This is a genomic window from Blautia acetigignens, assembly GCF_025566865.1.
GTDB lineage: Bacteria > Bacillota > Clostridia > Lachnospirales > Lachnospiraceae > Blautia_A > Blautia_A acetigignens.
In genome coordinates this window covers 1-56,323 of record NZ_JAOQJM010000019.1, presented here as the reverse complement: position 1 = coordinate 56,323, position 56,323 = coordinate 1, and the positions used below count along the sequence as shown (strand labels likewise).

Here is a 56,323-nt window from a genome sequence, read left to right as displayed (position 1 = left end):
CCTTGAAAAACACGGCTTTCTCATTTACGAGCTGCTGACACCCGATGATATTCAAAGGAATGTGATCCACAAGGCCGGAGCAGATATGAAAGCCTTTGAGCATGTCAATTACTGCCTTGCGGTCAGAAAGAATTAGAGTGCGAAGCCAGGCCTTCTTTTGCCCGTACTTGACAAAATGAGATTATGCAGAGCATAATACACAAAAAGGCATTCATATTCACGCGAAAAGCGGGCGTACTGGATCATTGGCATGCCCAAAACAGGTTAAAGGAGCAGCGGTATGAAAGAGACTGAATTCATAAACAGCTTGAAAAAAGAAGAAAGTATTGCCCATATTCACGGATGGGATTTTTCCCATATTGCAGGGAGATATACAGAAGAAACGGATCTGCCCTGGGATTATCAGCGTATCATTTTCGATTACCTGAAGCCGGAGATGAAGCTGCTGGATATTGACACTGGCGGCGGTGAATTTCTGTTGTCCCTCCATCACCCTTACGAAAATACAAGTGCCGCAGAAGCGTATCCGCCAAACGTTCAGCTATGCAGGGAAACATTGCTTCCTCTTGGAATTGATTTTCGTGCAGGAGATGGAAAAGATGCGCTTCCTTTTGATGACGCTGCATTTGATATGGTGATTAACCGTCACGGCGATTTTAATGTAAAAGACATCCACCGCATTTTAAAAGATGGCGGAATTTTCATCACAGAACAGGTAGGCGCTGAAAATGACGGCGAACTGGTGGAGCTTCTCTTAGGTAAAACAGAGCTGCCGTTCCCGGAACAATATCTTGAAATCCGCCGTAAACAGTTTTGTGATGCAGGGTTTGATATTCTGGATGCACAGGAATGCTTTCGCCCGATCAAATTTTTCGACATAGGCGCCCTGGTCTGGTTCGCCCACATCATAGAATGGGAATTCCCGGATTTCTCCGTAGACCGCTGCAAAGACAAATTATTATACGCCCAGCAGCTTTTGAAACAAAACGGCTGCGTCGAAGGGCAGATTCATCGTTTTTTACTGGTATGTTACAAGAAATAACTGGTACAATTTTCCTGATATCAAGTGCATTCACAGGCGGTTTATGATATGATAAACACAAACAATATCTGTCATATTTTATCATAACAGCCAAACAGGAGGTTCTGCCATGTTAAAGAAAATCTTAATCCCAGCAACCGCAATCCTTACCATCTGCTTTACTCCGGTCACCCTTTTCGCAGAAGAGGGCGCACAGCTTACAGGCAGCGGCTTGAAAGGCCATTGGCTGCTTGCAGAAGCGGAATTCCCATACGAGGCAAGCTTCAATTCCAATGGAGACTGCCATGTGACCATGTCCCGGTACGAAGGAAATAACGATCTGTGCATCCATCCGGACGGAACCTTTGAGACAGAAGTAGATACCGGTGAGGTTACCAGCTTCTCGGTTTTTAGATCTGAAGATACCATTCTTTATTATGGGTATGAAAACGATACCTGCGTAGGCATTTTCTTTTTAGACGGAGAGGATTCGGACAAAGGCTACATACTGGACATGGATGCAGACCTGTTCCTGTCGGAAGAGAAACTCATTTCCGTTGATGACCAGGAAGTATTCGACTACGAAATCATCGACAACACGCTTTGCTATTTCAATGAACACAGTGTCCGTGCGTTGGATATCATTTCCCACACACCAGACCTGCTGGTATGCCAGGACACCCCCAGCAGCTCAGAAGCCGGAAATTCCGACAGCTGCCTGACCCTATTTATAAAAGCAGACTGCATAGAAGCAGAAAAGTAAGCAAACGCTTCGCGCAAAACATTATTTTCCGTTCTAAACCTGGTCAAAGCTTCCTATTGCAAAAATACAAGTATAAAAAAGTAATATTTTGACATTACAAAATGATAATTGTTCTTGTTGAGAATGATATTCACTTACGTAAAATTCGTTGACATCATCAGGAAAGAATGTTATATTGCAAATAAAGTTAGTCTTTCCTAACCAGCATCAATTTCCGCATTTTGGGGAATGCTTATTACAAAAAAGGAGGAATTTCAAAATGTCAATGATCAATAAAGAAGTAAGTGATTTTTCTGTTCAGGCTTATCAGAATGGGGAGTTTAAGACCGTAACAAAGGCCGATATTCTGGGAAAATGGAGCGTATTTTTCTTCTATCCGGCAGACTTTACCTTTGTATGCCCTACCGAGTTAGAGGATCTGCAGAATAAATATTCTGATTTCCAGGCTGCAGGCTGCGAAATCTACTCTGTATCTACAGATTCCCATTTTGTCCACAAGGCATGGCACGATTCCTCTGAGAGAATCAGTAAGATCACTTACCCAATGCTGGCAGATCCTACCCACGCACTCTGCAGAGATTTCGAAGTGCTGATCGAAGCTGACGGAATGGCAGAAAGAGGAAGCTTCATTGTGAACCCGGAAGGCAAGATCGTAGTTTACGAAGTAAATGCCGGCAATGTAGGCCGCAATGCGGATGAGCTTTTCCGCCGTCTCCAGGCAAGCCAGTTCGTAGCAGAGCATGGCGACCAGGTGTGCCCGGCCAAATGGCAGCCAGGGGCTGAAACTCTGAAGCCAAGTCTGGATCTGGTAGGTATGCTTTAATGGAAAACAAAAATTTCTATGATGTGGTCGTGATCGGCGGAGGCCCTGCCGGTCTGACCGCAGCTTTATATCTGGCCCGCGCCTGCTACCGTGTTCTGGTAATCGAGAAGGAAAAATTTGGCGGCCAGATCACCATTACCGATGAAGTGGTAAATTATCCAGGTGTAGAAAAAACCAGTGGAAAAGAGCTGACTGCGGTCATGCAAAAACAGGCGGAACATTTCGGAGCGGAATTTCTCCTTGGAGAGGTTGCCAGGCTAAAAAAAGCAGAAACACCATCCAGCGCAGAAATCTGGGAAACAACCACCGATAAAGGCTCGTACCAGAGCTTTGGGATCCTGCTTGCAACAGGTGCCCATCCAAGGATGATCGGTTTCCCAGGCGAAGCTGATTTTCGCGGTCACGGAGTTGCTTACTGCGCCACCTGTGACGGAGAGTTTTTCCGCGGAAAAGAAATCTTCGTCGTTGGCGGCGGGTTTGCAGCAGCAGAAGAGAGCGTATTTCTGACAAAGTATGCAAGCCATGTGACCATTTTAATCCGCGGAAATGATTTTTCCTGCGCAGAGGCAGTGGCGGAAGCCGCCAAAAATCACCCTAAGATCACAGTTTTAACCAATACAGAGGTTGTCTATGTGGAAGGTGACCACACCCTGCGAAAGATCTGCTACAAAAATAAAAATACCGAGGAAGAAACTATTTTCGATTCTGCAGATGACACCTTCGGCGTATTTGTATTTGCAGGCTACGCCCCAAATACAGATCTGGTAAAAGACCTGATCGCTCTGGATTCCCATGGATATGTGGAAACAGACCGAACCCAGAAGACCAGCTGCCCTGGAATTTACGCAGCCGGAGATGTGTGCCAGAAGAATCTCCGCCAGGTGGTAACTGCAGTGGGAGATGGTGCCACAGCAGCCACAGAGCTGGAAAAATATGCCGCAGCCATGCAGGAGAAAACCGGAATCCACCCGGAAAAGCCAATCAAAAAAGAGACCGAAGTCCACGAGGAACCGTCTGCAGGAAAAGAAACGGAAGGGAAATCCTCGGCCGGTATTTTTTCACAGGATATCGTAAACCAGCTGAATGTGGTATTTTCCAGAATGGAGGGGAACCTGCAGCTTGACCTGCATCTGGATTCCCGTCCCGTCAGCCAGGAATTAAAAGGCTATATGACAGAACTGGAGAAATATACAGACAAACTGACCGTACAGAAATCGAATTCTGCTTCGGATTCTGCTGCCTTGCTGCCTTTTGTAGAAGTGCTGACTGCCTCTGGTGAAAAGACCGGATTAGCTTTCCACGGCGTGCCAGGGGGACATGAGTTCACCTCTTTTATCCTGGGATTATATAACGCCGCAGGCCCGGGACAGCCTCTTGATCCTACCATCAGAGAACGTATCCTTGCCATCGACCATAAGGTACAGATGCAGATCCTGGTATCCCTTTCCTGTACCATGTGCCCGGATCTGGTAGCGGCAGCCCAGAGGATTGCCTCCTTAAATCCCCTTGTAACAGCAGAAGTATACGACATCGCCCATTTCCCGGACTTAAAAGAAAAATACAACGTTATGAGCGTCCCCTGCCTGGTGATCAACCAGGATCAAGTGACATTCGGGAAAAAGAATATTCAGCAGCTGCTGGAATTGCTCTAAACAGGATGCCCGCCATCTGGACGCAGTTGTGTGGAATTTATTGTTGACAGCCCCGCAAAAGCATAGTAGAATATTCCTAGTATAATAGTAGGATAATAAAAACTGTAATGATAAACTCCTATGGTTTATTGTTACAGTTTTTTCTTTGGAGGAATTCACCAATGTCAAAAGCGGAATATCGTTACTACGAGCTTTCTCAGGAAATTCCATTGCTTGTGTTAACCGGAGGATCATCCAAGAAGAACAGCAGAAAAAGAGCAATTATAAATATGCGTTTTTATCCCTTGCCTTTAATTTTCTTTTGTTTTTTGACCGGCTGAACAAGGTAGAGCATGAGCCTGAACTTTCTCATTCTGATACCATGAATTATGTCCGGAAAATCGTAAACTATATGGAGCTTCATTACATGGAGGAGATTAAAGCCAGGGATTATGCCAGAAGCTGCGGATTAAGCGAAACCCATATGCGAAGAATTTTTTCCGAATATACCAACATGTCTCCATCGGAATACCTGAACGTTGTCCAGATCAACAAGGCGTGTGAGCTGCTGGCACATGGAAATGACTCCATAGAGGATATTTCCCGTGCAGCAGGCTATCCGGTCCTGTCAACCTTCCTGCGGAATTTCCGAAAAATAACCGGACTTTCCCCCAGCGCCTGGCGCAAACAAGGAATTTAAGAAAAATGGATACAGCAGCAGGCAGACAATAGAATTTTAATACATTATATTTTATGGAGGTATTGTATGAAAGCACATAAATATTGGTCTACCGGAGCACTTATTACCATGATCGGAACTTTTTATACCGGTTACAAAGGGTTAAAATCAAGCCACAAATATTTCGCATTAAGCTCTCTGCTTTGTATGATAATGTCTATCTATACGGGACATAAAATGATTTCAGGCAGTAAAAAAGCGAAAAAGAAAGCGGAAACTACAGAAACGGAGGATTAAAAAATGTTGGAAACAGGAACAAAAGCCCCTGATTTTGAGCTGCCGGATCAGAACGGAAACATGCATAAATTAAGTGATTATGCCGGAAAGAAAGTGATTTTATATTTTTACCCGAAGGATAATACAGCTGGCTGTACGAAACAGGCATGTGGATTTTTAGAACGATACCCCGGGTTTACAGAAAAAGGAGCTGTTATCCTTGGTGTTAGTAAGGATTCAGTAGCCTCCCATAAGAGATTTGAAGAAAAATACGGACTGGCATTTACCTTATTGGCAGATCCGGAGCGCAAAGTGATTGAAGCATATGACGTCTGGAAAGAAAAGAAGAATTATGGAAAAGTCTCTATGGGAGTAGTAAGGACAACATATCTTATTGATGAGCATGGAATTATCATAAAGGCAAATGATAAAGTGAAAGCAGCAGATGATCCTGAAAATATGCTGAAGGAATTGGCGTGATGAAGATTATATTATCACCAGCCAAAAAGATGATTACAGATACGGACAGCATAGCACCAGTGGGAATGCCAGATTTTCTAGATAAGACAACTGAGATACTGAGTTGGATGAAGAGTCTGGAAAAAGATGAACTGAAAGCAATCTGGAAATGTAATGACAAGATTGCCAGGCAGAATTTTGACAGATTAGAAAATATGGATCTTTATCATATGCTTACTCCGGCTATTTTGTCCTATGAGGGAATTGCGTTTCAGTATATGGCACCAGCGGTGTTTGAAGACGGACAATTTGAGTATATCCAAAAACATCTGAGAATCTTATCCGCATTTTATGGAAGCTTAAAGCCACTGGACGGTGTGAAACCATATCGCCTGGAAATGCAGGCAAAGGTCACAATAGGAAATACCCGAAATTTGTATGACTATTGGGGAGATCTGCTATATCAGTCCGTCATTGATGACAGCCGGATCATTATTAATCTGGCATCAAAGGAATATTCGAAATGCATAGAAAAATATCTGTCACCTGAAGATACGTATATAACGATTACATTTTGTGAATTATCCGGAGAAAAGCTAGTAACAAAAGGTACTTATGCAAAAATGGCCCGCGGCGAAATGGTCAGATTTATGGCAGAAAGAGGGATTGAAAATCCAGCTGATATACAAGAATTTAACAGACTGGGCTATAGGTTTAGAGAAGACTTGTCATCAGAGAAGGAATATATTTTTGAACGGTTGTCTGCACTGTAGTGTGGTATTGCATACTAATAAAACTACATAAAACCATAGCAGAATAATAAAAAATTGTAATTACACAAGATAAAATATATCTATGCTCAAAAAATTTTCTTGACCGTGATATATACCGTGGTATATACTATTTATAGAAGAGGAGGTGCTTTACTATGATGACAGCAAAATTATTTGAAAATGGCAGAAGCCAGGCTGTAAGGCTTCCTAAAGAATGCCAGTTTGCTGGGGACGAAGTGGCTGTAAATAAGATTGGAGATATTGTTATCTTAATGCCACAGAATAATAAATGGTCTGGTTTTTTAAGCAGCTTTGATATGTTCTCGAATGACTTTATGGAAGCGGGAAGGGAACAGCCAAAAGAACAGAAGCGAGAATCTTTATGAAGTATATGCTGGATACAAATATCTGCATTTATACAATAAAAAATAAACCTCCAGAAGTAATTCGCAATTTTCTACAGCATAATCCGGATGATATGTGTATTTCCTCTATCACATATGGAGAGCTGATGCATGGTGTTGAAAAAAGCCAAGCAGTAGAAAAGAATCGAATTGCAATGTCACTTTTTCTATCCCCAATTACCATTCTGGATTTTGATAGCTATGCTGCAGAAGAATATGGAAAAATCCGGGCAGATCTGGAAAGAAAAGGAACTCCGATTGGACCATTGGATATGCTCATTGCAGGTCATGCAAAATCAGAAGAGCTTACGGTAGTGACTAATAATACAAGAGAGTTTTGTAGAGTTGAGGGATTAGCGGTAGAAGATTGGACTAAAGAATAAAATATGAAAAGCTGAAAGCTCTGCTTGGTGCAGGGCTTTTTGGTTACAGTCAACTTTGAATTTTCAAGATGAGCAAAGTTATTTTAAATGATATTTCCAAATTGTAGTAGATGGGAGAAAATTTTATGCAAGATGAAATCTTTATGAAAAAAGCAATCGAGCTGTCAAAACTGGCTGTAGAGCATCCCATGTCTGGAGGAACTGGAAGAAACACGACTTCCATACTTTGAGAAAAATGCGGACAAACGTGAAAACCGCTGGAGCCAGATTATTAGTGGAAGTGATCTGATTGATACCATCTAAAAAGCAGACAGCCCGATATTTTCGGGCTGTCTGTCATTGGATTAAGGAAAGATATGAGGCAGGAAATACAGTCATTTTTTGCAGCATATCTTTTTTTGTATCATTTTGTCTATATTTTAAAGAATCCTGTTCATGTACAGGGGTTCATCAGTTGGTTATACTAATAAAAAGCGGATGTGATAGTTTATGCAGAAGAAAATCCGGCCGAATACTGGAATTTTCTTCTGGCATTAGCGGCAAACTTTATAATAGTTTGCGTAGAAATTCATCACATATAAGATATAAGCTTTTAAATTTTTCATTTCGTTCACCTCTTTTCTTAACTTACAAGTGCATTATAGATCACCTGAAAGCGAATTACGTGCCAAATGAAAAGAAAAAACAGACAAAATTTGCAGAGGAGAGAAATTATGTTTCCGGTTTATGAAGAGAAAAAAGAAAATCTGCATTTACATTCCCGCATTGCCAGACATGAATCCCCTCATCTGCACAATTCAGTTGAATTCATCTATCTTACAGAAGGATGCTTGGAGCTTGGAATGGGCCAGGAACTCTTTCACATGGAGGAAGGTGATTTTGCAGTCCTTTTTCCGGAAGTGATCCATCACTGCCAGGTCTTTTCAGGAGAGAATAATAAGGCATGCTATCTGTGGGCGCAGCCCATACTTTGCGGACAATTTGCTTCTGTTATGCAGAAATACTGTCCGAAAAATCCTGTGATTAAAAAGCCGCAGGTCCACCGGGATATTGTAAATGCAATTCGGTGTCTGAAGCTCGATAAAAAGGAGCAAAATCCTAACCTTGTTGTTGAACAGGCTTATGTGCAGATCCTTTTGGCCAGAAGTATCCCGGCATTTAACTTACAGGAAAAGAGCAGTGTGGAGAGCAATGATATCATTTATCAGACTGTCTCCTATATTGCAAAACATTTTAAAGAAGAAATGTCCCTGGAAAAGATGGCAAGAGATATGGGAGTAAGTAAATTTACACTTTCGCGTGTCTTTTCCGGAACTTTTCATAGAAATTTTAACCAATATTTAAATGAACAGAGATTAAACTATGTCTGTGTTCATTTAGAGTGTACTGACAAAAGCATTACGGACATTTCCATGGATGCAGGATTTGAAAGTCAGCGGACTTTTAACCGGGTTTTCAGGGAACGCTGCAAAATGACACCAAGAGAATACCGGAATCTGTACAGAGAAAAGTTTGTTCTGCAAAATGAAATCATATAGAAAAGAGAGGATAAAAATATGCTGAGTGAGAGTATTGCAAAACTGGTACAGTATGGAGTCGAGACGGGACTGATACCAGAATGTGAGAAAAATTACACAACAAATCTTCTGCTGGATGTATTTTACGAGGATGATTACACTGCACCGGAACAGGAATTTCAGAACATTGAACTTGAGAAGGTTCTGGATGAACTGTTAAAAGAGGCAATTGATCGGGAATTGATTGAAGACAGTGTTGTCTATAAAGACCTGTTTGATACCAGACTGATGAATTGCCTCATGCCACGACCTGCAGAAGTACAGACAACGTTCTGGAAAAAATATGGGGAGAATCCAAAAGCAGCGACGGATTATTTTTATAAACTGAGTCAGGACAGCAATTATATTCGTCGTTACAGGGTAAAGAAAGACCAGAAATGGACAGTAGACAGTGAATATGGAAAACTTGATATTACCATCAACCTTTCAAAACCGGAAAAGGATCCAAAAGCAATCGCAGCAGCCAGAAATGTAAAATCCGGAAGCTACCCGAAATGTCTTCTTTGTCCGGAAAATGAAGGCTATGCCGGAAGAGTCAACCACCCGGCAAGACAGAATCACAGGATCATTCCGATTACGATCAATGACAGCCCATGGGGATTCCAGTACTCACCCTATGTATATTATAACGAGCACTGCATCGTGTTTAATTCCTGTCACACCCCCATGAAGATTGAACGGAACACATTTGTGAAGCTGTTTGATTTTGTAAAACTGTTTCCACATTATTTCCTGGGCTCCAATGCAGACCTTCCAATTGTAGGCGGTTCTATTTTAAGCCATGACCATTTCCAGGGAGGACATTATACCTTCGCAATGGCTAAGGCACCGATTGAAAAGCATGTGACCATTCCTGGATTTGAGGATGTGGAAGCGGGAATTGTAAAGTGGCCGTTATCAGTGCTCCGTATCCGTCATAAAAATCCAGAACGGTTGATTGACCTTGCAACACATGTGCTGCAGGCATGGAGAGGCTATACAGATGAAGCAGCCTTTGTATTTGCCAATACGGACGGAGAGCCACATAATACCATAACCCCAATTGCCCGTAAAGTGGGGGATGTATACGAGCTGGATCTGACACTTCGCAATAATATTACGACGAAAGAACATCCACTTGGTGTATATCATCCACATGCACAGTACCATCATATTAAAAAGGAAAATATCGGACTGATCGAGGTAATGGGGCTTGCAGTTCTTCCGGCCCGATTAAAAGAAGAGCTGGAGCTTTTAGAGGAATACATTTTATCTGGAAAAGATATTTCTTCAAATGAAAAAATAGCAAAGCATGAGGATTGGGTGAAAGAATTGCTGGAAAAATATCCGGATATTAATGCAGAGAACATTCATGCAATTCTTCAAAAAGAAGTAGGACTGGTGTTTGTACATGTGCTGGAAGATGCCGGAGTTTATAAATGCACACCAAAAGGAAGAGAAGATTTTATGCGTTTTGTGGACAGTTTATAGGACGTGTTTTGGCCGTGATTATAATGAATGCTGTAGTATGAAGTGAAAAAATACAGAACAAGAAAATATTTTATAATAGCAGTTGCAGCCGGTATCTCATGATATATAAAATGAGAATATCGGCTGCTTTTCATTTGATATCACGAAGATTTTATATTTTCAAATATATGTAATCAGTTGGCAACCGGTTTCCTAAAAAGATTAAAAATTCCTGTCTGCTCAATCAATCTTGTGATGGTAAAGAAGATAAAGGAATCAATTGGCCACATGATCAGGTTCTTTACAGTACGCATTGGAAGGATTGCAAGGAATCCTTTTCCGTAGAGCATGTCCAGCCATAAGGTATTTAACAGAACATTTACAATCAGAACGACAACCAGTTTTGCAATCAGCACGCGACGGAAAGTGAGCTTATGTTTGTAGTAAAAACATCCATAAATAAATGCCGCGAGCATTGCGTTAAAGGTGAACCCAAAGAAAAATGGACCATCAGGGCGGATAAAGAATTTCACAATATCCAGCACACCGGCAAACAGACATCCGGTAATGGGTCCAAACAGATAATCAGCAATCTGGTTTGGGATACCGGAAAATCCAATTTTTACATAGGGACCGATATTGATAGAAGCAACTGAATTTAAAATCAGTGCCAGGGCAGCAAGCATTGCACAGACTGCCAGTGTAGAAGTGGTTTTCAGCTCTTTGGCTGAGGTGAGAAACATGTTCTTTGTTTTCTCCATAAAAAAATTACCTCCTTTTCTTTTTTCGCTCACAATAGGAGATAATTTATGGATTCATATTTATCTTCTGTTGCAGCGAGAAGCAATCCACGAACCGCAAGATTTCTCTTTTCGTCCTCCGGCAACTCTCCATCCGGAAGGCACTTTACGCTCATGAATTTACTCTGCATTACTTTACATGGAGCAGTATATAGCAGATTATTGGAAAAAGCAAGAAAAAAATATATAAAAATATAAGTTTTTGCAATTAAGAAAACAGACAAGAAATCGTGGCATTTTCTCCATATTTTCTAAAACTTTGTCCATATGTTTTTACAAAAATCAGACTATAATAAAAGAAAAAAACGTTCAGGAGGAATCATTATGGCAGTTTTAGTTACAGGTGGTGCTGGTTATATTGGAAGCCACACGGTAGTGGAGCTTCAGAATGCAGGATATGATGTTGTGGTACTGGACAATTTAAGCAATGCAAGTGAAAAAGCACCGGAAAGGGCTATAGTGTTCTTGATATTGTAAAGAATTTTGAAGCTGCAACTGGTGTAAAAATTCCATATGTGATCAAACCTCGCCGAGCCGGAGATATTGCAACTTGTTATTGTGATGCATCTAAGGCAGAAAAAGAGCTTGGCTGGAAAGCAGAAAACGGTATCCGTGAGATGTGTGAAGATTCCTGGAGATGGCAGTCTAATAATCCGCAGGGATATGAAAAATAGGATGTATATTTAAAATAAGAGAGCTGTAAGATGCAGCCCTCTTATTTTTTTAAATAATTGACCTTATGTTATAAATGAACGCATTTTTTATCCTGAAATGTTCTATTTTTTAAAATTCTACAATTTTGTGCATGTTTTGTTAAATGTTGTTTATGTAATTTTGGGAAATGTGACTTAACAGAATATCTGACAAAAAGGACATTCTAACGTGAGACCATCCGTGAAGAGGTGGGAAATGACGGGAAACCCCGTGAAATCAAGGTTTGTGGCGAATTTCATAGAGAAAAAATGAAGCATCTTTGACAGCGAATTTGAGAATAAGCTGTTTCGGATGCTTTTTTTGTGCCCTTGGAAGGGAGGGAAGTGGATAGAGTGCTTGGAAGCATTGGTTTTACTTGGTTTTTGAGCACTTGTTCTATCCACAACACCTCAAAGTTAGGTTGTAAGGACATTATACATCAGGCATCCTCTTCTGAAAATAGGTCAAGCGTTATAACGTGGCGTTATTGCGTTACTGATTAAGTGTTGTCAATGTGCGTGTTTGTTTCGTAAAGTACCATAAAATAAGGGTTTTTTGAAAGTAACGCTTTGAAAAAAAGGCGTTACTCAATGCAATCAGTACACGGAACAGGAGAGCCGGGACTGGATGCAATCAAAGTGACAAATTGGAACCTTGCAAATAAAGTTGTCACTTTGGCTTATTTTCAAGGAAAAATGAACTTTTTCGGGAATTGCTTCCCTAAAAAGCAAAGTGACAATAAAAGGGTTACAAGTAACCCAAAAAAGCATAAAAAAATCAGCCAACCATGTCACCATTTTCTGTACCCATCAATCCGGATGATTTTGCAGTCACATCTCTTTCTTTTTTCACCTTCCGGAGCTTTAGTTGCAATAAGCCCATGAGTTCCTCTTTGTCATCTTCAGGAAGCTCCCGGAAACCATTCAACAGCTCCTCTTCCAATTTGCAGATATTGGACTTCTGCATATTGGAAGATATTCCGGTTGCCAACCAATTCATATCACACTCTAACACTTGTGAAAGCTTATAAAATGCAATAACGGAAGGCGTAGTTTTTCCGTTTTCGATTTTGCTCAATGCTCCTGAAGTGATGTCACATCTCTCATATATGTTTGTTTGAGAGAGTTTCAATTCTTTTCTTCTTGTTTTAATACGTTCACCAATTCCCATCATATCTAATTCCATGATGACCTCTCTTTCTGCAAATTGGAATATATATTCTTCCTGAAAGCAGAAAAAGTGTTGACATTCTGCAAATAGGAAGATATAATAAACCTTGCAAGGGTTACTTGTAACCCACTAATCCAAGATAAATCATATCAAAAAACTTAGTAAATCTCAATAGTCGGAGTTCTCCGGCACAAAGAAAGTCACCCGGTTCAGGGTATCAGAAAATGGAACTATGAAGGAATGAAGGAGGTGCAGGATGCAGAAGCAGGAATTTGAGGAAAGAATTGAAAGAACTGTCACGGATGAGCAGTACAAAGTGATTGAAGAAGTCTACATGTGGCATCCATCTATCCGGAACACATCCGGCAAAGATGAAGTTGCTGAACTGTATAAGAGCTTTGGTATGACAATCTTCCATGACATGCTTCCAAGAGCAAAGAAAGCCCATGAGCTTGATGAGCTCCTCCGGAACGCACAGAGAGAAGTGCAACGGATACAGGAAGAGATAGAAGAGCTGTCCTGTCCTACTTTAAGAGTTGAAGAATGAGACAGTGGCATCAGGGAAAGGAAGGTTTTATGAAGGTAACAAGGATACAAGACAAGTATAACCCGGACAAGATTTGAATGATAAAGCGGTACCTGTGCGGTACATTCTATGTCAATCAGGAGATTAAGGGGCAGAAGTTCTATGACCGTGATAGAAGGATGACAAAGCGGATGCTTGTCAGTATCGGAGTTTTAGCTTGAAGCCCTGATGTTCAAATATATAGAGAGGAGATGAGGCATTTGCTGAACCTGTCAAGTGATGAAATGGAAGCATTGGTTGAGCACAGAGAGAAGTCCAGTGAAGTAGTGAGACAGGACTTTGAGCTTGTGATATACCTTGCTGAAGATGCGGCAACGGATGGAGTGGATGCACAGGCAACAAAACTCATTGAGGACATGATGGCTCTGACAAGGGGAGAAATGAATACCCTATACAGGGACAGCATCATCCAAGTGCTTAGTACAAAGATTGATAACTACAGGAAGACAGACATCTTGCAACCGTCTGATGACATGGTTCTTGAACAGGACAAGGTCATCATGGCAGGAGACATCAATGTGACTGTCCGGAACGTAGTACAGAGTGCAAGGGGGAAGGAGTGATGCCGCCATGATAGAGAACTTTATTGAATACATGTGGTATCTGCTCACTACTCCTCTGAAGAAGCTGAAGAAAGCACTGAATAAGTGGTACATCCTTTGCCGGGTGTTCGGCAAGAGGTTTGATGAAGCAAAGGAAGACATACTCCGGGCAAGGGATGAGGGAATGGTTGCTACATGCAGCCATGAAATGCTCCCGGTACATGGAGCTGATAGAAGGCTCACCCGGTATGAAGGAGAACATCCAGAGAACTTCCGCTCAAGGATAGCCATGTATGAGGAGATATGCAAGCTTGGAGGTACCAATGAGGGAGTGCTGCTTGCGGTGAGGACTCTTGGATATACTTCCCCGGTTCTTGTGAGAGCAAATGACCTGACAGGCTTTTCCCATTTCACACTTGATGGAAGTTGGCTCCTTGATGGGAGCCGGACATTGGAGTCTGATACCATTGAAAACAGATGGGCGGAGTTCTACATAGTAATTGTGATGGATGCGGATGAGGAGCATCCTATCAGTTTTGACATTATGCGGAAGACCGTCAGGAAGTGGAAAGAGGTGGGTGCAAAGGACAACTACTTCTTCAAGTATAACTTGAGCATCAGGCAGCCACACACAGGAAACTTCCTTGAGGTACTGTATAAGAAGCATCTATTCTATTATGACTACAGGAAGCTTGATGGAATGTGGAAACTGGATGGGAGCTATATGCTTGATGCAGAGATGACTCCCGTTGGTACCCGGATAGGATACCGATATGAGAGCCTTTATGAGCTCCATGAAGCCGGGCTTGCAGTTATGGCATACAATTATGCCTGCCGGATGGTAGAGAGTGCCATCCTGAAGGCGGCATACAGCTTCAGGATGTACTATTTTGAATACCTGAAGACAGATGGCTCATGGACAACAGATGGAAGTTATGTGGTGGATGCACAGATGTCTCCAAGAGAAATGAGATGGAGCACAACATTCCGCCATCAGCATGAAGAGAAGCTGCTAATGAAGCAGCGGTACAGGATGCAGCCTTGTGAGGAGGCATACAGTATCAGGAAGACATTGGAGCAGTACCGGATGGTCATTGACTATTTTGATTATCTGAAGCTCAACGGGCTTTGGAAGCTGACAGGCTCCCGGCTCATGGATGCACAGAGGACAGAATACACCACCAAGCAGGCATACAGCTTTGGTGTAGAACATACAAGGGAGTTCAGGGTGATATGGCATGAAGAGCACAACCTCATCTTCCTTGATGGAACATGGAGCCTTGATGGTTCCAAGATAATAGATGCTTGGCAAAAAACGGAGGTATTGTAGAATGGCAACAAAAAGCGTGATAACCAAAATCAGAAGAAAAAAGATGGCTGAAGCAAGCCATACAACCGGAACGGTTGCAAAGATAACACACATTGCACTTGGTTCCGGCGGTGTCAATGGAGATGGTACCGTGATAGTACCACTTGCGGAGAATGTAGCATTGAAGAAAGAGGTGGTCAGAAAGCCTTATACTTCATCAACCAAGACTTCAGATACATCCTATGAGTATACCATCAAGCTTGAGGAAGATGAGCTTGTTGGTACATTCATCAGTGAGATGGCACTCATTGATGAGGATGGAGATGTGGTGGCGTTCTCTAATTTCCTTGCAAAAGGTAAGGATGAGACAGAGGTGACATTCACCATTGAAGACAACTATTAAGGAGGAAGAAGAAAATGGCAAATATAACAGCAGCAGAGCATCCGAAACTTGTCCTTGAGATGACAGCAATGGAGAGGACAACTCCGGCACACTATGATGAGTGGAATGTGAGACATCAGCAGCTCCTTGACAATGACAAATACCTCAATGAGCAGTTCATCAATGTCTTTTCTGACAGTGCAGCAGCTCATAATTCCATCTACAGAGGGAAGAACCTGACAAATGTGTATACGGTGGATGAAATATGTCAGCGTATCAGTGCAGGAACCTTTAAGGACTTGTATGTGGGTGATTATTTTGACATAAGCATCACTACAGACTTGGGTGGTGCCGAGACAGTCAGATGTATCTTGGCAGGCTTTGATGTATTTTGGAATAATGGAGATACAGCCTTCACAAAACATCATGCTGTGATTGTACCGAAGGACTGCTTCAAGACAAAATCAGTTATGAATGATACAAATGTGACAACAGGTGGGTATGTAGGCTCTAAGATGTATAAAACGGTTCTTCCTGTATATGCAGCAGCCTTGCAAACAGCATTAAATAATCATATACTTAGTCACAGAGAATTGCTGACAACAGCAGTATCTACAACAGGCAATTCAAACGCAGGAGCAGGCATCACAGGATATGCAAGCAACTGGGAGTGGAAGGATTGCTTAGTTAAACTTATGAGTGAGATACAGGTATATGGTTCCACAGTGCTTAGTTCATCATTCTATGATACAGGATGTGATAATATTCAGTTCCCGTTGTTCCGGTTAGCTCCTAACCTGAAGGTAGCAGGACTTGGACATAACGGAAGTAGATGGTGGTATTGGTTGAGTGCTGTGGTGTCGGCGGCGGCGTTTGCTCGTTGTAGCAGTGGTGGTTATGGTTATGGTCTCGGCGCCGCCGGGGATGGTGGAGTCCGCCCGTATTTCTGTATCGGTTAATCTTTAATCTGCCCCCTGTATGGGGGCAGATGACCGGAAGGAGGAAATAGGTTGAGCGTTCTGAAGAACAAAAGAAGTGTATCCAGTTTGGAGTTCTATCATAATGCCATAATGCTCCGGAGAGAAATCACAATGCTGCTCCTCCGGGACTTTGGCATCAAGGACAAGGTGAGGAGTGTCAAGTCATTGTATGGGGTGCCGGGAATGGAGCCGGAGGATGAGCAGAAGTTTCGGGAAATAGTGGAGAAGTATGAAATGAAAGCCACGATAATAGAGGAATATCCGGCATGGCTCATAGACAAGATGAGGAATAACATAATGAATATCCTCCACAACATGATAATGAACATCACACAGGCAAATACGATATATCCAGTATGTGAGAGTGAGTTCTATGACCGGAGAAACTTCCAAAATCATGCCATAGGAAACTGTGAGCAGCTCCTTCAGGAGATGCAATACATTATATCCATCATCCCGGTGGATGCACAGAAGTATATCCGATATGTGGAAATGATTGAGAAGGAGATAGCCCTCCTGAAGGGATGGAGAAAGAGTGACAACAAAATCCTGAAGAAAATCAGGGAGAATGAAGCAGCCAAAGCACAGAAAGAAGGTGCTTCCCAAAAGGCTGAAAAACAAGTATAATTATCCGGGGCAAGCTTTGTATCAAGAGACTTTTCCACCGTTGAGTGCTGTGGTGTCGGCGGCGGCGTTTGCTAATTGTAACAATAATGGTAATAGTAATAATAACAACGCCGCCGGGGATGGTGGAGTCCGCCCGATTTCGTGTATGTATACTAAGTGTAGGCTATGTGCCGATATACGATACAGGAAAGGAAAGCTTGTCCTTCCGAAAGGTAAAGAAGCCCATCTTCTGATAGAGGGAGGATGGGGGAACATCTTGATGCACCCTGATACGTCAGTTGGTGCTAGAAACGAGGTGAAGCTCTATGAATGATATGGAGTCTGTATATGATGCCAACTCCCTACTTGATGCCTTTAACAAGTCAAAGAAGGGAACAGCGTGGAAAGAGTCAGTACAGCGGTATGAAATGAACCTTTTGAGGAATATCAACCAAACTCAAAAGGAGATGAAGGATGGAACCTATGAGCAGAAGGACTTCTATGAGTTCAAGCTGCATGAGAGGGGAAAAACAAGGCATATTAAGTCAATGCACATCTCTGACCGTGTGGTACAGAGGTCAGTCTGTGACAATGTGCTTGTCCCGGAGCTCTCCAAGTACCTGACCTATGACAATGGTGCTTCCATGGAGGGCAAGGGTATCCATTTTGCAAGGAAACGGTTGAGCACACATCTTCACAAGTTCTACAGGAAACACAAGAGCAATGAAGGGTATGTATTACTGATTGATTTTAGCAAATTCTTTGACAATATAGTCCATGATGGTCTGATAAAGGAAATGCGGAAAAAGATTGGTGATAAGGAGACAATGAGCTTTATTGAGAAGCTCATAGATACCTTCAGGGTGGATGTTTCCTACATGACTGATGAAGAATATGCTAACTGTATGAAAACACTGTATAACGCCTTGGAACATGCTCAAATTGATAAGGCAAAGCTGACAGGCGAAAAGTACATGAGAAAGTCCGTGGGTATTGGAAGCCAAATATCTCAAATATCCGGAGTATACTATCCCACAAGGATAGACAACTACTGCAAGATTGTAAAAGGCATGAAATACTATGGGCGGTACATGGATGACATCTACATCATCCATGAAGACAAGGAGTACCTGAAGGGGCTCCTGAATGACATACAAGGGATATGTGATGAGCTTGGACTCTTTATCAATCCAAAGAAAACACAGATAGTAAAGCTGTCACATGGCTTCACATTCCTTAAAATCAAATATAACCTAACAGAGACAGGAAAGGTACAGGAACGTATCAGCAAGGACTCCGTCACAAGGATGCGGAGAAAGCTGAAGAAGTTCCGGAAGCTCATGGATGCCGGGGAGATGTCCTTTGATGATGTGAGATGTGCCTATGCCTCATGGAAGGGCGGTGTGAGCCACTATGACTCATACAATGTAGTTAAGAGTATGGATAAGCTCTTTGATGAGCTTTTTATCCATCCATTTATTGGAGGAGGACACAGAGATGAGCAAAACAACAATGAGCAAAAATGAGATAGAACAGAAAATAAGAGACCTGAAGACCAAGCTCTCATGTCAGGAGTCTGATATTGGGGACTGGAAGATTGCCAAGTGTATTGAGTATTCTACCCTTGGGATGGAGTCACCTTATGACCTTCAGGAACTCCACAAACAGAGACAGGTCATCCGTGATGAGATTGGAGCCTTGGAAGAGGAACTTGCCAAGTGTGAAGATGAGGATGAAGCCGCTTCTGAAAAGTAGGCGTTATTCACAAAATTATTGTCAAAAAAAGCGGAGGGTTTTTCCCTCCGTTTCGTGCTTATAAATACCGGAAATATTTCCCGAAAAGTTTTGTCAAAAGTTTTGAGAAGTTTTGACAAAAATTTTGAGCGGCTACAATAATGGCAATTATTCCAATTATGTAGATATTGAGAATGGCGACGAATATTGGATTTCCGGGTTGAAGAAGAAAGAGAGTAATCGTCATTGGGATGGGCATGGAAAAATCATGATCGACTGCAGAGCTGTTAAAGAATATCTTTCTCTGATTGGAGAAAAAGCGCTACCATTAAATTTATTTGAAGTGACTGATATTGAAGATAAATTCCCGATTGAAAGGGTAAAACGGATGTTGAACCCAAAGATTACAAATATTGATAATTTTCAATGTCCATAAAGCAACTTTTGATGTTGAAAGTATCTTTGAATATCGTAGACATACAATGTCTGGTTGAAAATTCGTGGATTCTTATTTTATGTCGTGGTAATTTTGTTACATATTGGTAAACTGTAAGTGGAAGAGAGGTAGAGACATGGACACAAAAAAGATCGGAGCTTTTTTAAAGCAATGTCGTAAGGAAAAAAATCTGACACAAGAGCAGCTTGCTGAGAAATTCAGAGTGTCTGCAAGAACAGTTTCCAGATGGGAAACAGGAACAAATATGCCAGATCTTAGCATACTTGTTGAGCTTGCTGAATATTACGATGTTGAAATGAGAGAACTCTTGGATGGAGAAAGGAGCCAGGCTATGAATAAAGAGATGAGAGAAACTTTGGACAAAGTTGCAATGTATGAAGAATGGACAAAACGAAAAGCACTACAGGCTGGAAATCTTGCCTTTGCATCAATGTTTGTGATTGGTGTAATGGCAATTATTATTCAAATGTTATTGACAATAAATATTCGTTTTATTTTAGGAGAGACAGTAAGTGTTTTAGCCGGAGGAATCCTGTATGCAGCTATTATGATATACAATGGAATATGGGATAAATGTTTGCCCCAAAATACTACTGTATGGAGGGATTTTCTTACCAGCGTATTATGTTCAGGAATTTTTGCTTTCCTCTATGGCGTATGCTTGTTAAGAATGGGAGCTACAGAAACACAGATAACACGATTAGCTTTTGAATTTTGGATTGGTATTACTATTGTCGCATTTATTATTCTTAGAATTCTGACATTTATCAATCGAAAAAAGAAACAAAATCCAACAAATACTCAAAATATAAAAGAAATTTCACCATTATCTAAGATGGAATATATCAAGATTTACAATGCACAAAATATGATAGAAACGGAACAACTCATGGAAATGTTAAGACAAAATGGAATAATGGCTTTTTCACAGGAGGCAAGTGCGAATGTTGCGATGCATGGGGCACCTGGCTTTGGAATATATGGAATGGATATATTCGTAAAAACTGATGATGCAGAAAATGCAGTAGAGCTGATTAAGGAGATTCGAAATCAAGAAAAGCAGTAGAAAATTGGTATTCTTGATAAAAAAAATTGGATTCAGATGACAAAAGGAGAATGGCTAAAGCTGTTCTCTTTTTTCTATGCTATAATTCAAAAAAAATATAAATTTTTTGAGACGCTCATCAAAAAAAGACGACTTTATAATTGAGAACATTTTTGAGGAGGGGAATATCATAGACGATAAAAAAATCATAGAACTCTATTTTGAAAGAAACGAGCAGGCAATTAAGGAAACAGATATAAAATATGGAAAACTTTGTCATAAAATTGCCTATAATATCCTAAATAACCTCCAGGATTCGGAAGAGTGTGTGAATGACACATATTTAGGAGTGTGGAACAAAATTCCACCTACAAGGCCGGATAACTTTAAGGCTTATATTTCCAAAATTGTCAGAAGTATTTCCATAGATAAATTTAGAAAACAAAAAGCTAAAAAACGATCCGCTGATATGGTTATGGCATTGGATGAACTTGCAGATATACTGCCAGATGAAAGGTATGCTCCGAGCAGGAATGACGAAGAGATTGGAAAATCAATCAGTATTTTTCTTAATAAACAAAAAGAAGTGGTCCGGAGAGTGTTTCATCTAAAATATTTTTATTTTGAATCTAACATAGCTATTGCAGAGAGATGTGGTTTTACTGAACGCAAAGTAACACATATGCTAGCTCACACCAGAGCCCAATTAAAAGAATATCTGATCAAGGAGGAAATCTATCTATGAACATACCCAAAATTGCAGATGCCATTGGTTATATTGATAATGAGCTTATCACTGCTACACTGGAAGCACCGCCAAAGAAAAGGCATAATCCTGTAATGAAATGGATGACGGCTGCGGCTTGTCTTACCCTATTTGTAATCGCAGGTATTTTGATTCCGCATCTTTTAAAGAATGACGCAACAGCTGAAAGCAAATATAAATATCATGTTTCTAAAACAGAACGAGCCATAGAATGGCCATGGAAATACAAGACTGCAGCTGAAAAGTATCCTGCTATTAAGTTTAATGGAAAACAGTTTACCGTAAAAAGCCAGAATCCAATCCACACAGATGCACTAGGGGATGAGATTGGCTCCTGTATAGCAGAAGGCCTTGATCCTGATACCGAAAAAAAATATACGGAAACATTTGAGGTGCGGAAGATTCATGGAATATCAGAAGAACTGATGATTGCTGCAGGGAATGAAGACGGATTTTATGTTTATGCAGCTGATGAAAGCACTGCTCCAGATACTTTAGGGAAGTTGCTGGAACTGTATGGTCTTTCTCAAAATATAGAATTAAACTACGTGACAAAATGTGAAAATTATGAGGAAAAAGAGGAACTTTTGCTGGATAATGATGATGAGATCTGGCAGATCCTTGCGGGCCGCAGTGATGCAAAACTTGATAATACAAGTGATTTCTTTGAAAGAGAGAACCGTATTTATCTCGCTTTCACTGCAACCTCGGAAACGCTGGGTGTTTATAACCGGGTGATCTACATTTCTGAAGACGGCTATTTCGCAACCAATATTTTAGACTATGAATACAGCTATTTCATTGGAAAAGAAGCAGCAGGACAAATCATCCGTTACGTACAAAAGCATTCCACGGAAACAAAATCCAGCAGCAGTGCGCCAACCATATCCGGAACTGTCACGGAAATTGGAAATGGATATATGATAGTTGATAATACAGCTTTATGTAGGAACCCCAAAGCCGGAAAAGAATATAAGGTATATACAGATGACATAAGGGTAAAAAGATGGAGTGAAAGTGGGGAGATCAAGACAGGAGATCTTGTAGCGGTTGAATATGAAGGGAAAATTTCCGACAGCTGCGAGATAACGGGAGCATATTCCATATTTACAGGAACGCTTGAAGAAAATGATATTCTAACTCAGTAATAATAAAAACAGGAAAAGGAAGGATACTGGCTTGAATGCGAAACGAATTTATTTGATAAAGATTGCCCCGGTTGTTTTATTGGCAGGCACTGCTTACTGGCTCCCGGGTTCTGATTTCTTTACATTTTTAACCTAGTGGGAGATGCTGTTTCTGTTGGGACTGGTATTTATGCCGGTAACATCCAGGATGTTTCGAGGATTTGATGATAATGGCTGGATGTTTTCCAAGGTACTGGCGGTTGCGGTATGCGGATATGCGCAATGGCTGCTGGCTTGTCTGAATATCACTCCATTTACAGGAATCACCTGTGTGATTCTCACGGTTATCTGCTGCCTTGGAAGTCTTTTATATGGAATCAAATGTAAGAACAGGTTCCCGGATTCACTTCCCTGGAAACAGGCAGCTCTGGTCTACCGGAAAGAGATTCTTTTGATGAATACAAAAACAGAGGGGAACACATTTACAAAGAAAATCGGTCAGACGGTCTATGTTGTCCGTTATCATTTTAATGAAGATTCAAAGGAAACAATGCAGGAGAAGATTAACCGGATGCTGGTTACAGAAGTAAGCCGAATGGCAATGTATTAAAATTAGGTGGATGTAATTGAAGAAAAAATATGATATCCTATAAGTAACAAAACAGAATTTAAGGAGGAGTCTGTAAATGAAATTATCAGATTTAGCAACAGGTTCTGATTGGATAGTGTGGATTGTCTTTGTGATATTTGCCGTACTTTCTATTATTTTACTTTCTGGACACGGAAGCTGGTTCATTTCTGGATATAATACAGCTTCAAAAGAAGAAAAGGAAAAATATGATGAAAAGAAGTTATGCAGAACAATGGGAATTGGAATGTCTATTATAGCAATTCTTGCATTAACTATGGGCTTGTTTGAAAATATTTTACCTGCATTTTTTGTATATATTGCATTGGGAATTATTTTGGTTGATGTCGTGGTAATTATCATTTTAGGAAACACGCTATGTAGAAAGTAACAATTTCCAGCTTGTATGTAAAAAACAGAAAAAATCGAGAATATATGAATAAATTTTGGGGGGATTACCGAGAAAATAGTATGAAAAAATGCAAATATTGTGGCAAAAAACTAAATGACAATTTTGAATTTTGTAATAGTAATTGTGAAAATTGTTATGAAAAGATGGTGGATAAAGACAACCATAAAATTAAGTATTTTATATTAGGCATTATTTTGGGATTCTTAGTTATGTTTTATGGCATTATTTCTAACAATAATGTCTTCATAATAGGAATTGGAATTATAGTAATGGGTATAGATGTTGTTTTATTGCCATTTACAACTCCCGAAACAATATATTTTCTAGGATATCAAAAGTCAAAATTTGCAGGAAGAATATCAGATATATTGCTCATAGTAGTTGGAGTATGGATGTGTTTTATTCAATGATAGATTCCAGCCTGCAAAATTGAAAATAAATTGAAAGTCACGAAATCGGAGGAGTTAATGATTATGTGGAATGAATTAGGCATAAGCGGAGGAACTGCAATTGTTATTTTGATTGCGCTGTATTTCGTTATCAAATGGGCAGTGAAAAATGGAATCAAAGAAGCCTACAGTGCCATCACTGGAAAGAAAACGGATGAAGATGTCAGAAACGAAAAAGAACTGAAAGAACTCGGATTTGGTCAGAAGATAAATAAAAGTTTTCAGGAGATGTTTTATGAAGAAAAAAGTACTTGCAATTATGTTAGTTACGGTATCAATAATGTTGATTTCGGCGTGCGGAAAAAAAGAAAAATTGTACGAAATTCCTGACCTGTCGCAGTATAAGACAGATTATGTAGGAGATTCTTCGAACGTTATAAATATTGTAAGTGGGCAAGAGTATCCGGAGGGATACTCATATGACAGTATAGAGATACAGTCTGAAACAGAGCCTTATGGATTAACCGTTTTTCTAAAAGATGAACCGTCTGCATCCAGGATTGAAGATGAATTGCAGGTCAATGCAGATATGACATTTGACTTGATTGGTAATTTGGAAACACTTGATTATAGAATTGCAGACAGCAAAGAAATCATTGCATCGTATGAACGGTAGAGCTATTGCTCTTCAACTTCAGGTTTGTAGAATTCAAAAAATTTAATATGAAATGTGAGATAGAGCGTATGGAAATAATCTATACGTTCTATTTTTTTTGCCTTTTTGAAAAAAGTGATTAAAAAACTATTGACATTTTATTACTGGAGGTGCGAAATGGACTATATGACATTGAAAGAGACCGCCGAAAAGTGGGGCGTGGCACCTCGTAGGGTAAATTATTATTGTGCTGGTGAGCGTGTCCCCGGCGCTGTGAAAATGGCCGGTGTTTGGCTGATACCAAGAGAAGCACAAAAACCACTCGATAAGAGATACAAAGGAAACAAGAAATAGTTTCTTGTGAGGTTTCTGTGACATTTGAATGCTACACTAAGAATGAAGGAGTGTGATACAATGCGAATTTTAGTAGTCGAGGATGACCGACTTTTGAATAATACCTTGTGCTATAACTTGGATGCTGCGGGCTATGTCGTGGACTCTGCATTGACAAAATCAGCAGCCAGTAATTTTCTAACTAAGCAGGACTATGACCTGATCGTGCTGGATGTAAACCTGCCAGATGGGAATGGCTTTGATTTCTGCGGTGAGGTAAAAGAGCGCCGGTCAGATACAGCGGTGATCTTCCTGACCGCAAATGATATGGAGAGTGATATGCTCAAAGGATATGAGCTGGGAGCTGAGGACTATGTGACCAAGCCTTTTCCCATGAGCGTCTTTCAAAAAAAGCTGTCCGTGGTATTGGGGTGGCTGGCGAAACAGAGTGGCGGAGATTGCTATGAGGATGGCGCACTATCCATCAATTTCTCAGAGATGACTGCTTCCCTGTCCGGTAAGCCGCTGGTGTTCACTCCGTTGGAATATCGGATGTTGAAAATCCTGACCAAAAATCCGCAGATTGTTTTGACTAGGCAGATGCTACTTGAAAAACTGTGGGATGCCGATGGAAACTTTGTGGATGAACACGCCCTGACCGCAGCCATCAGCCGGGTGAGAAACAAAATTGAAACGGAAGGCCGCCAGTACATTAAGACGGTGTACGGCATGGGCTATATGTGGATTGGAGGGACGCTGAAATGAATATACGAAAATTCTCCATCAACAAAGCCTGTATCCTTTTGGGAATACTCTTGCTGCTGGCAGTTGGTGTGGTTTCTGCCGCTATTTATCTGCTGACCGAGAATATAACCGCTGTCGGGTATGTGTTCTTGTTCAGTGTCTTTGTGTTGCTTTGCGTCATCTGCTTTGTGACCCTGATCCGTCGGAAACTGGTCATGTTCTCCGATTCCTTTTGTGGTCAAATGGATGATATGCTCTCCGGGGATATTATGCAGCCGAAGCAGACGATTGAGGAAGAAAGCCTATTTTATAAAATCAACTACCGACTGGGGCGGTTGTACGAAGTCATGCAGGAAAATAAAAACAACATCGCAAAGGAACGAGCTGACCTGCAAGAGCTGATCTCTGATATTTCCCATCAAGTCAAGACCCCGATTGCCAACTTGAAGATAATCAACAACACGCTGCTTGAAAACGAGGTTCCTCCGCAGAAGCAAAAGGAATTTCTGACAGCCCAGGCTAGTCAGCTTGATAAGCTGGACTTTCTCATGCAGGCCATGATTAAAACTTCCCGCTTGGAAACGGGAGTCATTTCGTTGGATCAAAAACAGCAGCCGGTTTATGATACCCTTGCCACAGCCCTGGGCTGGATTTTGTTCAATGCTGAAAAGAAACAAATAGATGTACAGGTGGAATGTCCAGAGCATCTGGATGCGCGACACGATAGAAAATGGACAAGCGAAGCTCTGTTCAACATTCTGGATAACGCAGTGAAGTACACCCCGGCAGGCGGACAGATCCGTGTGTCTGTGGAAGGCTGGGAAATGTATGTAAAGATCAACATTGCCGACACCGGCATCGGCATCTCGGAGCAGCATCAGGGGACGATTTTCAAACGATTTTACCGGGAAGATGCGGTACATGATGTGGAGGGGATTGGGATTGGTCTGTATCTGGCCCGTGAGATCGTGACCTTGCAGGAAGGCTATATGCGGGTGGCATCAGAGATTGGGCAAGGCTCAACCTTTTCTGTTTTCCTGCTCCGAAAGTAGTACCGACATTCCCTCAAAATTGAAATGTCACAGACTTATGACATTTGGAACCGAATTTCTTATAAATTCTTTGTAGCTCGTGACATTTCTGTGAGGTTCGGTCTTTATGATAAAACCATCACCAAAAAAGGATGGTGTTCTATATGAGCATATTGCAGACAACAGATTTAAAAAAATATTACGGCACTGAGCCGAACATCACAAAAGCATTGGATGGCGTAACCCTCTCCATTGAGGAGGGAGAGTTTGTTGCCATCGTTGGTACTTCCGGCAGTGGTAAGTCCACCTTGCTGAATATGATGGGCGGTTTGGATACACCGACTTCCGGTAGCATTCAAGTAAAAGGAAAAGAACTCTCTGAATTCAAGGATGAACAGCTTACCATCTTCCGCAGACGTAACATCGGCTTTATCTTCCAGAACTACAATCTGGTGCCGGTGCTGAATGTCTACGAAAACATCGTGCTGCCTGTGGAACTGGACGGAAACAAGGTAGATAAGAAGTTTATGAAAGAAGTAGTGCAGATGCTGGGACTGGAGGATAAGCTAAACAATATGCCCAACAACCTCTCCGGCGGTCAGCAACAGCGTGTGGCAATTGCGCGTGCCCTTGTTTCCAAACCAGCCATTGTCTTGGCCGATGAACCGACCGGAAACCTTGACAGCAGGACAAGTAGTGATGTATTAGGACTTTTGAAAGTTACCAGCCAGAAATTCCATCAGACCATTGTGATGATTACTCATAACAATGAGATTGCCCAGCTTGCCGGCTGTATTATCCGTATTGAGGACGGCAGAATTTCCAAGTAAAGGAGGGCGAAAATATGACAGATATTTTATTTGGGAATAACAACAGACCTGTCCTGAAACTTCTGGCAAAGCGTTCTTTGAAAGCCCGGAGAAACACCATTGCTGTATTGGCGATTTTGCTTGCCACACTGCTTTTTACCAGCCTGTTTACAATTGCCATTAGCTTGCAGACTGCTATGCAGGAAAGTAATATGAGGACAACCGGCACTTCTGCCCATGCAGGTATCAAGCGTTTATCTTGGGAAGAATATGAACGGCTGTCATCGGATACAGGGGTGAAGGACAGCGGATACTCGATTATCATAGGAAATGCCGTGGGTGATAAGTTCAACAAGACACCCACGGAACTGCGATATAGTGATGAAACCTATGCAGAACTAACTTTTAACACCCCCGACACCGGATATCTGCCGGAACAGAAAAATGAGATTGCCACCAGCCGTATTGTTCTGGCAGCGATGGGATTACCTGATGAGGTTGGTACACAGATGGAACTGACCTTTATAACTGATACGGATACATTTAGCGATACCTTTACGCTTTGCGGCATTTGGGATGGGGATGCTGTGGCGTATCGTCAAACAATTCTATTATCCAAAGAATATACGGAACAGGTAGCTCCTGTCATCCACGGGGAAACGGACGGAACAACCCCACCTGTGGGAACCGGTTATATTGATGCTGTTATGATGATGCCTACGGCATGGAACATTGAAAAGCAGGCATTAGATGTGACTTCCAAATACGGTTTAGATGAACGGGTAAGTATTAACGACGCTTACCAAACGGCAACGGTCAGTTTTTCTTCCATGCTGCCCCTTGTAGCTGGTATTGCGGTTATCTTTATCGCAGGGTATCTTCTAATCTACAATGTGTTTTATATTTCTATCGCACAGGATATTCGGTTTTATGGAATGTTGAAAACACTGGGAACCACTGCAAGACAAATAAGAAAAATCGTTTATAGAAAAGCAATTAAGCTATCTCTTATGGGTATACCTATTGGTCTATTGTTGGGATGGCCAATTGGTCGATTGCTGCTGCCTGCGATTGTAAATATGCTGACGGATGATATAAGGGTCGTTACTACGGTAAATCCGTCGATTTTTTTGGTGGCGATTGTTTTTTCTATGATTACTGTTTTGATTAGCTGCCAAAAACCTGCTGCGATGGCAGCCAAGGTTTCCCCGATAGAGGCGCTACACTATGTCGAGCAGGCAGGAGGAAAAAAGAAAGACCGTCGCAGTAAACGTATAAGCACAGTTATGATGGCAAAAAGCAATCTTGGCCGCAATAAGAAAAAAGTAACGATTGTTACCTTGTCCTTTGCACTCAGCATCGTTCTTTTGAACAGTGTCTATACCTATGTGACTTCCTTTGATTTCGATAAGTTTGTGGCTGATTTTAGTCTTACGGATTTTACAGTGTCCGATACAACGGTAATCAACAGCTATGCCCCGTATAACACGGCGAATGTGAGCCAGGATTTCATTCGTGAGGCTGAAAGGTTGAATGGTCTTGAAGATATAGGCAATGTGTACCTGTGGATTTCCAAACAGCCGCTTTCCAAACATGATCTTACAAAGTTGCAGGAACTTGCAGTTTCTTCCCGTGATATAGCAAATGAGCTGGGAAATTATAGGGTTCGACAGGAACATGGTGTCAATGTGTACGGGTTAGACGACTTTCCGGCAGAGTATGTGCGGGTTTTGGATGGAGAGCTAAACATGGAAAAATGGAGAGCTGGAACCGGCGTGTATGTAACACCGCTGCGGATGATGAGTGACGGTTCTCTCTGTTTGTATCAACCGGGAGACAAGATCTGTGTGCAGCAGCTTGATGGAACAAACAAAATATATGATGTATTGGCTGTGGTAGATATACCGAAAGCGTTAGAAACACCTTTACAAGTAGATATGGGACTGGATTATATTTTCCCGACAAATGAGCTGCTGGGAAATATGGTATCCGCCGACCAGCCGGCCATGAAAACCATCTTCAATGTAGATAATGAATACCAGCTTGCCACGGAAAACTGGCTGAAAAACTACACTACAAATACGGACACAGCTTTGGATTATCTGTCAAAAGTGACACTGCGGCAGACTTTTGATGGGATGATTAACATGTACCGTCTTGTGGGAGGTGCTCTTTGTGCGATTCTGGCGTTGATTGGCATACTGAATTTTATCAATTCCATGATGACCTCTATTTTGTCCAGATACAAAGAATTGGCCATGCTGCAATCGGTAGGTATGACCGGCCGACAAGTCAAACAGATGCTAATGATTGAGGGGATTGGGTATTCCGCATTGGGGCTTATATGTTCCCTGCTCATCTCTATCGTGGGGAGTCTGACAGTGGTTCGAATGATGGGGGCAGAATTAAGTTATTTTACATGGCATTTTACCCTGCTTCCTGTGTTCCTCTGTGTAATACCGTTAGTTCTCATTACCGCCTTTGTACCTTTGGTCTGCTATAACAAAATGGCACAGAAAACAGTTGTGGAACGGCTACGCATTGCTGAATAAGATACACAGACGAGAAACGGTCATCCGAAAGGGTGGCCGTTTTCAAATGTCACAAAATTGTGAGATTTCAGCTGATAAAAGGCACCTGTCTGTGACATTTCTGTGAGGATTATCAGTATAGAGCTAATTAATGAACCTCTATATTTTTTTATCATTTCCTTCATCGTCCGATGTTCCTTTCAAATCTGTGATCCACAGCATGACATCTTTCAATACGGAAGTATTTAATTCCTAATAAATAAACTTTTCTTCTCTTTGGTTTCGGATTAAATCAGCTTCCTTCAATATTGCAAGGTATATTATGTGTCAAGAACCAGTTACTTCAAAAAAACTGTTTTATTTTTAGAAAAAACTGTTTGGGGAGAACCGATTGATGTTCAAATGCATCTAATTGATGTAAAATAAAAAAACACGTGTATAAATGTCCGGACCAAAGGAGAAACAGGCTATGACAAAAAGTGCATTTATTAAGGAGGTCCACGATGCGGAAGCGATGCTGTAAAAAGAGAAAAACACTGCCAGACTATTCCCGTGAAGTATTGATGAAGGGACGTGCAGAGACCAACTCCAAGGAATATCTGCCGTTCCCAGTGATGTTAGGTCAGATTTTGACCTTGTTGGAAGAGACACCGAAAGAAGAGCAGAAGGATTTACAGTTCTTGATCCCATTTAACGAGGGTGCAGATGCAGATGGACAGTATGCAAGAGCCGTCCGGACGGTACTGGACCGCAAGGGATATGAGCATGTGGACATTATCGCGCCGATCCTGGAGACACTTCCAGTGACCGCAGATGATCCGGAGCTTCTGATGAAGGCTCTGGTTTGCGGCGACATCCTTTACAGTGCCGATCCGCATATGCGGGATCAGTGTTACCGCTCTCTGCTTCCAGATGGCAGCCTCCATGAGTGGAAAGACCTGCGCCGCTGGGCGAAGGAGATCGGAGAAGAAAGTACCTCAGCCAAATCACTGGGATTAGTTGGAACCTCTGCCAGCCTGACCAGCTTAAATGAGGGAATCCTGGAGCAGCTGGAGTATGAAGGAATCCTGTGCCGCCGGGCACCGCTGTCTGAGATGATGCTGTTTCTGTGGAAAGAAGCCTCTGGCAATAAAAATGCGACAGAGTTTTTCCAGAAATGGGAAAAACAGCTGTTGGCAATCCATAAGCGCCTGGGAGATAGAAGCAGCTTCAGCCAAGACCTAAGAGGGCTTCAAAAACGTGCCGATGAGTATCTGTCAGACTACTCTGGTGCCAATGGACGATACCGTTATGCAAAAGCACTGGAACTGGGTGAGAACTGCAGCGGTATCCTGATGATGGCACCACGCTATGAAAACACTGCTATGGTGCTGAATATGAGAGGAATTCACGACCACTGCCAGGCACCAGTTTATGACCTGTCCCTGGATGGGGACTTCGACGAGGCAGGATGGGAGAAACTTAGATCCTTCTTGTATTATTGTGAAGTATAACAGGCACATTATGCTTAGTACAGCGAATATTAAGTAGCCACTATGTTGATTAGTTTGACTTTTCATATACTGCGTCAATATAGCAGATACATAATTTTCACTGTACTGGGTACAATATAAATTAAAAAAGGAGACATAAAAAATGACAGGAATTAAGAACATCAACAAAGCAGAAGTCATGGCTTTAAAAGATCAGGTAGAATACCATGACGGACAGGTAGTCAGCAAAACACTGGCGCAGAACGAACACGTAAGTGTTACTCTGTTTTCTTTTGACAAAGGCGAAGAGATCAGCACCCATGAATCCGGCGGGGATGCCTTCGTGACCTGTCTGGATGGTGTAGGAAAAGTAACTATTGACGGCGAAGAATATATCCTAAAAGAAGGCGACTCCATCGTCATGCCAGCAAAACATCCCCATGCGGTATATGGACAGGAACAGTTCAAGATGCTGCTGGTAGTAATTTTCTAAGGCTGGCAGTAAAAGAAACTTACTTTCGTTTCATTTTTTATAAGAGACAAGGTCATTTAGGACGCATTATAGTTACATTGTTAATTTTGGAAAAGTAGAAGGGTTAGAAAAAGGCGTACTACGGTTGAAATGCGGAATAGAACTGAATGTTTCAAGAGCAAAGAAAGAAGAGTTTACCGAGGCACTGTTTGAATATCTGAGGGAAAGGAATGGTTGATCTGATGAGTTTGCTAAGTGATGCTTAGTACAAGAATGTGAAGAAAATGGAGAGAAGGTTTTAAAAGAACTCTCTGTAGAGGAAATCTATAATTATTACGAACAAGCAAATATCAAAGAGAAGGAGTGGATCAAACAATTAGTTTTTGAATACCAAATTGTGAATGTGAAATGAGTAAAGCCGAGAGTATTAATCTATCTCGGCTTTAGTATTTTTCCAAATTTTTGAATCGTCGATATTCTAAGGGTGATAATCCAAGCTGTTTTTTAAATACAGCTGCAAATTTCCCTTGATTAGAATAGCCGACCTGTTCGGATATTTCGGCAATCGGACGCTTTGTGTCCGAAAGAAGCCTTGCGGCTTCGTTCATACGGATTTCCCGCAGCCAGGTGGATATATTCTGTCCATATACGCCTCTAAAATAATTTTTCAGGCTGGTTTCACTGACCGAAAAGCGTTCTGCAATCTGCCGTACAGGAATGTGCTGGCGAAGATCATCTGAGAGAATTTGCGCTGCCCTTTTTGCAATTTCAACCTGCGTTTCCGTGTAGAAGCCGCAGGTTTTCGGAGGCCGGATTTCCATGTTAAAAAGCCGGTGGAGAAGTTCAAGCGTATAGATTTGCAAATGGAAGGCAGAGGGCTTTTCAGATAGCCGCCAGAGTTTTTGAAATATATTTTCCAGCTCACTGTCCGCTCCGTTGATATATGTCTTATGGTTGCCACAATAATTTTCTTCCAGCGTAGGGAGGTCAAGTGAAAAAGATTTCAAAAGTTCACCGCAGGACTGTAAAAGAAGTGGCAGGTCAAAGTATATTTTTATGCCCTGATATTGCCGTGTGGGAAAGATATATTCTTTCTGTGCGGTCTGTTCACTGACACAAAAATCATTTTCCTTCAGGTAAATGTAGGAGCCGTCATCCAGAAGCAATTCACTTCTGCCCGAAACGCAATAGTTAATCAGCAAAGGCTTTAGATTTGAATTTTCATCCGACTCCGGCCATACGGGAGCGTTTACAAAAATAAAAGCCAAAGTCAGCCCCGGAAAGAGCGTATGGAATGTCATGCGTCCCTTGCCATCTGCCCGATCCAAAAGCAATGTGCTGCTATTTGGACTGTTTTTCAAGGTCACACCAGAAACAGCATCGCTGTTTTCTAAAATGTTGCATATCATGTTACGCAACTGCTTCGCCCCTTTCATCACGCAAAATCGCTGATATTATTATACCTGCGAGAAAACTCCCGGTCAATGGATATTCTGGCAGAGCGAAAAAACTCCTTGCTATACGGGCTTAAAATACCGATATATGCATAGAAGCACAGCTGAATTTATGCTATCATTAGGGATGGTTAGCAAGAACTAACAAAGACGAAAATAATCATGTTAGGAGGTTTCGCAATGAACAACAAATTGCAAGGAAAGGACTTAATCAACATCGGTATTTTTACGGCGATTTACTTTATCGTCATTTTCGCAGCGGCGTCTATCGGTTTTATCCCGATCTTTATTCCACTTATCAGCGTGATCGTGCCGCTTGTGGGCGGTATTCCGATGATGTTGTTCTTCTCCAAAATTAAGAAATTCGGTATGCTTACCATCTGCGGAGTGCTGCTGGGTATCATTATGCTGCTGACCGGCATGGGCTGGTGGTGCATCCCTACCGGGCTGATCTTCGGGCTGATTTCCGATTTTATGATGAAAGCCTGTGACTACAAAAATGCCAAGCGTGAAGTGTTGATTCACGGCGTTTTTTCCATGTGGGTAATCGGCGCCTTTATTCCCATCGTTGTGACGCGTGACGCTTACTACCAGAACCTGCTCCCCGGTTACGGTCAGGAATATGCCGACACGCTTATGGCTTATATGCCCGACTGGATTTTGCCGGTATTGCTTATCGCTGCTTTCGTCAGCGGTCTTGTTGGCGGTCTGATTGGACGGAAGATTTTCAAAAAGCATTTTGAGCGGGCAGGAATTGTATAATGAGCCGCGAACTTCTTGCAAGTCAAAAAAACAATAGCGGAATTTTATTAGATCCCCGGACAAAACTGGCGGTACTGATTACCATAGCTGTCTTTATTTTAGGCGGTTCGTATGAAGGTATCATGCAGTATTACATCATCGTGTTGGCGGCGATCCCGCTGTTACTTTTGTCAGCGGCCAGAAAATGGAAAGGTGCTGTTCTCTATATCCTGATTTTCGGAGGCAGCCTGTGTCTGGAAATGTTCGGCATGTCCCGACTGACCGGCGTAGCAAACTACATCGCGGTAGCCGTCGTTGGTATTCTTCTGCGGTTCACCCCCAGCGTGGTCATGGGATATTTCGTGGTAACGACAACCACGGTCAGCGAATTTGTTGCGGCGATGGAACGGCTCCACCTGCCACAGCAGATCACCATTCCTATGTCTGTGATGTTTCGCTTCTTTCCCACGGTTGCGGAAGAATGGAGCGCTATTGGGGACGCCATGCGGATGCGTGGCGTCCGCTTTGGTGGTGGAAAAGTCGGTGCGATTTTAGAGTATCGGATTGTACCCATGATGATCTGCTCCGTCAAAATCGGAGAGGAACTGTCCCAGGCAGCCCTTACGCGGGGATTGGGAGGCCCGGTAAAACGGACGAATATCTGTAAGCTGGGTTTTCATGTGCAGGATGTTATTTTCCTGCTGATCTGTCTGGGAGCATTTGCAGCGCAAATCTATGTGCTTGCCGCAAGGGGGTGAAGGAAATGATTGAATGTCAAGATGTGTCCTTTTCTTATCTTGCCAGTACCCTTCCCGACAGTGAGAGGCAGGCCGGTGGCGCTTTGAAACATATTTCCTGCACTATTGAGGACGGTTCTTTTGTCCTGCTCTGCGGGACTTCCGGCTGTGGGAAAACAACCATGACCCGGTTGTTTAACGGCTTGATCCCCCATTATCATGAGGGGACTTATACCGGCTCCGTCTATCTGGATGGAAAGGATACCCGTGACCTGTCACTGTTTGATATTTCTCTGAAAGTCGGTTCTGTATTTCAAAATCCGCGTTCTCAGTTTTTCAATGTGGACACGACCAGCGAACTGGCTTTTGGCCCAGAGAATCACGGCATAGCGGAAGATCTTGTGCGTGACCGTGTAAAGCGTGTAGCTGCACAGCTAAAGTTGGAGCCGCTGCTTGATAGAAGTATTTTTTCTTTGTCCGGCGGTGAAAAGCAAAAAATCGCCTGCGGATCGGCAGCGGCGATTGACCCGGATATTTATGTGCTTGATGAGCCATCATCCAACCTTGACGCATACGCTATCGCTGATTTTCGACAGCTACTCTTTACTTTGAAATCGCAGGGAAAGACCATCATCATCTCTGAACATCGGCTGTATTATCTGTCCGGCCTCTTTGACCGTGTCCTGTACCTAAAAGATGGAGAAATCGAAGGTGATTATACAGCAGAGAAATTTTGCAGCCTGTCGGCAAGACAGCGCGATGATATGGGATTGCGCCCTCTTGATCTTGCGGGGCTTTCAGAAGTTGAAGGCACGCCGCAGAGAATGAATGAGGCGGTTTGGACGATAAAGAATGTGTCCTTTGCCTATAAGCATGAGCCGGAAACCTTGCATATAACGGAAACCTCTTTCCCATTCGGCAGCGCCACGGCCATCATCGGACATAATGGTGCGGGAAAATCCACCTTTGCCCGGTGCCTCTGCGGGTTGGAAAAGCACTTCAAAGGAACGGTGCAGGATCAGAGCAAGAACTATTCCAGAAAAGAACGATTGAAACTCTGTTATATGGTCATGCAGGATGTAAACCACCAGCTCTTTACCGAAAGTCTTCTGGATGAAATTCTGCTCAGTATGAGAACCGAGAATAAGCAAAGGGCAAGAGAAATCTTAAAGGAGATGGACTTGCTTTCCTTTGAGGACTGCCACCCGATGGGACTGTCCGGCGGTCAAAAGCAGCGCGTGGCGGTTGCCTCTGCGATTGCTTCGGAGCGCCCTCTGATTTTATTTGATGAACCGACCAGTGGCCTTGACCTGTTTCACATGAGGCAGGTTGCCAATGTTGTTAATCAGGTGGCGAATACTGGAAGAACTGCGCTTGTGGTAACGCATGACCCGGAATTTATTCTACGCTGCTGCAATTATGTCCTTCACTTAGAAAACGGGCAAATTCAGGAAAGTTATTCCATAGAGGACAGCGATGGCCGAAAACGCCTGCTAAAGTTTTTTCTGAGTGATATGAAGAAGGAGGTGTCCACAGAATGAAGGAGGAAAAGAAAGAGTCACCCATAGGCGTCTTATGGGGATGGGGCAAACCCTATCACGGGAAATTCATTGGCAGTATTATCCTTGCGGTATTAGGCGTTGCCTGCCAGATGGTGCCCTATTTCTGCGTGGCGCATATTGTCACAATGATGTTGTCTGGGGAACAGAATTATTCCCGCTATGTGACCGCTGGTATTATTGCACTGTGCGGATACTTTGGGAAGGTGCTGTTTTCCTGTCTTTCTACAACGATTTCCCACACAGTGACCTATTACACGCTGCGCGATCTGCGGGAAAATATCACCGCAAAGCTGGCCCGCGTCCCGATGGGGACGATTTTAGATACTCCGTCCGGCCAGTATAAAACAACGATTGTTGACCGGGTAGAAGGTATGGAGCCAACCTTCGCACACCTGATCCCGGAAATGACGGCAAATGTGCTGGTACCGCTTGTTATCGCCGTGTACCTGTTCCTTTTGGACTGGCGCATGGCGCTTCTGTCACTTGTTACGCTGGTGGTGGGCCTTGCTGTCATGTCTGCCGGCATGAAGAATTATCCCGTCAAATGGGAAAGCGCGGTTAAGGCAGGCAAGCAAATGGCAAATGTCATTGTAGAGTACATTGGTGGGATTGAGGTAGTCAAAGCGTTTAGTCAATCCGCCGGTTCCTACAAAAAATATTCTGACGCAGTAAACTATAACGCCAACTACTATGTGGACTGGATGAGAGAAAACCAGAAAACCATGAGCGCCTACAACGCCATTTTGCCATCGGTGTTGATTTGTGTGCTGCCCTGCGGCTTCGCGTTCTGGATCTCCGGCAGCCTGGAACTTTCCACTTTCCTGTCTATCGTAATTTTCTCGCTGGGACTGATTGGGCCGATTGTTGCAGCCTTTACCTTTACGGACGATTTGGCCGTATTAGGGACAAATGTGGAAGAAATCAGCCAGCTTTTGAACGCTGAAGAACTGAACCATAAGGATACGCCGGTCAAGCTGGAAGATACCGGCATTTCTCTTAGGTCTGTGTCTTTTTCCTATGACGGGACAACAGAGGTTTTGCATGGTGTGAGCCTGACCATCCGGCCCGGCACCATGACCGCCCTTGTGGGGCCGTCTGGCTCCGGCAAATCGACGGTGGCAAAGCTGATTGCCGGATATTGGGATGTTACATCCGGCAGCATTACCCTCGGCGGTCATGAGCTGAAGGATATACCGCTGTCTGAAATTGCAGATCAGATTTCCTATGTATCTCAGGACAACTACTTGTTTAACCGCAGTATCCGGGAGAATATCCGCATGGGAAGACCCAGCGCCACAGACGCGGAGGTGGAACAGGCCGCCGAACAAAGTGGTTGCGACGCCTTTATCCGCGGGCTGGACAATGGCTATGATACGGTTGTCGGCAGCACCGGTTCCCACCTTTCCGGTGGGGAGCGCCAGCGTATTGCCATCGCCCGTGCCATGCTGAAAAATGCGCCGGTTGTCATTTTGGACGAGGCAACTAGCAGCGTTGACCCGGAGAATGAGGACGAATTGCAGCGAGCTATCGAGGCACTGACTCATGATAAGACCAGCACTCATGAAATCGCCAGGTATCTGAAGATTACCGAAAAGGCAGTTTACAGGTGCATGGACAGGCTGAAAGAAAAAGTGAAGAAGATCTTCGAGTAATTCATGATAATCACAAAGCAGGGTGTGAGAACAAACTCCGCCCTGCTTATTATTTATTTAGAAAAAATAAAGCTGTTATCAAAACCAGTATTTAAAAATTTTATCAGTAATAAAGTGCAGAATGATGTTTGGATTGCTGTTTTTATGCAACTATTTCTTGTTGCTCTTGACAAAATCTTTTTTAAAGATTAAAATTATAACAGTGTTATATAGCACTGTTATATAGGAGGTGTGCAAAATAAACGGAAATGGAACGACTTTAGAAAATATCCATCGGGCAGCGAAAGCGGAATTTTTAGAAAAAGGATATAAAGACGCTTCTCTGCGGAATATTGTGAAATCCGTGGGAATGACTACCGGAGCCTTTTACGGATATTACAAAAGCAAAAAAGAACTTTTTGAAGCCATCGTTGGTGAACATTATGAATATATTCGTAACCGTTTTATAAAGGCACAGCAGGAGTTCGCCGAACTACCAGCTGCCCAGCAGCCGGAAGTCATGAGTGATATTTCGGGAATCTGCATGTACGATATTCTCTATTATGCGTACGAACATTTAGAGGAATGTAAACTGATCCTCTGCTGTTCGGAAGGGACAAAATTTGCCGGGCTAATTGATGAAATGGTGGAGATTGAGGTAGATGGGACGCATGCCTATCAGGATGTCTTAAGGCAGCTTGGACGGTCCTCTCCGCATATCGATCCTTCGCTGGAGCATATTCTGATCACCGGAATGTTTCATACTTTTTTTGAATTGATCATCCACGAAATGCCGCTCAAAGATGCCGAAAACTACGTTAGAGAAATGCGCGCCTTTTATACAGCAGGATGGATGAAAATTATGGGGCAGTAATGCCTTATAATTTTTGTTCGACAGTTAGCTACAGCTAACCTAAATTCGGATATTGTAAGAACATAGACGTGTTCTCTTTATCATAGACACAAAGAAAAGGAGGAATTTTTTTGAAAAAACAATCCAATTTATCACGCCTGCTGGAAATTGCAGGTAGCCATAAGTACCTGACCTATGCTTCCTGGGTGCTTTCTGCAATCAGTGCCCTGATCGCTCTGGTACCCTTCTATTACATCTGGAAAATGATCAAGGAAGTACTGGAGGTGGCACCGAATTTTGGCCAGGCACAGAACCTGACCGGTAATGGCTGGATGGCAGTATTGTTTGCGGTTATAGCGGTGCTTGTCTACATAGCAGGGCTGATGTGTTCCCATTTAGGGGCATTTCGTATCGCCACAAACCTGCGTATCCAGACCATGGAACATATTGTCAGACTTCCCTTAGGTTTTGCCGAAAGTTTTGGCAGCGGAAAACTGCGCAAGATCGTCAACGAATCCAGCGCAGCCACTGAAACCTATCTCGCTCATCAGCTTCCCGACAGAGCCAATGCCATTGCAAGCCCCTGTGGTCTTTTGGTGCTGTTGTTTGCATTTGACTGGAGACTGGGTCTGTTGAGCCTTGTTCCGGTTGTGCTGGGATTTCTGATCATGATGACAATGACCGGAAAGCAGATGCAGGAAAAGATGAAAGAATACCAGAATGCGCTGGATGATATGTCCAACGAAGCGGTAGAGTATGTCCGCGGGATTCCGGTGGTAAAAACCTTTGGCCAGACCATCTTTTCCTTTAAGAAGTTTAAAGAATCCATTGACCGGTATAAAGTATGGGTGATCGCTTATACCAAGCAGCTTCGGACACCGATGATGTTCTATACAGCTGCAATCAACGGAGTTTTTGCCACACTGATCGCCGGAGGCTTGTTGCTGACACAAGACGGTGTGACTTCCGGTTTCTTACTGGATCTCATTTTCTATATCATCATTACACCGGTTATTTCTATTACACTGACACGTATCATGTTCCAAAGTGAAAATGCCATGATCGTAGATGACGCTTTACAGAGAATTGACAGCGTTTTGCGTTTGAAGCCTCTGGAGGAAACCAAACATCCAATACACCCGCACAATGCTTCCGTGGAACTGAAATCGGTTCATTTCAGTTATGATGGAGAAAAAGAAGTATTAGAAGATATTTCACTGACCATTCCTGAAGGGCAGACGGTAGCTTTTGTAGGCCCGTCCGGCGGTGGTAAGACAACCCTTGCCAACCTGATTTCCCGATTCTTTGATCCCCAGAGCGGAATGGTAAAAATCGGTGGTGTTAATGTGAAAGACATCCCAAAAGAGGAACTCATGAATACGGTGTCTTTCGTATTTCAGAACAGCCGTCTCATCAAGGCGTCCATTCTGGAAAATGTGCGTATGGGAAAACCGGAAGCTACCCGTGAGGAAGTTCTGACTGCCCTTCATCACGCGCAATGCGATGATATTCTGGAAAAACTCCCACAGGGTGTGGATACGGTCATCGGTACAAAGGGGGTCTATCTATCCGGTGGAGAGCAGCAGCGAATTGCCATTGCCCGTGTGATGCTGAAAAATGCTCCGATTATTATTCTGGATGAAGCCACTGCCTTTGCTGACCCGGATAACGAAAGCCGTGTACAGGCTGCTTTCTCAAAACTTTCCGAGGGAAAGACAGTGATTATGATTGCCCACAGGCTTTCTACCTTAACAAATGTGGATCAGATTTTTGTCATTCAGGACGGACAGGTTGCCGAGTGCGGGAACAGTCGTGAATTGCTTGCAAAAGACGGCATTTTCAGCCGTATGTGGAAAAATTACCAGACTTCCGTGCAATGGAAGGTAACAAAGGAGGTGCAGTGATATGAGCAAAAAACTGCAGAAAAAATATGCCCTGTCTGAACAGGGAGCAAAAGACCTGATCAAAGGCTGCCTGGCCTGTGTCCTTCAGAATCTGTCTTTTATGTTCCCGGTAGGACTTTTATATTACCTGGTCAGCGATCTGATGAACGGGGGTGTTCCCGGTGGGAAAATTCCATTTTATGTGGCAGGCTGCGTGGTGTGTATCGGCTTGATTCTGCTGACCACTTTCTTTCAATACAATGCGACCTATTTTGCCACTTACAAAGAAAGCGGTGTCCGCCGCATTACCCTGGCAGAGCATCTGCGCAAAATCCCTCTTTCTTTTTTCGGAAAAAAGGATTTAGCCGATCTTACCAGTACCATTATGGCGGACTGTACCTTTCTGGAACAGAGTTTTTCACATTTTATCCCTGAGCTTGTGGGTTCGATCATTTCTACGGTTCTGATTTCTATCGGTCTGCTCTTTACGGACTGGAGAATGGCGCTGGCTGCCTTATGGGTTCTGCCGGTTGCTTTTGCGATTGTGGGATTTTCCGCAAAGATTCAGGAAAATCTGAATCAGAAAGCGATGGATGTGAAGATGGCCTGCGCAGACGGGATACAGGAGTGTATTGAAACAGTTCGTGACCTGAAAGCGAACAATGCGGAGCAGGCATATTTAAAAGGGCTGGAAAAGAAGATCCGTGCTGTGGAGCATCGTTCCATCCTCAATGAATTCGGCCTTGCTGTTTTTGTGGTTTCCGCATCGCTGGTGCTGAAGCTTGGTATTGCAACGGTTGCGCTGGTGGGAGCTGTTCTACTCATGCAAGGAAGCCTCTCCGTGCTTACATTCTTTATGTTCCTTCTGGTAGTATCCCGTTTATATGACCCTCTGCAGGGCGCGCTCCAGAATCTTGCGGCAGTCATCAGTACACGAACCAACATTGCCCGAATGAATGAGATTCTCGATCATCCGATCCAGCAAGGCAGTGACAGGCTTTCCAATCAGGGGTATGATATTGTCTTTGACCATGTTGGGTTTGCCTACAATACCGGAGAAACAGTATTGAAAGATGTTTCCTTTACGGCAAAACAGGGAGAGGTTACGGCTTTGGTCGGCCCATCTGGCGGCGGGAAAACAACCGTATCCCGGCTGGCTGCAAGATTCTGGGATATTAACAGAGGAAAGATTACCGTGGGAGGTATGGATGTATCCCGAATAGACCCGGAAACACTGCTTTCTCTGTATTCCATCGTATTCCAGGATGTCACACTGTTTGACAATACGATTCTGGAGAATATCCGAATCGGAAACAAAGACGCCACAGATGAACAGGTCATTGCGGCTGCGAAACTTGCCAATGTGGATGAATTTGCCAAAAAACTGCCGGATGGATGGCATACCAATATCGGAGAAAATGGCTGTGAACTATCCGGCGGAGAGCGCCAGCGTATCTCTATTGCCCGTGCATTTCTGAAAAATGCGCCGATCATTCTTTTGGATGAAGCGACTGCTTCCCTGGATGTGGAAAATGAAACTCTGATACAGACAGCCCTTTCCCGTCTGATCGCAGATAAAACCGTTCTGGTTATCGCCCACAGGATGCGTACCGTAGCCGGAGCAGATAAGATCGTTGTCCTTTCTGATGGTACAGTTGCAGAAGAAGGATCACCAAAGGATCTGGAAGAAAAGAATGGTGTATATGCCCATATGGTAAAACTGCAGACAGAAAGCCAGAACTGGAAACTTGCGTGAAGAAGGAGGAAATGTAATGAACAAGAACCATTGTAAGCAGGAAAATATCCGACTTGGTACCCACGGAGAAGACTATGGAAGCTGGATGTCCAACCCTGTCTTTTACATCATTGGCGGAATCATGGAACAGGTTCATCGAGTCGTTCTTTCTCATCTGGACTATGACGGCGAGGGGAAGATTCTGGAAGTAGGCTGCGGCTCCGGAGCATTGACAATCCGTTCAGCTCTGACATGGCCGAAAGCAAAAGTGATCGGTGTTGATTACTGGGGCGCTGTGTACAATTACAGCAAAGCACTCTGCGAGAAGAATGCTGCCAGTGAGGGCGTGGCTTCCCGCTGTGTATTTCAGCACGGTGATGCGAAGCAGCTGGATTTTCCTGATGAGAGCTTTGATGTAGTTATCAGCAACTATGTCTATCACAATGTTATGGGTGCTGATATGCAGAAACTGCTGCTGGAAAGCCTGCGGGTATTGAAAAAAGGCGGCGTCTTTGCACTCAACGATGATATGAAACCAAAGATGTACGGTGACATGGAAGGTTTTGCGCAGAAACTGCGGGATATGGGGTATGAGGAAGTACGACTCGTTGACACTGCACAGGAAGCTTTTGGCTCCCACCGTTGGGCTGCCATGATGATGCTGGGGTCTTCCCGGCTGCTTGTCGGCAGAAAGTAATGTATCAAAACAGGAGGTTTGGCTATGTCCAAGTTAGGAGTCGTGGAGGATACCCTGTTTGTCCCTATGCTGGGAAGAATTTATGCTGCTGAGCATTGCCCACAAATTTTATATGATAAAAAAGCATTGGAATTGAAAAAGAAGCTGCCTTCAGACTTGATTAAACAGAATATGCAGAACCAGTATACCCTTTTGGCCTCTGCTTCCCGGTCTGCTAATATGGATCGGATTATTCGGTCTTTTCTGGAACGCAGACCGGACGGTGTGATTGTCCAACTGGGCTGTGGTCTGGAGACAACCTATCACCGATGTGATAACGGGAAGACACACTGGTATGCCGTGGATCTGCCTCATGTAATCGAATACCGGCGGGGACTTCTTCCCGAACCAGAGAGGGAATTATATATTTCCGGGGATGCCTTTGCAAAGGATTGGATCAAAAAAGTTCGCAATGATGTACTTGATGCTCCTATTCTCGTTACTGCAGGCGGGTTATTTCATTATTTTGAGGAACATAAGGTCATTGCCCTTCTGCGTATGATTGGGCAATTTGGAAATATGGAAGTTGTTTTTGATACGGTGAACAAAAGAGGAATGACCATGATGAAGAAAAAATATATGAAACAGGTCGGCCATGCCGATGCACAAATGTTCTTTTATGTGGATTCAGCGGAAGAACTGGCAGCAAAGATCGGGGGTAATGTGAAGGTGATTGCGGAGGAACCATACTATCGTTACATCCCTAAAAATGGCTTAAAGCTATCCACAAAGGTCAGTATGACAGTTTCTGATCAATTCAAGATGGTAAAGATGATACATCTAAAACTATAGTGGATATACAATATCAGAGAGAGAGAACTTTATCATTTTTTCGGACGCACTGATGAAACACCATCAAAAGCCGCTTTCTATCACCAGCGTGCAAAATTAAAAGATAATGCACTATGGGAACTTTTGCAAATCTTTAACCAGAAGCTTCAACCAACTCTATACAGAAACCGTTATCGTTTGGTTGCTTGTGACGGTTCTGTTGCTGATGAAGTCGATCCGGAACTTCTGGCAAAAGTATTGGCTAATCCAGAGATGTGGGCATTGCTCAATTCACTGGCGAAAACGATGAAGTAATGAAAAATAGTGAAAAAATAGTGTAATTTTAATAAAAAAACAATTCATAAAACGATATAATATATGGATAAAATGAGGATATTTATTGTGTATATGGATATTCTATCTCCATCAGTAAACTAAGTAAAATAAAAATTCTGCTTTACAAACAACAGATAAAGTATTAAAATAAACAAAAAGATATCTTCAGAGCAGGGTGAGATTCCCTACCGGCGGTAAAGCCCGCGAGCCGAGAGGCATGATCCGGTGAGATTCCGGGGCCGACAGTACAGTCTGGATGGAAGAAGATGATAGTACAGTTGATTTTTTGTATGAATGAATGTAGTATCAGAGCTCTGAGATGGTGATCCATTTCAGAGCTTTTTATATAGGAAAATCAGACATTCATTTATCAATCATATGTAACAGATCAATTCCACCCTGCAGATATTTCTGCAGGCTTTTTTTGTATCTGGTACATCGTTTTCGAAATAACTATACCATTCACTTGTCTGTGAATCCGATTGCACATGTTTAAAAGCCTCGGCGTAGCCCAGGCAAAGAACAGGAATAAGAAAGAAGGAATAGAAATGACGGATCAGGAATATATGCTTCGGGCTATTCAACTGGCCAAAAAAGGAGAAGGCTGGACGAATCCCAATCCTATGGTAGGGGCAGTGATCGTAAAAGACGGAAAGATCATCGGGGAAGGCTATCATAAAAAGTATGGAGAACTTCACGCGGAACGTAATGCAATTGCTTCTCTTACAGAATCAGCAGAAGGTGCGGTGATTTATGTCACGTTGGAGCCTTGCTGTCATCATGGTAAAACACCTCCATGTACGGAAGCGATCATTGAACAGAAGATCAGAAAAGTGGTGATCGGTTCCAGAGATCCGAATCCGAAAGTGGCAGGAAAAGGTGTACAGATGTTAAGGGAAGCCGGTGTAACAGTAGTTGAAGATTTTATGAGAGAAGAATGTGATCAGCTGAACCCGGTGTTTTTCCATTATATTACTACGAAGACCCCTTATGTGGTAATGAAGTATGCCATGACACTGGATGGGAAGATCGCAACGAAAACAGGAGCATCAAAATGGATCACCGGAGAATCTGCACGAAAAGAAGTACAGCATATGCGGCATCAGTACATGGGAATCATGGCTGGTATTGGAACTGTGCTTGCAGATGATCCGATGTTAAACGTCCGGGTAGAAGGCTGGAAAAGTCCTGTCAGGATTGTGTGTGACAGTAAGCTCAGGATCCCGCCGGGCAGTCAGATTGTAAAAAGTGCGGAAAAGTACCGGACGATCGTGGCTTATGCAGAACAGAAAAATGCAAAAGAGAAAATAAAAATATTACATACCATGGGAGTTGAAACCATTTACTGTCCCGACGAAAAGAATCAGATAGACCTTAAGAAGCTGATGGCAGATCTGGGAAACAGAGGCATTGACAGCATCCTCCTGGAGGGAGGAGGTACGTTAAATGACAGTGCACTGCGAGCTGGAATTGTAAAGGAAGTACAGGCTTTTGTGGCACCAAAGCTGTTTGGCGGTGTGGCTGGGAAGACACCGGTAGAGGGTATTGGAGTTGAACTGCCGTCTGAAGCAGTGGAACTGAAATATACAGATATCTGTCAGATCGGTGAGGATATCCGGATAAAATGTCAGGTGTGTGATAAAAAACAGGAGGAATCATGTTTACAGGAATCGTAGAAGAGAAAGGAAAAGTCCGTTATATACAGCTGACAGGGGAATCAGGGATCCTGGCAGTGAAAGCCCGGAAAGTCCTGGAAGGGACAAGGATCGGTGACAGTATCGCTGTGAATGGTGTGTGTCTGACAGTTACGTCGATTCAGCCGGACGGATTTACTGCCGATGTGATGGCAGAGACGATCAGAAGAAGCAGTCTTGGCAGCTGCAAGGCCGGAAGCCAGGTAAACCTGGAACGTGCAATGGCTGCAGACGGCAGGTTCGGGGGACACATAGTAAGCGGCCATATTGATGGGACTGGCGTGATACGTTCCATGCTCCGGGAAGAAAATGCCATCTGGGTATCAATTGAGACATCGCCACAGATTTTGCATCTGATCGTGGAAAAAGGATCCGTCTGTATTGATGGGATCAGCCTGACAGTTGCAAGGGTTGATGAAGCTGGTTTTCAGGTGTCGGTCATTCCACATACAGGAGAAGAAACCACTCTTTTGGAAAAGGTGCCGGGGGATCTGGTTAATCTGGAAAATGATGTGATCGGAAAATACGTAGAAAAACTGCTTGGCATCAGAAAAAACGAAGAAGAGAAAAAAGAATCCGGAATTACGATGGAGTTTCTTGAAGAATTCGGGTTTTAGAACAGGAGGATATACACTATGTCACAAAATTATCAGTACAACACAATTGAAGAAGCACTTAGGGATCTTAAGGAAGGAAAAATAGTTCTGGTCACAGATGATCCGGACAGAGAAAATGAGGGAGATCTGATATGTGCGGCAGAGTTTGCGACCAGGGAAAATATTAATTTCATGGCGACCTATGCAAAGGGTCTTATCTGTACACCGATGAGTGCAGAAATTGCGGCGAGATTGAACTTTCCGCCGATGGTTGCGGAGAACACGGACAATCACAGTACAGCATTTACCGTGGCAGTAGATCACGCAGATACAACCACAGGTATCTCTGCGGAAGAGCGCTCCTATACTATCATGAAGTGTGTGGATGATCAGTCAAAACCGGAGGATTTCAGAAGACCGGGACATGTATTTCCGCTTATTTCCAGAAAAGGCGGGGTTCTGGTACGAAATGGCCATACGGAGGCAACAACAGATCTTTTGAGACTTGCCGGACTGAAGGAATGCGGCGTGTGCTGTGAAGTTATGAAAGAAGATGGAACTATGATGCGTACATCACAGCTATGGGAAATGGCAAAAGAGCATAACCTTACATTTATTACGATCCGTGATCTGCAGGATTATATAAGAATACATGAAAAGCATGTAAAGGAGGAAGCAGCTGCAAACCTCCCAACGCAGTACGGTGATTTTAAAATGTATGGTTATATCAATGACATTACAGGAGAGCATCATCTGGCACTGGTAAAAGGTGATCTGGGAGATGGTGAAGATGTGCTTTGCCGGGTACATTCGGAGTGTCTGACAGGGGATGCATTCGGATCACTCAGATGTGACTGTGGCCTGCAGCTGCAGACAGCGATGCGCCAGGTAGAGGCGGAAGGCAGAGGGATCATTCTGTATATGAGACAGGAAGGCAGAGGAATCGGACTGATCAATAAGATCAAAGCTTATGCGCTTCAGGAACAGGGATACGATACCGTGGAGGCTAATGTGAAGTTAGGGTTTGCACCGGATCTCAGAGAGTACTGGGTTGGGGCACAGATACTGTCAGACCTTGGTGTGAAATCATTAAGATTACTGACAAATAACCCGGATAAAGTTTATGGACTTGGTGAATTTGGGCTGAAGATCAATGAGAGAGTACCTCTGGAGATTCCGGTACAAAAGTATGACCGGAAGTATATGAAGACGAAGCAGGAAAAGATGGGTCATATTTTTAAAGAAATAAATTTATAAAAAAACAGTAAATATCAGGAGGAAGAAAAAATGAGACAGATCAATTTAGTAGAAGGAAAAGTAGTAGCACCGGAGGGAATGAAGGTTGGTATCGTGGCAGCGAGATTCAATGAGATCATTGTGAATAAATTATTGGGAGGGGCAGTCGACGGACTGGTAAGACATGGAGTAGAAGAAGAGAATATTACTGCTGCATGGGTGCCGGGAGCATTTGAGATCCCGCTTACAGCACAGAAAATGGCACAGTCAGGAAAATATGATGCAGTTATCTGCGTGGGAGCTGTCATCCGTGGAGATACTTCACATTATGATCTGGTGTGCAATGAATCTGCCAAGGGGATTGCACAGGTTGAACTTGCAACAGGAATCCCGGTCTTATTCGGAGTGATCACGACTGAGAATATCGAGCAGGCTATTGCGCGTGCAGGAAGCAAAGCAGGAAATAAAGGCTATGACTGTGCATTATCTGCGATCGAAATGGTCAATCTGATGAAGCAGCTCTAAAAGACAGGAAAATAAATGATGACAAAAACGATCATATTCGACTATGATGGAACGATCCATCATACCCTTGGAATCTATGAACCGGCATTTCGTGAAACCTATCAGTGGCTGACAGAACAGAAGGTTGCAGAAGAACGGGAGATAGGCTCGGCGGAAATTGCCGGCTGGCTGGGATTTAACAGTAAGGAGATGTGGAATACATTTTTGCCGGAGCTGGATCAGAGCTATAAAGAGCAGGCAAGCAGGATGGTAGGAGAACTGATGGTCAGACAGATCAGGAAGCATAAGGCAGTGTGGTATCCGGGAGCAGAGGAGATGCTTACAGCTTTGAAGAACCGGGGATATCATCTTGTGATCTTAAGTAACTGTAAGGCTTCATATCGTGAGGCGCACTGGAAGGAATTTGGGATGGAACGATGGTTCGATCATTTTTATGACTGTGAATCGTATGGATTCCGTCCAAAGACAGAAATTGTGCAGGAAATTATCCGGGAATATACAGGCCCTTATCTGGTGGTCGGAGACAGGAGGCAGGATCTGGAATGTGCCAGAGCTTGCAAAAGCCCTTTTATAGGATGCCTGTATGGATATGGTGAGAAAGGGGAACTGAATGGGGCTGATTATTATGCAGAACATATAGAGGATATACTGCAGATGGTGATATGATTTTTGCAATATAAAAATCTGAAGGAAAAAAGTTAAAAATAAGTACTTCTGTAAAATAAAAGGATATAGAAAATTTGCAACAACTTGTTGCAAATTCTGAGGCGGGGATGATTTTAGGATAGTCATAGTGATAGAGGTAATCCACTTTTCTAACCCCATCTGTACAGTAAAGTTCTCAAGTCCAGTTGTACAAAGCGCTACTGCACGGGGAACCAGATGGAATGCATCTCCACTTCCTAAAAGAACTGCCATAATTCCAAACATGGTAAACTGTCGGTTTCCTTTGCCTTTGCGGATCATTTATAGATTTTACTGTGGAAGATTTTGCATAAAGTGTTTTCCGTGCTTGTGTGTACCATTATCTGATATCAAAGCAGTACAGGGTGATTCCGGCCATGCACAGGTCAATATGATTACGGATGCGTACTCTCATATTCCGGATGATGACCAAAGGAAAAATGCAGAGCTTTTTAAAGAAGCATTTTATGAGAAAAAGAATCTGAATCCAGAGAGGCGGGCGTTGCTCAATTCGTTGGCGAAAACGATGAAGTAATGAAAAATAGTGAAAAAATAGTGTAATTTTAATGAAAAAACAATCCATAAAACGATATAATATATGGATGAAATGAGGATATTTATTGTGTATATGGATATTCTATCTCCATCAAATCTATTGAAATCTCCATCATTTGTTGATAGAATGATGGAAATAAATCTGAAGTGAAGGAGATTCCTATGAGAGACTTTGATTTTATTGTAAGTCCTGAAAAATTGTTAACACCTGAAATTGTTCAGATGGTTAGCAGCATTCATGAACATAAAGGCAAACAGGAATTATTTCTCGAAGCCAATGTAGATGAATTGAAAACACTCTTAGAAGTTGCATTGGTTCAGAGTACGGGAGCATCCAACCGAATCGAAGGTATATTTACAAGCGATAAGCGTTTGGAAGAATTGGTAAGTCAAAAAGCAGAACCCCGCAACCGATCTGAGCAGGAAATTGCTGGTTATCGTGAAGTACTTTCCACAATTTACGAAGGTTATGAATATATCAACCCAAGACCGAACATTATTTTGCAGTTACATCGAGATCTGTACTCCTATTCACAGGGATCTGCTGGTGGAAGTTATAAGAATTCCGATAATGTAATTGCAGAAACAGATGCCGAGGGTCATCAGAAGGCACGTTTTATTCCAGTTCCCGCATTTCAGACTGCTGAAGCGATGGAAGAACTTTGCGCTCGCTTCCTTGAAGCATGGGAAGCTGACCGCATTGATAAACTGGTTTTGATTCCCATGTTCATTCTGGACTTTCTGTGCATTCATCCTTTCAATGACGGAAATGGTAGGATGAGCCGTTTGCTCACTTTACTGCTTTTTTACAAGGCGGGATACATCGTTGGAAAATATGTCAGTATGGAAATGCTGATTGAAAAGACAAAAGAAACATATTATGAAGCCCTTCAAGCAAGTTCTACTGGCTGGCATGAGGGCGAAAACAGCTATGAGCCTTTTGTTAAATATTATCTGGGTATCATGTTGAAAGCATACAATGAATTCGAAAGCCGTGTAGAGTATTTGAAGCATCGGAGTCTTTCTAAGCCTGATAGAATTAAAGCGGTTATTGATAACAAGGTTGGCAAAATTACAAAGAAAGAAATCATGGAGCTTTGTCCTGATATAAGCAAAATTACCGTGGAAAGGACTTTGACGAATCTGGTTAAGAGTGGGTATATCGCAAAAGTTGGTGCAGGTCCATCTACTGGTTATGTCCGTGTTTAAAAATATGAAAGTAGCTTATAAATTTGCCAGTCAAAACCGGCATTTTCTTAGCAAAAATCATTGCCTTTTATGTCGGCTTCTATAGCCGTAATCCTTTAATATCTTTAATACGTGATAAGATCGTATTGCAGCTGCAGCTGATAACGCCGGGAAGTGTATCAATGACTGTGTGCAGGAAGTGTTCCATTTCATCACTTGATGAAGCAACGGCATGTACATGCAGCTTGTCTCTTCCTGTGACACGGTAAATCTGCGTGACAGTATCATTATTATGTAATATATCTGTCACCTGCGACAGATGGTCTGGTTTTATCTCGATTTCAAAATAGCATGAAACAGCACCGCTGATCTTTTGAGGGTTTATTATAGTTGTATATTCTTCAATTATGCCTTGTTTCTCCAGAGCCTGAATCCGGGCTTTTACTGCCACTCTGGAAATACCGGTTTCTTTACCGATATCAGAGTAAGAAATACGTGCATTTTCTATAAGCAACTGGATGATTTTCTGATCCAGTTCATCTAAACCGTTCAGGTACATAAGTGTCCCTCCTGTAAAATAATATCCTCCGGATATTAAATATCATATCATTTATTTAGCTGAAAGTAAACGCGGGCTTGACTTAGCAGCTGTAGCTACATATAATTGTTTCATAACGTAATTTAAAACTTGCGTTTTGAATGTATGGAATAGATTCTGGTGAAGGAAAGAATAAGCGAAATTATAAAGGCTTTGGAGGAATATGATAATGTCAAAAGATGAATATTTGCTCACAGATACGCCTCTTAAAGCGTTGACGGTTTTTGCAATGCCAATGATTTTGGGCAGTTTTTTTCAGCAAATATACAATATGGCTGACTCTATCATCGTCGGCCAATTTGTTGGCTCCTCTGCACTTGCAGCTGTCGGGGCCTGCGCAGCGCTGACCAATGTTTTCATTTGTGTGGCACTGGGGGCAGGTGTCGGTGCCGGTGTGCTCGTGAGCCGCTATTTCGGTGCCAGGGAGTATGGAAAAATGAAGACCATCGTGTCAACGTCCTTGTTTAGCTTTTTAATTTTAAGCATAGTCCTTGGTGTTTTTGGCTTTTGCTTTTCCCACTCGATGATGAGAGTATTACAAACCCCTGGCGATATACTGAATGATGCAGTGTTATATCTGCGGGTCTATTTTGTGGGCTTTCCGTTTCTGTTTATGTATAACATTCTTTCCAACATGTTCACTTCCATTGGTGAATCAAAAATCCCACTGGGGCTCCTGGTATTCTCGTCAATCTTAAATATTTTTATGGATCTTTGGATGGTGGCAGGACTTGGTCTCGGTGTGTTTGGTGCAGCCCTTGCGACTCTTATAGCACAGGGGATTTCTGCGGTGTTTTCACTTTTTCTTTTCCTTAGCCGGATGCGTCGATATAAAAGTCGCTTTGACTGGTTTGACAGGCAGGAGTTATATTCCATGCTTCAAATTGCTGTACCTTCGGTTCTTCAGCAGTCTACAGTGTCCATCGGTATGATGATCGTACAGGCTGTTGTAAATCCTTTCGGTACACAGGCACTTGCGGGTTATGCGGCGACGATGCGGGTAGAGAATGTTTTTTCATTGATTTTTGTATCCATTGGCAATGCGGTTTCCCCATATGTTTCCCAGAATCTTGGTGCAAAGAAAATTGAACGGATCAAAAAAGGATATCACGCTGCACTGGTGTTAGATGTATGTTTTGCAGTTCTTGCTTTTATAGTCATTGAAACATTGCATACTCAGATTTCCTCACTATTCCTTGGTAAAGATGGAACTGCCCTGGCTTATCAGGTATCCGAGGGTTATATGAGATGGCTCGGTTACTTCTTCATCTTTATGGGAATCAAAATGGCAACCGATGGGGTCCTTCGTGGTCTTGGAATCATGCGCCCGTTCCTTATTGCAAATATGGTGAATCTGGCGATCCGTCTGTCGGTTGCTTTGATTTGTGCACCGCGTTTTGGCATTGTGTTTGTCTGGCTTGCTGTACCAGCAGGTTGGTTTGCAAACTTTTTAATATCCTATGTGGCTCTTCGGAGATCATGGCCGACTGATAAAGAGGTGCAATCTCGATAGCCTAAAGTAATTTAAAAGGAGAAATTTATAGTATGAACGATAAATGTGTGGTATTGAATGCAAAGAAAATGAATTTTGATGGGAAGCTGGATTTTTCCGTTTTATCTTCTGATGTTACAGTATATGATGATACAACAGAACAGCAGCTGTCAGAGCGTATTCAGGGTGCAGATATCATTGTAACAAAGGAGATGCCTGTGAGTGCAGAAATGATACAGAAATTTCCGGAATCTGTTAAACTGATCTGCGAGGCAGGTACAGGATATAATAATATTGATCTTGAAGCAGCACGAAAGAAGGGGATTACAGTCTGCAATATCCCGGCATACAGCACAGAACGTGTGGCACATACTGCGATCATGATGATATTGAATCTGAGTTCTGCAATGCAGGTACAGATGAAGATGCTGGCATGCGGAAATCATGACAATTTTACCAGAAATCTTCAGGTTCCGCATGTTGAGGTAAATGGAAAAACACTTGGTGTTATAGGTGCAGGACACATTGGCAGGAAAGTTATCCAGATCGCACAGGCTTTGGATATGAACATACTTGTATATACCAGGACACCGAAAGAGGATGAGAAGGGGATCTGCTATGTATCGCTTGAGGAGCTGCTTAAGAATAGTGATTATGTTTCCATGCACTGTCCATTGACAGAAAGTACAAAACATATGATCAATAAAGAAACTCTATCGCTTATGAAGCCATCAGCGTTTATTATTAATACTTCAAGAGGTGCGCTTATTGATGAGGCTGCTCTTATAGAAGCATTAGAAAATGGTATGATTGCAGGAGCCGGACTTGATGTTCAGGAAACTGAACCACCTGAAGAAGCAAACCCTCTTTATACTATGGATCAAGTCCTTTTGACGCCACATATGGGATGGAAAGGACTTGAGACAAGACAGCGGTTGGTTTCTATTCTGGCGGATAATATAAAGCAGTTTATGGAAGGAAATCCGATCAATGTTGTATCAGATCTATAGTATCTGGCAGCAAAGTGATGATATAACTTCCGGGTTTGCAGAGTGAAAAAAATATAATTACAATCAATAAGTCAGTGCTTTGATATCTTCTTCCAATATAGCAGGAATAACATAAACAATAGAATTACTGGAAAAAATAAGTCCGAATAGTCGTCAGAAACGCTGAGAAGAAATTATTCTCAGCGTTTTTTGAACATTACTATAATGTCAAGGAATCTTCTGCATCTACCCCACATCTGTAAATTTCCATCAAGATACAGTCTCGCATATTCTAGTGGTTCATCAATGGCAAGTGTGTTTAATGCACAATCTGATCCGGGTGTGGTTCTCAAATTCTTTTCTGCTTTCCAGCAGTCAATGCGAAGCATATAGCCTGCACTGATATAAACATCAATGCTGTTTCGTCCGGGATTATATTCTGCAAATATTGTTCTCATCGTATTTTATCTCCTTATCGTTCAATCAATTATTTGCTACAAAAATCAGAAGCATTTCAATCAGTTCACCATGTCACTTTTATTTTGTGTTATACTGTTTTACATAATTTTCTTGGTCTTGTATTTTCCCTTATCAGAGTTCGTAAACACTGGCGGGACGATATAACACAAGGGAAACAATAAGGGAAAGCTCAATCGGTATTTGAGGAAAAGAAGAATGGAAGATAAAAAAATATTACTCGATAATATTAACAAAATTCATACAACTGAACTGGGAGTTGATAGAATTAAAAGAAATCTAAAAATAGATATAGTAGATGTTGTTGAGTATTGCAAAAATAAGGTGTTGGATGAAAATTGCCATATATACAAACAAGGTAAAAATTGGTATTGCGAAATTGAAAATGTCAAAATCACTATCAATTCATATAGTTATACAATTATTACAGCACATATTATTAAGTAAATTATAAGTTGAGGTGAAATTATGGCATCAAGCAAAGAATATTTAGAGTTTATTTTAGGGCAGCTATCTGAGTTAGAAGAAATTACTTATCGAGCTATGATGGGAGAATTTATTATTTATTATCGAGGAAAGATTGTAGGTGGTATCTATGATGATAGATTACTTGTTAAACCAGTAAAAGCAGCAATTAGTTATATGCCGACAGCTTCATATGAATTACCCTATGAGGGAGCAAAAGAGATGTTGTTGGTAGATGAAGTTGATAATAAGGGATTTTTGGCAGGTTTGTTTGGTGCTATGTATGACGAACTGCCAGCTCCAAAACCGAAAAAGAAGAAACAAACAACCCCCAGTTTTTAAAACTAAGAAAACTGGAATTTACGGAGGTTAAAGATATGGATTATATTAGAGACCGAAAAAGTAATATTTCATTTAGCTTACATGATAGTAGGATATTACAGATTGAAATTAATGAAGATAAATTATCCTTAAATATGGATCGAATATTTCAATATACTGATAATGAAGAAAAGTGGTATAAGGGAATAATTGAATTTACAAATATTGATAAAGAAGAGTGCAATATTATGGTATTTAACGCTCCATACGGGTATAACGAAGTGAAATCTTTTTCTGGTAAAGAATTATCTTTTGATGAATTTAAGGAGCAATACCCTAATGCAGAATTTGAAATCGTTACAGAGGGATATTGCGGATATGACATAACATTTCAGGGATACATTTGGCAAGCAGAGAACGTTTCGCTTTTTGGAATCATGAGAATCTGGAATATAGGTAATATGATATATCGAATTTAACAACTTCCAGTTGAACAAAATCGCTGCGCGATGGCCTGCCAAGGCTGTGGCGCAGTTTTATTTTTATTAAAAAGCAGTGGAATTACTTTTCATAATCCGTTATTGTTAAGTTACCACACGAAACAACTGAACTAAGAAAGCTCCACTGCCTATGATAAGAATAACATTTTCTAGTCTCTTCCGCAATCGGAATTATGACGCTAATGCACCTCCGAATAGGTAGATGTAATTATTAACACTACTTATTCTGGAGGTTTTATTATGTATAAAGATATTTTTGAATCCATACGCAATGAAGCGGAAAAACGTAACCTGCGTGAAAGAACTATTCAACTGTATTGCTCTGATGTCAGTTACTTCCTTCGTTGGATTGGAAAAAATGTTTCTGATCTTACACTTGAAGATGCGGAAAGTTTTCTTACTGCAAAACGTCTGGAAGGCAGGTCTCCTGAAACTCACAATCACTATCGGTCTGCAATCAAGTTCTTATATAAAAAGGTGCTGAAGATTCTCTGGGATGATGACACTGTTCCGGCTATGAAAAGAGAGCGAAATCTTCCTGCCGTTCTGTCCCGCGATGAAATAAATGCAATCATTGACGCCACTCCGAATCTGAAACATAAAGCGATTATTGCAACTATGTATTCTTCCGGATTACGTGTATCGGAGGTCGT

The 56,323-nt window shown here is 42.4% G+C and carries 65 protein-coding genes, 4 pseudogenes and 2 riboswitches (1 of these 71 cut by a window edge); of the genes and pseudogenes, 63 read left to right on the top strand and 6 right to left on the bottom strand.

From position 1 onward, the window contains the following. From OCV70_RS16790 to galT, 14 genes are all read left to right on the top strand, one after another. A protein-coding gene (locus OCV70_RS16790) for a class I SAM-dependent methyltransferase (RefSeq protein WP_262579914.1) crosses the window boundary here: on the top strand, positions 1-136 show its end. Its footprint begins 647 nt before the window's first position; 136 of the gene's 783 nt are visible here — the last part of the coding sequence; its start codon lies beyond the left edge, outside the window; its stop codon occupies positions 134-136. Positions 137-280: 144 nt separating this feature from the next. Further along, positions 281-1,042, top strand: a complete 762-nt coding sequence (locus OCV70_RS16785) for a class I SAM-dependent methyltransferase (protein ID WP_262579913.1) — start codon at positions 281-283, stop codon at positions 1,040-1,042. Between the two features lie 109 nt (positions 1,043-1,151). Further along, positions 1,152-1,784 carry a hypothetical protein gene (locus OCV70_RS16780; protein WP_117850363.1) on the top strand — a complete coding sequence of 211 codons (633 nt, stop codon included), beginning with the start codon at positions 1,152-1,154 and terminating at the stop codon, positions 1,782-1,784. Between the two features lie 259 nt (positions 1,785-2,043). Then, complete coding sequence (gene ahpC, locus OCV70_RS16775; protein ID WP_117850366.1) at positions 2,044-2,607, top strand: alkyl hydroperoxide reductase subunit C; 564 nt, start codon at positions 2,044-2,046, stop codon at positions 2,605-2,607. Beyond that, positions 2,607-4,259, top strand: a complete 1,653-nt coding sequence (locus OCV70_RS16770; RefSeq protein ID WP_262579912.1) for an FAD-dependent oxidoreductase — start codon at positions 2,607-2,609, stop codon at positions 4,257-4,259. The genes ahpC and OCV70_RS16770 overlap by 1 nt, the downstream gene beginning before the upstream one ends. A 161-nt stretch (positions 4,260-4,420) precedes the next feature. Beyond that, complete coding sequence (locus tag OCV70_RS16765) at positions 4,421-4,579, top strand: hypothetical protein (RefSeq protein ID WP_173768137.1); 159 nt, start codon at positions 4,421-4,423, stop codon at positions 4,577-4,579. An 86-nt stretch (positions 4,580-4,665) separates the two neighbouring features. Beyond that, positions 4,666-4,938, top strand: coding sequence for a helix-turn-helix domain-containing protein (locus tag OCV70_RS16760; protein WP_173768135.1), 273 nt, complete (start codon positions 4,666-4,668; stop codon positions 4,936-4,938). Between the two features lie 66 nt (positions 4,939-5,004). Beyond that, on the top strand, positions 5,005-5,214 hold the full coding sequence (locus tag OCV70_RS16755; RefSeq protein WP_173768133.1) for a DUF6219 family protein: 210 nt from the start codon (positions 5,005-5,007) through the stop codon (positions 5,212-5,214). Positions 5,215-5,217: 3 nt separating this feature from the next. Then, positions 5,218-5,673 carry a thioredoxin-dependent thiol peroxidase gene (gene bcp, locus OCV70_RS16750; protein ID WP_173768131.1) on the top strand — a complete coding sequence of 152 codons (456 nt, stop codon included), beginning with the start codon at positions 5,218-5,220 and terminating at the stop codon, positions 5,671-5,673. Then, entirely contained in the window at positions 5,673-6,425 is a 753-nt protein-coding gene (yaaA, locus tag OCV70_RS16745; protein ID WP_173768130.1) for a peroxide stress protein YaaA, read from the top strand. The genes bcp and yaaA overlap by 1 nt, the downstream gene beginning before the upstream one ends. A 155-nt stretch (positions 6,426-6,580) precedes the next feature. After that, positions 6,581-6,811, top strand: coding sequence for a type II toxin-antitoxin system antitoxin VapB (gene vapB / locus OCV70_RS16740; RefSeq protein ID WP_173768128.1), 231 nt, complete (start codon positions 6,581-6,583; stop codon positions 6,809-6,811). Continuing rightward, entirely contained in the window at positions 6,808-7,212 is a 405-nt protein-coding gene (gene vapC / locus OCV70_RS16735; RefSeq protein WP_173768126.1) for a type II toxin-antitoxin system tRNA(fMet)-specific endonuclease VapC, read from the top strand. The genes vapB and vapC overlap by 4 nt, the downstream gene beginning before the upstream one ends. A gap of 713 nt (positions 7,213-7,925) precedes the next feature. Then, the gene (locus OCV70_RS16730; protein ID WP_173768124.1) at positions 7,926-8,750 is read left to right on the top strand and encodes an AraC family transcriptional regulator; all 825 of its coding nucleotides are present in this window, start codon (positions 7,926-7,928) and stop codon (positions 8,748-8,750) included. A gap of 18 nt (positions 8,751-8,768) precedes the next feature. Beyond that, positions 8,769-10,259 (top strand): UDP-glucose--hexose-1-phosphate uridylyltransferase, encoded by a 1,491-nt coding sequence (gene galT / locus OCV70_RS16725; protein ID WP_262579911.1) that lies wholly within the window; start codon positions 8,769-8,771, stop codon positions 10,257-10,259. A 173-nt stretch (positions 10,260-10,432) separates the two neighbouring features. Here galT and OCV70_RS16720 read toward each other — a convergent pair whose 3' ends face one another. Further along, positions 10,433-10,999, bottom strand: coding sequence for a folate family ECF transporter S component (locus OCV70_RS16720; RefSeq protein ID WP_173768122.1), 567 nt, complete (start codon positions 10,997-10,999; stop codon positions 10,433-10,435). A gap of 71 nt (positions 11,000-11,070) precedes the next feature. After that, a riboswitch (THF riboswitch) is annotated at positions 11,071-11,168 on the bottom strand. Positions 11,169-11,305: 137 nt separating this feature from the next. Between OCV70_RS16720 and OCV70_RS16715 the strand changes: the two genes are divergently transcribed. Then, a complete protein-coding gene (locus OCV70_RS16715) occupies positions 11,306-11,515 on the top strand; it encodes an NAD-dependent epimerase/dehydratase family protein (RefSeq protein ID WP_317259480.1) in 210 nt (69 codons plus the stop codon). Then, positions 11,482-11,712, top strand: a pseudogene (locus OCV70_RS16710) (GDP-mannose 4,6-dehydratase); the annotation flags it as partial. The gene OCV70_RS16715 and the pseudogene OCV70_RS16710, both read left to right, overlap by 34 nt. A gap of 796 nt (positions 11,713-12,508) precedes the next feature. Here the strand turns inward: OCV70_RS16710 and OCV70_RS16705 are convergent. After that, on the bottom strand, positions 12,509-12,916 hold the full coding sequence (locus OCV70_RS16705) for a helix-turn-helix domain-containing protein (RefSeq protein WP_262579910.1): 408 nt from the start codon (positions 12,914-12,916) through the stop codon (positions 12,509-12,511). A 241-nt stretch (positions 12,917-13,157) separates the two neighbouring features. Here OCV70_RS16705 and OCV70_RS16700 point away from each other — a divergent pair, with 241 nt between their 5' ends. The 25 genes and pseudogenes from OCV70_RS16700 to OCV70_RS16580 all read left to right on the top strand — a co-directional run. Continuing rightward, complete coding sequence (locus OCV70_RS16700) at positions 13,158-13,448, top strand: hypothetical protein (RefSeq protein WP_009320368.1); 291 nt, start codon at positions 13,158-13,160, stop codon at positions 13,446-13,448. A 239-nt stretch (positions 13,449-13,687) separates the two neighbouring features. Further along, the gene (locus OCV70_RS16695) at positions 13,688-14,050 is read left to right on the top strand and encodes a hypothetical protein (RefSeq protein WP_262579908.1); all 363 of its coding nucleotides are present in this window, start codon (positions 13,688-13,690) and stop codon (positions 14,048-14,050) included. Positions 14,051-14,057: 7 nt separating this feature from the next. Beyond that, positions 14,058-15,359 (top strand): hypothetical protein, encoded by a 1,302-nt coding sequence (locus OCV70_RS16690; RefSeq protein ID WP_173895483.1) that lies wholly within the window; start codon positions 14,058-14,060, stop codon positions 15,357-15,359. 1 nt (position 15,360) lies between these two features. Continuing rightward, a complete protein-coding gene (locus tag OCV70_RS16685) occupies positions 15,361-15,741 on the top strand; it encodes a phage tail-collar fiber domain-containing protein (protein WP_055055764.1) in 381 nt (126 codons plus the stop codon). A 14-nt stretch (positions 15,742-15,755) separates the two neighbouring features. Beyond that, entirely contained in the window at positions 15,756-16,679 is a 924-nt protein-coding gene (locus OCV70_RS16680; protein ID WP_262579907.1) for a hypothetical protein, read from the top strand. 51 nt (positions 16,680-16,730) lie between these two features. Further along, positions 16,731-17,327, top strand: a complete 597-nt coding sequence (locus OCV70_RS16675) for a hypothetical protein (RefSeq protein ID WP_009295631.1) — start codon at positions 16,731-16,733, stop codon at positions 17,325-17,327. Between the two features lie 305 nt (positions 17,328-17,632). Then, complete coding sequence (locus OCV70_RS16670) at positions 17,633-18,832, top strand: RNA-directed DNA polymerase (protein ID WP_009295632.1); 1,200 nt, start codon at positions 17,633-17,635, stop codon at positions 18,830-18,832. After that, the gene (locus tag OCV70_RS16665) at positions 18,804-19,061 is read left to right on the top strand and encodes a hypothetical protein (RefSeq protein ID WP_009295633.1); all 258 of its coding nucleotides are present in this window, start codon (positions 18,804-18,806) and stop codon (positions 19,059-19,061) included. Before OCV70_RS16670 ends, OCV70_RS16665 begins: the two co-directional genes overlap by 29 nt. 112 nt (positions 19,062-19,173) lie before the next feature. Further along, a complete protein-coding gene (locus OCV70_RS16660; RefSeq protein ID WP_262579904.1) occupies positions 19,174-19,476 on the top strand; it encodes a hypothetical protein in 303 nt (100 codons plus the stop codon). A gap of 136 nt (positions 19,477-19,612) precedes the next feature. Further along, complete coding sequence (locus OCV70_RS16655; protein WP_117854475.1) at positions 19,613-20,563, top strand: helix-turn-helix domain-containing protein; 951 nt, start codon at positions 19,613-19,615, stop codon at positions 20,561-20,563. 106 nt (positions 20,564-20,669) lie between these two features. Beyond that, on the top strand, positions 20,670-21,287 hold the full coding sequence (locus OCV70_RS16650) for an RNA polymerase sigma factor (RefSeq protein WP_207743338.1): 618 nt from the start codon (positions 20,670-20,672) through the stop codon (positions 21,285-21,287). Next, positions 21,284-22,456 carry a hypothetical protein gene (locus tag OCV70_RS16645; RefSeq protein WP_117854477.1) on the top strand — a complete coding sequence of 391 codons (1,173 nt, stop codon included), beginning with the start codon at positions 21,284-21,286 and terminating at the stop codon, positions 22,454-22,456. Before OCV70_RS16650 ends, OCV70_RS16645 begins: the two co-directional genes overlap by 4 nt. A 154-nt stretch (positions 22,457-22,610) precedes the next feature. Beyond that, positions 22,611-23,045: a transposon-encoded TnpW family protein gene (locus OCV70_RS19415; protein WP_262579901.1), complete on the top strand. Its 435-nt coding sequence runs from the start codon at positions 22,611-22,613 to the stop codon at positions 23,043-23,045. 76 nt (positions 23,046-23,121) lie between these two features. Then, positions 23,122-23,454 carry a DUF3784 domain-containing protein gene (locus OCV70_RS16635; RefSeq protein ID WP_117854480.1) on the top strand — a complete coding sequence of 111 codons (333 nt, stop codon included), beginning with the start codon at positions 23,122-23,124 and terminating at the stop codon, positions 23,452-23,454. Between the two features lie 44 nt (positions 23,455-23,498). Then, positions 23,499-23,885, top strand: a complete 387-nt coding sequence (locus OCV70_RS16630) for a hypothetical protein (RefSeq protein WP_243000372.1) — start codon at positions 23,499-23,501, stop codon at positions 23,883-23,885. 63 nt (positions 23,886-23,948) lie between these two features. Next, the gene (locus tag OCV70_RS20350; protein ID WP_117854483.1) at positions 23,949-24,254 is read left to right on the top strand and encodes a DUF6019 family protein; all 306 of its coding nucleotides are present in this window, start codon (positions 23,949-23,951) and stop codon (positions 24,252-24,254) included. Beyond that, a complete protein-coding gene (locus OCV70_RS16620) occupies positions 24,160-24,540 on the top strand; it encodes a DUF4825 domain-containing protein (protein ID WP_117854485.1) in 381 nt (126 codons plus the stop codon). Before OCV70_RS20350 ends, OCV70_RS16620 begins: the two co-directional genes overlap by 95 nt. Before the next feature lie 156 nt (positions 24,541-24,696). After that, positions 24,697-24,873, top strand: a complete 177-nt coding sequence (locus OCV70_RS16615; RefSeq protein ID WP_117854488.1) for a helix-turn-helix domain-containing protein — start codon at positions 24,697-24,699, stop codon at positions 24,871-24,873. Positions 24,874-24,933: 60 nt separating this feature from the next. Next, positions 24,934-25,617, top strand: a complete 684-nt coding sequence (locus OCV70_RS16610) for a response regulator transcription factor (RefSeq protein WP_117854491.1) — start codon at positions 24,934-24,936, stop codon at positions 25,615-25,617. Beyond that, positions 25,614-26,648 (top strand): sensor histidine kinase, encoded by a 1,035-nt coding sequence (locus tag OCV70_RS16605; RefSeq protein WP_262579900.1) that lies wholly within the window; start codon positions 25,614-25,616, stop codon positions 26,646-26,648. The genes OCV70_RS16610 and OCV70_RS16605 overlap by 4 nt, the downstream gene beginning before the upstream one ends. A gap of 143 nt (positions 26,649-26,791) precedes the next feature. Next, positions 26,792-27,457 carry an ABC transporter ATP-binding protein gene (locus OCV70_RS16600; RefSeq protein WP_173719087.1) on the top strand — a complete coding sequence of 222 codons (666 nt, stop codon included), beginning with the start codon at positions 26,792-26,794 and terminating at the stop codon, positions 27,455-27,457. Between the two features lie 14 nt (positions 27,458-27,471). Then, the gene (locus tag OCV70_RS16595; RefSeq protein WP_117855201.1) at positions 27,472-29,988 is read left to right on the top strand and encodes an ABC transporter permease; all 2,517 of its coding nucleotides are present in this window, start codon (positions 27,472-27,474) and stop codon (positions 29,986-29,988) included. 482 nt (positions 29,989-30,470) lie between these two features. Beyond that, the gene (locus OCV70_RS16590; protein ID WP_262579899.1) at positions 30,471-31,460 is read left to right on the top strand and encodes a hypothetical protein; all 990 of its coding nucleotides are present in this window, start codon (positions 30,471-30,473) and stop codon (positions 31,458-31,460) included. Between the two features lie 142 nt (positions 31,461-31,602). Then, positions 31,603-31,932, top strand: a complete 330-nt coding sequence (locus tag OCV70_RS16585; RefSeq protein ID WP_117855196.1) for a cupin domain-containing protein — start codon at positions 31,603-31,605, stop codon at positions 31,930-31,932. 61 nt (positions 31,933-31,993) lie between these two features. Then, positions 31,994-32,149: pseudogene (locus tag OCV70_RS16580) on the top strand (LytR/AlgR family response regulator transcription factor); the annotation flags it as partial. Between the two features lie 205 nt (positions 32,150-32,354). Here the strand turns inward: OCV70_RS16580 and OCV70_RS16575 are convergent. Then, complete coding sequence (locus OCV70_RS16575) at positions 32,355-33,320, bottom strand: helix-turn-helix domain-containing protein (protein WP_117855191.1); 966 nt, start codon at positions 33,318-33,320, stop codon at positions 32,355-32,357. A gap of 225 nt (positions 33,321-33,545) precedes the next feature. On the opposite strand from OCV70_RS16575, the gene OCV70_RS16570 reads away from it, so the two are divergent. The 14 genes from OCV70_RS16570 (at position 33,546) to OCV70_RS16505 (ending at position 49,067) form a co-directional block, all read left to right on the top strand. Beyond that, entirely contained in the window at positions 33,546-34,127 is a 582-nt protein-coding gene (locus tag OCV70_RS16570; RefSeq protein ID WP_044930260.1) for an MptD family putative ECF transporter S component, read from the top strand. Further along, the gene (locus OCV70_RS16565) at positions 34,127-34,864 is read left to right on the top strand and encodes an energy-coupling factor transporter transmembrane component T (protein ID WP_117855189.1); all 738 of its coding nucleotides are present in this window, start codon (positions 34,127-34,129) and stop codon (positions 34,862-34,864) included. The genes OCV70_RS16570 and OCV70_RS16565 overlap by 1 nt, the downstream gene beginning before the upstream one ends. A gap of 5 nt (positions 34,865-34,869) precedes the next feature. Further along, positions 34,870-36,384, top strand: a complete 1,515-nt coding sequence (locus OCV70_RS16560; RefSeq protein WP_117855186.1) for an ABC transporter ATP-binding protein — start codon at positions 34,870-34,872, stop codon at positions 36,382-36,384. Then, entirely contained in the window at positions 36,381-38,057 is a 1,677-nt protein-coding gene (locus OCV70_RS16555; RefSeq protein ID WP_243280846.1) for an ABC transporter ATP-binding protein, read from the top strand. The genes OCV70_RS16560 and OCV70_RS16555 overlap by 4 nt, the downstream gene beginning before the upstream one ends. 229 nt (positions 38,058-38,286) lie before the next feature. Beyond that, complete coding sequence (locus OCV70_RS16550) at positions 38,287-38,910, top strand: TetR/AcrR family transcriptional regulator (protein WP_117855181.1); 624 nt, start codon at positions 38,287-38,289, stop codon at positions 38,908-38,910. A 110-nt stretch (positions 38,911-39,020) separates the two neighbouring features. After that, complete coding sequence (locus OCV70_RS16545; RefSeq protein ID WP_117855179.1) at positions 39,021-40,793, top strand: ABC transporter ATP-binding protein; 1,773 nt, start codon at positions 39,021-39,023, stop codon at positions 40,791-40,793. Between the two features lies 1 nt (position 40,794). After that, a complete protein-coding gene (locus tag OCV70_RS16540; protein WP_117855176.1) occupies positions 40,795-42,528 on the top strand; it encodes an ABC transporter ATP-binding protein in 1,734 nt (577 codons plus the stop codon). A 16-nt stretch (positions 42,529-42,544) separates the two neighbouring features. Then, positions 42,545-43,204 (top strand): class I SAM-dependent methyltransferase, encoded by a 660-nt coding sequence (locus tag OCV70_RS16535; RefSeq protein ID WP_117855174.1) that lies wholly within the window; start codon positions 42,545-42,547, stop codon positions 43,202-43,204. Between the two features lie 24 nt (positions 43,205-43,228). Beyond that, positions 43,229-44,035 (top strand): class I SAM-dependent methyltransferase, encoded by an 807-nt coding sequence (locus OCV70_RS16530; protein ID WP_117855172.1) that lies wholly within the window; start codon positions 43,229-43,231, stop codon positions 44,033-44,035. Positions 44,036-44,507: 472 nt separating this feature from the next. Then, positions 44,508-44,622: riboswitch (FMN riboswitch) on the top strand. Positions 44,623-44,898: 276 nt separating this feature from the next. Continuing rightward, on the top strand, positions 44,899-46,026 hold the full coding sequence (ribD, locus tag OCV70_RS16525) for a bifunctional diaminohydroxyphosphoribosylaminopyrimidine deaminase/5-amino-6-(5-phosphoribosylamino)uracil reductase RibD (RefSeq protein WP_009243651.1): 1,128 nt from the start codon (positions 44,899-44,901) through the stop codon (positions 46,024-46,026). After that, positions 46,008-46,661, top strand: coding sequence for a riboflavin synthase (gene ribE, locus OCV70_RS16520; RefSeq protein WP_004844978.1), 654 nt, complete (start codon positions 46,008-46,010; stop codon positions 46,659-46,661). The genes ribD and ribE overlap by 19 nt, the downstream gene beginning before the upstream one ends. A gap of 18 nt (positions 46,662-46,679) precedes the next feature. Then, the gene (locus OCV70_RS16515) at positions 46,680-47,897 is read left to right on the top strand and encodes a bifunctional 3,4-dihydroxy-2-butanone-4-phosphate synthase/GTP cyclohydrolase II (protein WP_117855170.1); all 1,218 of its coding nucleotides are present in this window, start codon (positions 46,680-46,682) and stop codon (positions 47,895-47,897) included. Between the two features lie 30 nt (positions 47,898-47,927). Further along, entirely contained in the window at positions 47,928-48,401 is a 474-nt protein-coding gene (gene ribH, locus OCV70_RS16510) for a 6,7-dimethyl-8-ribityllumazine synthase (protein WP_006427673.1), read from the top strand. Positions 48,402-48,416: 15 nt separating this feature from the next. After that, on the top strand, positions 48,417-49,067 hold the full coding sequence (locus tag OCV70_RS16505) for an HAD family hydrolase (RefSeq protein ID WP_117855168.1): 651 nt from the start codon (positions 48,417-48,419) through the stop codon (positions 49,065-49,067). A 117-nt stretch (positions 49,068-49,184) separates the two neighbouring features. On the opposite strand, the pseudogene OCV70_RS19925 reads toward OCV70_RS16505, so the two are convergent. Continuing rightward, a pseudogene (locus OCV70_RS19925) lies at positions 49,185-49,367 on the bottom strand (hypothetical protein); the annotation flags it as partial. 46 nt (positions 49,368-49,413) lie between these two features. On the opposite strand from OCV70_RS19925, the gene OCV70_RS16500 reads away from it, so the two are divergent. Together OCV70_RS16500 and OCV70_RS16495 are read left to right on the top strand one after the other, a co-directional pair. Continuing rightward, positions 49,414-49,620, top strand: coding sequence for a hypothetical protein (locus tag OCV70_RS16500; RefSeq protein ID WP_044929370.1), 207 nt, complete (start codon positions 49,414-49,416; stop codon positions 49,618-49,620). 167 nt (positions 49,621-49,787) lie between these two features. Beyond that, a complete protein-coding gene (locus tag OCV70_RS16495; RefSeq protein ID WP_456298161.1) occupies positions 49,788-50,849 on the top strand; it encodes a Fic family protein in 1,062 nt (353 codons plus the stop codon). Positions 50,850-50,928: 79 nt separating this feature from the next. On the opposite strand, the gene OCV70_RS16490 is transcribed toward OCV70_RS16495, so the two are convergent. Further along, positions 50,929-51,387 carry an Lrp/AsnC family transcriptional regulator gene (locus OCV70_RS16490; protein WP_015541477.1) on the bottom strand — a complete coding sequence of 153 codons (459 nt, stop codon included), beginning with the start codon at positions 51,385-51,387 and terminating at the stop codon, positions 50,929-50,931. A 208-nt stretch (positions 51,388-51,595) separates the two neighbouring features. On the opposite strand from OCV70_RS16490, the gene OCV70_RS16485 reads away from it, so the two are divergent. Further along, positions 51,596-52,939, top strand: coding sequence for an MATE family efflux transporter (locus OCV70_RS16485; RefSeq protein ID WP_117855163.1), 1,344 nt, complete (start codon positions 51,596-51,598; stop codon positions 52,937-52,939). Between the two features lie 32 nt (positions 52,940-52,971). Then, positions 52,972-53,928, top strand: a complete 957-nt coding sequence (locus OCV70_RS16480) for a 2-hydroxyacid dehydrogenase (RefSeq protein ID WP_117855161.1) — start codon at positions 52,972-52,974, stop codon at positions 53,926-53,928. Between the two features lie 199 nt (positions 53,929-54,127). Here the strand turns inward: OCV70_RS16480 and OCV70_RS16475 are convergent. Continuing rightward, positions 54,128-54,365 (bottom strand): annotated as a pseudogene (locus OCV70_RS16475) (DUF6061 family protein). 217 nt (positions 54,366-54,582) lie between these two features. Between OCV70_RS16475 and OCV70_RS16470 the strand changes: the two are divergent. From OCV70_RS16470 to OCV70_RS16455, 4 genes are all read left to right on the top strand, one after another. Further along, positions 54,583-54,831 carry a DUF3781 domain-containing protein gene (locus OCV70_RS16470; RefSeq protein WP_117567917.1) on the top strand — a complete coding sequence of 83 codons (249 nt, stop codon included), beginning with the start codon at positions 54,583-54,585 and terminating at the stop codon, positions 54,829-54,831. Positions 54,832-54,852: 21 nt separating this feature from the next. Continuing rightward, entirely contained in the window at positions 54,853-55,191 is a 339-nt protein-coding gene (locus OCV70_RS16465; protein ID WP_117855159.1) for a TfoX/Sxy family protein, read from the top strand. A 35-nt stretch (positions 55,192-55,226) separates the two neighbouring features. Next, positions 55,227-55,649 (top strand): hypothetical protein, encoded by a 423-nt coding sequence (locus OCV70_RS16460; protein WP_117855156.1) that lies wholly within the window; start codon positions 55,227-55,229, stop codon positions 55,647-55,649. Positions 55,650-55,910: 261 nt separating this feature from the next. Beyond that, on the top strand, positions 55,911-56,323 hold a 413-nt coding region (locus tag OCV70_RS16455; protein ID WP_262579892.1), incomplete at its 3' end, for a tyrosine-type recombinase/integrase.

Bases quoted from the DNA above. Each gene is read 5' to 3' on its own strand.
- OCV70_RS16540 (WP_117855176.1), top strand. From the start codon at position 40,795: ATGAGCAAAAAACTGCAGAAAAAATATGCCCTGTCTGAACAGGGAGCA.
- OCV70_RS16760 (WP_173768135.1), top strand. From the start codon at position 4,666: ATGGAGGAGATTAAAGCCAGGGATTATGCCAGAAGCTGCGGATTAAGC.
- OCV70_RS16505 (WP_117855168.1), top strand. From the start codon at position 48,417: ATGATGACAAAAACGATCATATTCGACTATGATGGAACGATCCATCAT.
- OCV70_RS16700 (WP_009320368.1), top strand. From the start codon at position 13,158: ATGCAGAAGCAGGAATTTGAGGAAAGAATTGAAAGAACTGTCACGGAT.
- OCV70_RS16690 (WP_173895483.1), top strand. From the start codon at position 14,058: ATGATAGAGAACTTTATTGAATACATGTGGTATCTGCTCACTACTCCT.
- OCV70_RS16615 (WP_117854488.1), top strand. From the start codon at position 24,697: ATGGACTATATGACATTGAAAGAGACCGCCGAAAAGTGGGGCGTGGCA.
- OCV70_RS16785 (WP_262579913.1), top strand. From the start codon at position 281: ATGAAAGAGACTGAATTCATAAACAGCTTGAAAAAAGAAGAAAGTATT.
- ribD (WP_009243651.1), top strand. From the start codon at position 44,899: ATGACGGATCAGGAATATATGCTTCGGGCTATTCAACTGGCCAAAAAA.
- OCV70_RS16480 (WP_117855161.1), top strand. From the start codon at position 52,972: ATGAACGATAAATGTGTGGTATTGAATGCAAAGAAAATGAATTTTGAT.
- ribE (WP_004844978.1), top strand. From the start codon at position 46,008: ATGTTTACAGGAATCGTAGAAGAGAAAGGAAAAGTCCGTTATATACAG.
- OCV70_RS16730 (WP_173768124.1), top strand. From the start codon at position 7,926: ATGTTTCCGGTTTATGAAGAGAAAAAAGAAAATCTGCATTTACATTCC.
- OCV70_RS16670 (WP_009295632.1), top strand. From the start codon at position 17,633: ATGAATGATATGGAGTCTGTATATGATGCCAACTCCCTACTTGATGCC.
- OCV70_RS16770 (WP_262579912.1), top strand. From the start codon at position 2,607: ATGGAAAACAAAAATTTCTATGATGTGGTCGTGATCGGCGGAGGCCCT.
- OCV70_RS16680 (WP_262579907.1), top strand. From the start codon at position 15,756: ATGGCAAATATAACAGCAGCAGAGCATCCGAAACTTGTCCTTGAGATG.
- OCV70_RS16460 (WP_117855156.1), top strand. From the start codon at position 55,227: ATGGATTATATTAGAGACCGAAAAAGTAATATTTCATTTAGCTTACAT.
- OCV70_RS16665 (WP_009295633.1), top strand. From the start codon at position 18,804: ATGAGCAAAACAACAATGAGCAAAAATGAGATAGAACAGAAAATAAGA.
- ribH (WP_006427673.1), top strand. From the start codon at position 47,928: ATGAGACAGATCAATTTAGTAGAAGGAAAAGTAGTAGCACCGGAGGGA.
- OCV70_RS16630 (WP_243000372.1), top strand. From the start codon at position 23,499: ATGAATAAATTTTGGGGGGATTACCGAGAAAATAGTATGAAAAAATGC.
- OCV70_RS16485 (WP_117855163.1), top strand. From the start codon at position 51,596: ATGTCAAAAGATGAATATTTGCTCACAGATACGCCTCTTAAAGCGTTG.
- OCV70_RS16535 (WP_117855174.1), top strand. From the start codon at position 42,545: ATGAACAAGAACCATTGTAAGCAGGAAAATATCCGACTTGGTACCCAC.
- OCV70_RS16570 (WP_044930260.1), top strand. From the start codon at position 33,546: ATGAACAACAAATTGCAAGGAAAGGACTTAATCAACATCGGTATTTTT.
- ahpC (WP_117850366.1), top strand. From the start codon at position 2,044: ATGTCAATGATCAATAAAGAAGTAAGTGATTTTTCTGTTCAGGCTTAT.
- OCV70_RS16635 (WP_117854480.1), top strand. From the start codon at position 23,122: ATGAAATTATCAGATTTAGCAACAGGTTCTGATTGGATAGTGTGGATT.
- OCV70_RS16620 (WP_117854485.1), top strand. From the start codon at position 24,160: ATGAAGAAAAAAGTACTTGCAATTATGTTAGTTACGGTATCAATAATG.
- OCV70_RS16565 (WP_117855189.1), top strand. From the start codon at position 34,127: ATGAGCCGCGAACTTCTTGCAAGTCAAAAAAACAATAGCGGAATTTTA.
- bcp (WP_173768131.1), top strand. From the start codon at position 5,218: ATGTTGGAAACAGGAACAAAAGCCCCTGATTTTGAGCTGCCGGATCAG.
- OCV70_RS16655 (WP_117854475.1), top strand. From the start codon at position 19,613: ATGGACACAAAAAAGATCGGAGCTTTTTTAAAGCAATGTCGTAAGGAA.
- OCV70_RS16720 (WP_173768122.1), bottom strand. From the start codon at position 10,999: ATGGAGAAAACAAAGAACATGTTTCTCACCTCAGCCAAAGAGCTGAAA.
- OCV70_RS16645 (WP_117854477.1), top strand. From the start codon at position 21,284: ATGAACATACCCAAAATTGCAGATGCCATTGGTTATATTGATAATGAG.
- OCV70_RS16515 (WP_117855170.1), top strand. From the start codon at position 46,680: ATGTCACAAAATTATCAGTACAACACAATTGAAGAAGCACTTAGGGAT.
- OCV70_RS16600 (WP_173719087.1), top strand. From the start codon at position 26,792: ATGAGCATATTGCAGACAACAGATTTAAAAAAATATTACGGCACTGAG.
- OCV70_RS16470 (WP_117567917.1), top strand. From the start codon at position 54,583: ATGGAAGATAAAAAAATATTACTCGATAATATTAACAAAATTCATACA.
- OCV70_RS16765 (WP_173768137.1), top strand. From the start codon at position 4,421: ATGTCAAAAGCGGAATATCGTTACTACGAGCTTTCTCAGGAAATTCCA.
- OCV70_RS16780 (WP_117850363.1), top strand. From the start codon at position 1,152: ATGTTAAAGAAAATCTTAATCCCAGCAACCGCAATCCTTACCATCTGC.
- OCV70_RS16705 (WP_262579910.1), bottom strand. From the start codon at position 12,916: ATGGAATTAGATATGATGGGAATTGGTGAACGTATTAAAACAAGAAGA.
- OCV70_RS16590 (WP_262579899.1), top strand. From the start codon at position 30,471: ATGCGGAAGCGATGCTGTAAAAAGAGAAAAACACTGCCAGACTATTCC.
- vapC (WP_173768126.1), top strand. From the start codon at position 6,808: ATGAAGTATATGCTGGATACAAATATCTGCATTTATACAATAAAAAAT.
- OCV70_RS16585 (WP_117855196.1), top strand. From the start codon at position 31,603: ATGACAGGAATTAAGAACATCAACAAAGCAGAAGTCATGGCTTTAAAA.
- OCV70_RS16555 (WP_243280846.1), top strand. From the start codon at position 36,381: ATGAAGGAGGAAAAGAAAGAGTCACCCATAGGCGTCTTATGGGGATGG.
- OCV70_RS16755 (WP_173768133.1), top strand. From the start codon at position 5,005: ATGAAAGCACATAAATATTGGTCTACCGGAGCACTTATTACCATGATC.
- OCV70_RS16465 (WP_117855159.1), top strand. From the start codon at position 54,853: ATGGCATCAAGCAAAGAATATTTAGAGTTTATTTTAGGGCAGCTATCT.
- OCV70_RS16530 (WP_117855172.1), top strand. From the start codon at position 43,229: ATGTCCAAGTTAGGAGTCGTGGAGGATACCCTGTTTGTCCCTATGCTG.
- yaaA (WP_173768130.1), top strand. From the start codon at position 5,673: ATGAAGATTATATTATCACCAGCCAAAAAGATGATTACAGATACGGAC.
- galT (WP_262579911.1), top strand. From the start codon at position 8,769: ATGCTGAGTGAGAGTATTGCAAAACTGGTACAGTATGGAGTCGAGACG.
- OCV70_RS16715 (WP_317259480.1), top strand. From the start codon at position 11,306: ATGTTTTTACAAAAATCAGACTATAATAAAAGAAAAAAACGTTCAGGA.
- OCV70_RS16595 (WP_117855201.1), top strand. From the start codon at position 27,472: ATGACAGATATTTTATTTGGGAATAACAACAGACCTGTCCTGAAACTT.
- OCV70_RS20350 (WP_117854483.1), top strand. From the start codon at position 23,949: ATGTGGAATGAATTAGGCATAAGCGGAGGAACTGCAATTGTTATTTTG.
- OCV70_RS16685 (WP_055055764.1), top strand. From the start codon at position 15,361: ATGGCAACAAAAAGCGTGATAACCAAAATCAGAAGAAAAAAGATGGCT.
- vapB (WP_173768128.1), top strand. From the start codon at position 6,581: ATGATGACAGCAAAATTATTTGAAAATGGCAGAAGCCAGGCTGTAAGG.
- OCV70_RS16610 (WP_117854491.1), top strand. From the start codon at position 24,934: ATGCGAATTTTAGTAGTCGAGGATGACCGACTTTTGAATAATACCTTG.
- OCV70_RS16560 (WP_117855186.1), top strand. From the start codon at position 34,870: ATGATTGAATGTCAAGATGTGTCCTTTTCTTATCTTGCCAGTACCCTT.
- OCV70_RS16605 (WP_262579900.1), top strand. From the start codon at position 25,614: ATGAATATACGAAAATTCTCCATCAACAAAGCCTGTATCCTTTTGGGA.
- OCV70_RS16575 (WP_117855191.1), bottom strand. From the start codon at position 33,320: ATGATATGCAACATTTTAGAAAACAGCGATGCTGTTTCTGGTGTGACC.
- OCV70_RS16490 (WP_015541477.1), bottom strand. From the start codon at position 51,387: ATGTACCTGAACGGTTTAGATGAACTGGATCAGAAAATCATCCAGTTG.